This window comes from uncultured Thomasclavelia sp., from assembly GCF_944324745.1.
GTDB lineage: Bacteria > Bacillota_I > Bacilli_A > Erysipelotrichales > Coprobacillaceae > Thomasclavelia.
Genome location: NZ_CALUXO010000037.1, coordinates 1 through 48,453, shown reverse-complemented (window position 1 = coordinate 48,453; position 48,453 = coordinate 1). Strand labels below are relative to the sequence as shown.

Below are 48,453 nucleotides of genomic sequence, written 5' to 3'. Positions count from 1 at the left end.
AATGATGATGGTACAATGAATGAACTAGCTCATAAATATCAAGGTATGGATCGCTTCGAATGTCGTAAAGCCTTAGTTGAAGACTTTGAAAAAGCTGGAGTAGTTGATCATATTGAAACACATATGCATCAAGTTGGACATTCTGAAAGAAGTAATGCGATTGTTGAACCATATTTATCTAAACAATGGTTTGTTAAGATGAAGCCATTAGCTAAAGCAGCCTTAGAAAATCAATTAAAAGATTCAAAAGTAAAATTCGTTCCTGAACGTTTTGAAAAAACATTTACTCAATGGATGGAAAATGTTGAAGACTGGTGTATTTCTCGACAGTTATGGTGGGGACATCGAGTACCGGCCTGGTATCATAAAGAAACTGGTGAAGTTTATGTTGGAAAAACAGCACCTGAAGATATTGAGAATTGGACACAAGATGAAGATGTTTTAGATACCTGGTTTTCAAGTGCTTTATGGCCATTTTCAACTATGGGTTGGCCAAATACGGACAGTGAATTGTTTAAACGCTATTTCCCAACTAATACTTTAGTAACTGGTTATGATATTATTTTCTTCTGGGTAAGCCGAATGATTTTCCAATCATTACATTTTACTGATCAAAGACCATTTGAACATGTATTGATTCATGGATTGATCAGAGACGAACAAGGACGGAAGATGTCTAAATCATTAGGTAATGGTGTCGATCCAATGGATGTTATTGATGAATATGGTGCTGATACTTTAAGATTTTTCTTAACAACTAATTCAGCTCCAGGAATGGATTTACGTTATAGCCCAGAAAAACTAAATGCGGCATGGAATTTTATCAATAAAATCTGGAATAGTGCGCGATTTGTTTTGATGAACATCGATGATCAAATGAAATACGAAGATTTAACTTTTGATCATTTAAATCTTTGTGATAAATGGATTTTAAATCGTTTGAATGAAGTAATTAAAGAAGTTGATACTAACATGGATAAATTTGAATTTGTCAACGTTGGAAATGAATTATATAACTTCATTTGGGATGATTTCTGTTCGTGGTATATTGAATTAACTAAAGTACATTTAAATAGTGATAATGAAATTGAAAAACAAGCCAGCTTAAATACTTTGGTTTATGTTTTAAATGCTATCGTTAAGATGTTGCATCCATTTATGCCATTTGTAACTGAGGAAATTTTCCAGGCGATTCCTCATTTAGAAGAATCAATCTGTATTGCTGCCTGGCCTCAAGTTAATGAACAATTTAGTGATGCTACAATTAATGACCAGTTTAGATATTTAATTGATATTATCAAAGGTATTCGAGAAATTAGAACTCAATATAATATTAAAAACAAAATTGAAATAGCTTATATTATCGATGCTAAAGATAGTAAATTAGAAGCCTTAATGGATCAATGTTTACCATATATTAAAAAATTATGTAATGCTAAATGTTCTGGATATAATCTTGAAGCTAAAGGCGAAGTTGCCAACATTACAATTAAAGGTGGTAATTCTTTATTAGTAGAATTAGGTGATTATATTGACAAAGATGCTGAAAAGGAAAAATTAACGAAACAGTTAAAGAAACTTGAAGGTGAGATTAAACGTTGTCAAGGAATGTTAGCTAATGAAAAATTTGTTTCTAAAGCGCCTAAAGAAAAAGTTGATTTGGAAAGAAATAAATTAGCTGACTATACTTCTAAATATGAAGCAGTAAAGAAACAGTTGGAACAAATGTAATTATTTTACAGCAGTTATGAAAATAGCTGCTGTTTTTTTGATAAATAATTTTATTTTGTTAAAGAAAAATGATTATTAGAGGTGTATATGTATAGTAGAAGGTTTAGTGACGGTGTGACCTTTAAATAAATTACAGGAGGAAAACAATATGAATGAATTACAACAGGCAATGCAAATGGATATTACCGGTGGTAGCGTAGCAGGGGTTATTTTCTTTGTGGTTATTGGAACAGCTGTTTATAAGATGTATAAATCTAGTGCTGGAAGAATTTCGATTCCAAGAATCATTTCGATTGAATGGCGATAAGATGAAAGAATTAAGTAAACAAGTTCAACAAGAAATAAATGGCGGTTCTTCACTAGTTTATGTAATCAGTTCGATAATTATTGCTGCTGGTGCCGGATTTTTTAAGATAATGAGAAGTCGTTTTATAACTAGGAGATAATTTTTAACAGAATTCATATTTTAAAACTGTCAGCATATAAATTACTTGGAGGGGTGATGATGAAGATTATTCGAGTTGTTGTCGTGCTGGCAGTGTTTTTATCAATGTGCTTTATGGGAGTTTATTTGAAATTTTTTTCAACTTTTAACAGTTATTTTAATGCCTACATAGTTCAAGTGGGAAATTATGAAGAGGAAGCTAATGCTGATGAGATGGTAGCCAAATTGACCCAATTACAAAAAGCTAATTATAAATATCAGCAAAATAATAATTTTATTGTCATTACAGGAATATTTTTAACAGAAGAGGAGGCTAAAAATATGGGAAATGATATTAGCAATAATGGAATAACCTGTGTGATCAAACAAGTACGTTTAGAAGCTGAATATAAAGAAAAAGTAGAGCAGCAAGACTATCAGGCATTGGTTGCAAGATTAAGTGAAACTTAGCAGTTATCCATTAGAAGAACGTCCCCGGGAAAAAGCTGTTCGCTTTGGAGTTGAAAGTTTAACTAATGTTGAACTTTTAGCGCTGGTTTTACGTACTGGAAGTAAACAAGAGTCGGTTATAGAATTATCACAGCGAGTCATAAATGAAATCGGTGGGTTCAGTTATTTAAAAAATATAACTTACCAGATGTTAACGAGTATTAAAGGAATTAAGCAGGCAAAGGCAATTGAGGTTTTGGCAATCGTTGAACTGACCAAGCGTTTAAAGAAACAACCGGAAACATTGGCTGTTATTAAAGAACCCAAAGATGGCTATGAACTAGTTAAAAATCAATTGATGTTTGAACAACAGGAGAAAGTACTAGTATTATGTTTAAATTCTAATTTGGAGGTAGTTAGAGAAAAGGTCGTGTTTATTGGCAGTAATAATATTTCTATAATTAGCGCTCGGGAGTTGTTTAAAGAGGCTTTGATTTGTGGCTGCAGTCGCATTATGGTCATTCATAATCATCCTTCAGGGAATCCTAAACCATCAATAGAAGATATTGAAGTAACTGAGCAAATTTATCATATAGCAAAAAAACTTGAGATAGAAGTAGTTGATCATTTGATCATTGGACGGAATAAATTTTATAGCTTTGCGTCAAATCGAGTTTTTGAGGTTTAAAGTTAATTGATTATTTTATATTAATGCCTTATAATGATATAAACGTGAGGTGGTAATTTGAATAATCGAAAAAAACAAAAAAATAAAAGAATTATTTTTATAATAACTGTAACGATTATAGTCTTTTCAACTATTTCGTTAGTTATTTCTAGATCGCAGGGAGCTTTTGAAAGAATGATCAGCGATTCAATTGCTGCTGTTGAGTATTATGTAATTAAAAAGCCAATTGAATTTGTTTCTGATTTATTTAATGAATACAATGATTTAAAAGATGTCTATGAGGAAAATAAGATTTTAAAAGCTAGATTATCAGCTTATGCCAGTGTTGAAGTTAACACTAATGTTTTATCTAATGAGATTGAAGAATTGAAACAAATGTTGGAAATAGATCATTTACCAACTGAATACAATATAAAGACTACATCTATTATTCGTGAAAGTAATGACTGGAATAATGAAATTACGATTGATTTAGGAAGTATGGCCGATGTTGAAGCTGACATGGTCGTTATTTCTTCCAAAGGAATGATTGGAAAAGTTATTTCGACAACTGAAGTTACAGCTAGAGTACAGCTATTAACTGCTGAAAACCCTAGTTCATCCTTACCAATTCAAATCATGAATGGTGAAGAAAATGTCTATGGATTATTGACTGGGTATGATATTGAAAATGAATGTTTTAATGTTACTTTATTTAGTGATGTCGACAAATTTGAAGAAAATGCTCAGGTTATAACTTCTGGTTTAGGAGGTAAGGCCCCTAAAGGAATTTATATCGGAACTGTTTCTGGTTCTAGTGTTTCTGATGATGGAAATTCTACGACGGTACAAGTAACCCCAGCAGCAGATTTTAATGATTTATCTTATGTTGCCGTAGTTTTTAGGAGCGATAGTAATGAATAAGCAGTTATATCGTTATTATTTAGTTATGGCTGTCAGTTTTGTCATTGATAGTGTTATTAGCTATTATTTACCCTATAATTTTGATAAGTTAGGGATTACTATTATTCCTTGTATTGGGTTAATGATGTTTACGCTGTTAAACAATACGATTTCAGATGAGCATCGTTACATATTTGCAACTGTTACTGGATTATATTATGCCGTTGTTTATGCCAATAGTTTATTGATTTATGTTTTACTTTATTGTTCCTATGCTTTTTTTGGGAAAAAATATACTAAATTAGCGGCTTATACTTTATTAGAAATGTTTATTGCGGTAATTGTGACAATAATCGTCCAGGAAGTAGTGATATACTGGTTGATGTGGATATCTAATGTGACGCATCTATCAGTGATTACCTTTATCACTAATCGATTACTACCGACAATTGGAGTAAATTTATTGTTGATTGCGCCTGTTTATTTTATCCATAAGAAATTAGGATTCGAGGGTAAAGTCAATGCATATCAAAGTAAAAGGAGTTAATAATCATTTAGTTTTTGTTTTTGATGATAGTCAGGAATTTAATAGTTTATTGCAAGAATTTAAAAGCCTTTTGGAATCCCCGTTGTTAAAAAGCGACGGTTATTATCCTAAGGCTTTTTTTGATTTTCAAAGTCGAATTTTATCAGCTGATCAATTGATAGAGTTATTAGATTTACTGTTTGAAAAACAAGTATTATTATTTGCAGGAGTTAAATTAGAAAAAAAAGAAAAGAAAAATAAAATCAAAGTCATTAATCAAACAGTTCATGCTGGAGAAGTCCTAGAATTAGATCAGGATACCTTGATAATTGGACAGATCAATCCCGGAGCTATTGTTCGTTTTGTTGGAAAGTTATATGTTTTAGGTCGAGTAAGTGGATTTATTGAAGGATTAAGTGCTAATGCTAGAGTTAGTGGTCAATGTTTTAAAAACGCCCATATAAGAATTAATGGAGTTTCCCGACATAATTATACAAGTTATGAACTGACGATGCTTTATTATAAGGATAGTCAGATATTCTTAGATAAGGGGGATATGATATATGTCTAGAGTGATTGTGGTGACTTCGGGTAAAGGTGGTGTTGGTAAAAGCAGCATTAGTGTTAATTTAGCCAGTGCCCTAGCCTTTAGTAAATTTAAAGTATGTTTGATTGATGGTGATTTTGGTTTAAAGAATTTAGATGTTATGATGGGATTAGAAAATCGGGTCGTTTATGATTTAAATGATGTTGTAGAAGGTAGATGTACGATTGAGCAAGTTCTTGTTAAGGATAAACGAATCGTAGGACTTAGTCTCTTACCGTCTTGTAAATCATTATCGTTTGAGGATTTAGATACTGAGATTATGAATGCTTTGATTGAACGGTTAAAAAATGAATTTGATTTTATTATTGTTGATAGTCCCGCTGGAGTGGAAAAGGGATTTGAATACTCAGCTTCGTTGGCTAATGAAGCAATCATCGTTGTTAATTTAGATGTTTCTTCGCTGCGTGATGCTGATCGTGTCGTTGGCTTATTGATGAAAAAAGGGATTAATACCATCAATATGATCGTTAATAAAGTCAATTTAGATGATATTGAAAATGCCCGTTCTTTGACGATTGATGATGCCAAAGAGATACTATCATTACCATTATTAGGGATCGTCTATGAAAGCCATGATATGATTGAAGCTAATAATCGTGGGGTTCCCATCTTTTTAAATAATCAGCATCTGTTACATAATTGTTTTACTAATATTTCAAAACGGCTGTTAGGGCAACAGGTGCCTTATGCTAAATATAAAAAGAAGAGTCTTATTCGTCGGTTTTTTTATTCATAAATAATGAATTTAATTATTTTTGTTTCATATAATTTACTAGGTGATGGAATGAATGATTTAGACGAAGTGCGCAAACGAATTGAAAAAAGGCGTGGTAGTCATCGTCCGTTAAATGATGCCAATTTTAAACGATTTTATAATTTTATGGTCAAATTTATGGTAGTTATTGTCGTGACACTAGTATCTATGTCTTATGTTAAGTTAAATCCTGATAGTAAAATTAAAGAGATGATCTTAAATGATGCTAATTATCAGGCGATTACCACTTGGATTACGGATTCATTATTTTCTTTTTTACCTGATAAACAAATTAATGTTTCTAATGAAGTAGTTTATCAGTCAATTTCTGGTGATTATTATAAAAATGATAGTAATGAGGTTATCGCTATAACAAATGGTCGTGTAATTGAAACTGGCAGTAATCAGGAAAATAGTAGCTATATTATTATATTAGGTGACGATGAAGTGGCGATTACTTATGATAATATTGAAAATTTAACGGTGACTTTATATGATCAAGTGGAGCAGGGAACGATTTTAGGTACTTATCAGCAACAGTTAAAATTACAGTTTGAATATTTGGGTCAGGAGATCAGTTATGAAGAGTATCAAAGGATGGGGTGACTGGTATGTCCATCCTTTTACTTTGCTTTATTTACTGATGGCTTTTTTAGCTGATAATTTATCTAATTACTTGATTGCTTTAATAATTGTCTGTATTCATGAATATGGTCACTATTATTTTGCTAAAAAATATCATTTTGAAATTGATAAAGTAACTGTTTTTCCCTTTGGTGCTTTTTTAAGTCTAGAAGATTATGGACTGCATCATATTGTTGAAGAAATGATCATGCTTCTAGGTGGTTTAGTGACGCATTTTTTTATTTTCATAATTTTTAAATTTGTCTGGTATCAAGAATATGTATTACAAGTTAATCAATTGATCTTAGCGTTTAATTTATTACCGATCTATCCATTAGATGGTTCTAAACTGTTTTTATTAGTGTTATCATTGTATATAGATTACTATCGTGCTATTAGAATTCAAATTAAGTTATCAATTCTGACACTGGCAATCTTAATAATAAATTATCATGGTTTAGGTTATTGGTTAGTTGCTGGTTATTTGATTTATATTAATTATACTTATATCAAGGAATTTAGATATCAAATCATTCGCTTGTATTTACAACGGATGATCAAAAATCCTTATCAACGACCAAAGATCAATTATGATTATCGTTTTTATCGACCATATATTAATTATTATATTATCGATGGTCATTCTGATAGTGAAATTCATGTTTTAAAACAGTTAATAAAAAATCTAAAAAATAGTTGACTTAACTGAGTATAAATTATATAATTCACTTGTTGTAGACCTCTAGCTACAACCGCGCATAAGAGGTATTAAAGCTTTGCTGCCTCGGTTGGCGAGTCTTAGAATAATTAAAATTATAGGAGGTGCGAAGATGTACGCAATTATTGAAACAGGTGGAAAACAATTAAAAGTAGAAGCTGGAGACACTATTTTTGTTGAAAAATTAGATGTTGAAGCTGGAGAAAAATATGTTTTTGATAAGGTTTTAGCTATCGGTGATGGTTCTATTAAATTAGGAGCTCCTTATCTTGAAGGTGCAACAGTTGAAGCAACTGTAGAAAAACAAGGTAAAGAAAAGAAAGTTATCGTTTATAAATACAAACCTAAAAAACATTATCACAAAAAACAAGGGCATAGACAACCTTATACAAAATTAGTTATTAATGCTATTAACGGTTAATGATTAAAGTAGAAATTAAACAAAATCAAGATTATCTAATCGCTTTAAAAATAAGTGGACATGCTGAAAGTGGTGAATATGGTCACGATTTAGTATGTGCTGGTGTATCAGCGAGTGCTGTTGGCATCTTAAATATGCTTGCAGAAATGGGTTTTTTAAAACGTCAGCTAGGTACATTGGAAATGGATAATGGATATGTCAATATCGTAGTTAAGCAATATGATCATGATTGCCAAGTGGTACTAGAGACACTTGTAGTAATTTTAAAAACAATGGTTGCCAGCTACGGACAGTATATAAAAATATCGATTGTGGAGGTGTAAAAAATGATGTTCAAATTAGATTTACAATTATTCGCTTCTAAAAAAGGGGTAGGGTCAACTAAAAACGGTCGTGATTCTAAATCTAAAAGATTAGGAGCTAAATTATCTGACGGGCAATTTTGCTCAGCTGGATCAATTATTTATCGTCAAAGAGGAACTAAGATTCATCCTGGTACTAACGTTAAAAAAGGTGGCGACGACACTTTATTCGCAATAGTTGATGGAGTTGTAAGATTCGAAAGACTAGGACGCGATCGTAAAAAAGTTTCTGTATATCCTGCTGCATAGTTAAATCCCTGAAAAGGGATTTTTTATTGTATAAATAATAATTTTTTGGTGTCATAATAAGATAGAAAAGAGGTGGCTGAATGCAATTTATAGATAAAGCAAAAATTAGAGTTGAAGCTGGAAAAGGTGGCGATGGAACTGTTGCTTTCCGTCGTGAGGCTCACGTTCCTAAAGGGGGACCGGCTGGCGGTGATGGTGGAAAAGGTGGCAGCATCATCTTTTTAGCAACTACTTCACTTTCAACTTTACTAGATTTAAAATATAACCGTTTATATAAGGCGCCTTCTGGTCAAAATGGAATGCCTAAAAAAATGCATGGTAAAGATGCGATGGATACGATTATTAAAGTGCCAGTGGGAACCGTTATTATTAATGAACAAACCGGTCAAATTATGGCTGATTTGACGGAAGATAAACAAAAAGTAGTGATTGCCAAAGGAGGACGTGGTGGTCGTGGAAATGCCCGTTTTGCAACTTCTAGAAATCCAGCGCCCCAAATTTGTGAACGTGGGGAACCTGGCGAAAAATTCGATTTGATTTGTGAATTGAAATTATTGGCAGATGTAGGATTGGTCGGTTTTCCATCAGTTGGAAAATCAACATTACTATCAGTAGTAACTAGAGCAAAACCTGAAATTGCTGATTATCATTTTACAACAATTGTTCCTAATCTAGGAGTGGTTCAAGTAAAAGATGGTCGTAGTTTTGTTATGGCTGATTTACCAGGATTGATTGCTGGCGCTGCTCAAGGAAAAGGGTTAGGACATCAGTTTTTACGTCATATTGAGCGTTGTCGCGTTATTGTCCATATTGTTGATATGGGAGCTGTCGATGGCCGTGATCCTTATGAAGATTATGTTACGATTAATAAAGAATTAGGTGAATATCAATATCGTCTGTTAGAGCGTCCCCAAATTGTAGTAGCTAATAAAATGGATGAAGAAGGTGCTGAAGAAAACTTAGCTCGCTTTAAAGAAAAAGTTGGTGATGATGTTAAAGTTTATCCAATTAGTGCAATTATCCATGATGGTGTCGATCAGGTTTTATATGCTGTGGCTGATGCATTGGAAAAAGCTCCTGTCTTTACGTTAGAAGAAAACGAAGAAAATACAGTTGTCTATACAATGCAAGAAGAAGAAAAACCATTTGAATTACATAATTTAGGTAATGGTAACTGGTCAATTACTGGTAAAAAGATTGAACGTTTAGTAGCCATGACTTCACTAGTTAGCGATGATTCATTGAAACGATTATTAATCAAGATGCGTAATATGGGTATTGATGAAGCTTTAAGACAAGCTGGAGCTAAAGATGGCGATAATGTCACAATAGGTGATTTTGAATTTGAATATTATGAATAGTCAGCTAGATATTTCTAGTTGGCTTTTTTATAGTGTTAATGCTATAATTGATAGGAGTCAATTTGATACAAATTTGAGACAAAAAGTTATTAGATATATAGTATAATAATAAATGTAAAGGGGTCGAAAAATGTACAGCTATATTGTTGGTGAAATAGTGGCTATCAATGCTGATCATATTGTAATTGACAACCAAGGGATCGGTTATTTGGTATATGTCAGTAATCCATATGAGTTTTCAAAAAATGAGACGATTAAAGTTTTTATTTATCAGCATGTTCGTGAAGATGGAATAGTATTATATGGTTTTAAAACTGATGATGAAAAAGAAATGTTTTTAAAATTGATTTTAGTTAAAGGAATCGGATGTAAAACAGCAATTGGAATTTTAGCTACCGGTGATGTTAATAGTATCATCGATGCAATCGAAACTGGAAACGTTTCATATCTAAAGAAAATTCCTGGAATTGGACCAAAAGCAGCCGGTCAGATTATTTTAGATTTACAAGGTAAATTTAAAAATCGTCCAATGGAATCATTGGTTGCTAATGATGATTTAGAAGAAGCGCTGGAAGTTTTATTAGCTTTAGGATATCGTAAAAGCGAAGTTGATCGTGTATTAAAACGCATCAGGAATGAAAAATTAGATATTAATGGCTATGTAAAAAAAGCCTTGAGTTTATTAGTTAAGTAAGGAGGATCAGGATGTCTCGAAATGAAATATTGGATGCTAATATTGAAGATAAAGAAGAAAGCAGTTTACGTCCAACTTCATTTGATGAATATGTGGGCCAAAATGATTTAAAAGAAAATCTTAAAGTATTTGTTGGGGCCGCAAAATTGCGAAATGAATCGTTAGATCATGTTTTGCTTTATGGACCACCAGGTCTAGGAAAAACAACGATGTCAATGATCATTGCCAATGAAATGGAAAAACATATTAAGATCACAACTGGACCTAGTATTGAAAAAACTGGTGATTTAGTAGCTATTTTAACAGCTTTGGATCCTGGAGATGTTCTATTTATCGATGAGATCCATCGATTAAATAAAGTGGTTGAAGAAATCCTATATCCAGCAATGGAAGATTTTTGTGTTGATGTTGTAATTGGTAAAGACGCTTCTACTAGATCAGTTAGAATTGACTTACCACCATTTACTTTAGTTGGAGCGACTACCCGAGCAGGTGATCTATCAGCCCCACTGCGGGATCGTTTTGGTATTATTTCTAAATTGGAATATTATAATGAAGAAGAATTGAAGACTATCATTGATCGAACTAGCCGTATTTATCAAATGCCAATGGATGATGATGCTAAAGCGGCGTTAGCAATGCGTTCTCGTGGAACTCCACGTATTGCGAACCGATTATTTCGAAGGGTTCGTGATTTTGCTCAATTCAATGGTGAAGATGTCATTACCAAAGAAAGAACGATTGAAGCCTTGGATCGTTTGAAAGTAGATACTTTAGGGTTAGATGAAGTTGACCATAAATATCTTTTAGGGATTATTCAACGTTTTCAAGGGGGACCGGTTGGTTTAGAATCTTTGGCGGCATCAATTGGTGAAGAACCACAGACATTAGAAGATGTCTATGAACCATATTTATTACAAATTGGTTTAATAAAACGAACACCAAGAGGCAGAATTGCTACTGAAGCGGCCTATCGGCATTTAAATGTTCCCCATCAAGATCGACTGTTTTAACAACAGTCTTTTTTTGATTTATAAGCAGGTGATATGATGAAAAAACATGAAGTGATCGGTTTAATGATCATCTTAATTATTTCTACTTTCTATTCATTAGTTTTGCCAGATACTGAGGTTGTCAAAATCGAAAAAGAACCGGAAATCAAAATCATTGTTGAAGGTAAATATAATGAAACTTTAATTTTTGAACAAATCCCAACGATTGGAGATGTATTTTACCAGCTGGCAATTGAAAACACTTATGGCTTTGATGATACAACGGTCTTAGAAAGCCAGAGTGTTTTTTATATACCGGAAAATAACCAAAATTTAATTTCATTAAATCATGCTTCAATCGAAGAATTGATGACTATTAAAGGCATCGGCCCTCAAACTGCTCAAAAGATCATCGATTATCGTAATCAAACCCCATTTAAAACGATAGAAGATATTAAAAATGTCTCTGGAATCGGTGAAAAAACCTATTTAAGAATTCGGGAATTATTATGTTTGTAAAATATCATTTAATTTATTATGCCATATATTGTTTATTGGCAGTAGTTATTATTTTGGTTCATCCCATTTTTATAATATTACTAGTTATATACAGTTTATTTATTATTTATCGTTTAAATTTAATGACATTATTTGCCATCATTGTTTTTACGCTAATTTTTGTTTTATTATTACGATATCCTAGCCCAGTTGATGATTCAATATTGAAAGGGAAGATAGTCAATCAAGATGATAATAACATTGTTTTAAAAACTGCAACAACTAAAGTTAAAGTTTATGGCGAATTTACTGGTTTTAAAATTGGTGATGAACTAGAGATTGGGGTTGAGTATTTTGATATTAACGAAGCTACTAATGATAATGGCTTTAATTATCGTAACTATTTATATAGCCAAGGTATTACCAACAATGCCAGTTTAACCAATATTATCGCTAGTAAAAAGCATGATACTTTAGTTAATAAATTAATAAGTCGTTTTGATAATGATGATTTAGTTTCTAGTTATGCATCGATGTTTATTGTTGGCATCAAAGATCAGGTAATCAATGAATACTATCAGCAATTAACTGAATTGTCGGTTGTTCATTTATTTGCTTTATCAGGGTTGCATATTCATATGTTGAAAAAAATAATCAAGACACCGTTATCGTTTATGTTTCCTGATAAAATATTAGAGTATGTATGTTTGGTGATCATTGGTATTTATGTTTATATTATTCCTTTTAATGTTTCTTTTGTTCGGGCGTATCTGGTGATGGTTTTAAACCTGTTGTTTGGAAAGTATATAAATCGTTTAGATAGCTTGAGTATTGTGACGATATTGATGGTGGGCTTAAACCCCTATGTGATTTATAGCTTATCATTTATTTTTTCTTATTTTTTATATTTTTTAATTATCTTAATCAACTCTCACAAGTATTTAAATGGCTTAATTTATTTAGGTAGTTTACCAATCATTATTAATATTCAATATCGAATTAATTTATTATCTTTATTTTTAGGGATAATTTTAAATCCTTTAGTAACTATCTTATATCAATTATTATGGTTATATACATTATTTGGTTCCTTTTTTAAACCAGTAACTGCCCTGGTTATCCAGGGATTGCACAATATTATTACCTTTAGTCACGACTTTTCAATTTATCTTAATTTTTTAAAGCCACCATTATTTTTTCTGCTGGCTTTTTATTTTATATATTTTAAAATGTTAATTAAAATAAATGTCAAACAGCGAATCCACCATGAAGTGTTATTGTTAGTTAGTTTGATGATAATGTTATATTTTAAGCCATATTATCAAATTTACGGTCAGGTAGTGATGATTGATGTTGGTCAGGGCGATAGTTTTTTAATTCAGCAACCCTTTAATCGTGGTAATATTTTAATTGATACTGGTGGTTTAAAAAATAGTGATTTGGCATCAGTTACTCTAGTGCCATATTTACATTCAATCGGTATTTATCAGCTGGATTATGTTTTTTTATCACATGATGATTTTGATCATAGTGGAGCCTATGATTCTCTTAAAAATCAAATCAAGATCAAACAGACCATCACCGAATATCAATCTGAAATTGTAATTGGCGATGTAATAATTAAAATGTTGGAAACTTCCAACAGTGAAGATAGTAATGATAATTCATTAGTCTTATTAGCTGAAATTAATGGGTTAAAGTATTTATTTACTGGTGATATTTCAACTGCGGTTGAATTAGAACTGATTGAAAAATATCCGGATTTAAAGGTTGATGTTTTAAAAGTATCACATCATGGAAGTCAAAGTGCGACCAGTGCGGCTTTTTTAATGGCAATTGATCCCAAAATTGCTTTGATTAGCTGTGGTAAAAATAATTTTTATGGACACCCTAGCAGTGAGGTGATTGAAAGATTGGATGATTATGGCATTAAGACTTATCGCACTGATCAAAGTGGTATGGTTAAAATTGTTTATTATAGAAAAAATAATTATATTTTTGATTAATATAGCTAGAATCCTGATGAATGGGTTCTAGCTTTTTTTGTTATAGAAAATAATTAAAGGTAAATAATAAAAATAGATTATTTATTATCCTAATAAATAATGATAAAAGAGATATTTTTCATGACATTGATAGTGATTTAAGCTATAATTTGAGTGTTGGAGGGATGTATGTGATTATATTAATTTATGGACAAGAACGGTTTTTGATTGAACAAAAATTGACCGCATTGAAACAACAATATCATTGCAGTGACGAAAATATGAATTTATCGATTTTTCGTGGTGATGAGGATTTAATGCAGGATGTTTATGAAGATTTGATTACACCTCCATTTTTTACTGATAATAAAATGGTTATTTTGAAAAATCCTGTTTTTTTAACGACAAAAAAGGTTAAGAAAGATGCTGAACAGTTAAAATATTTTCAAAAATGTTTGGATGAGTGTCAAGAAACTGTTTTTGTCATTTATTATCATGGAGATGATTTCGATAAACGTAAAAAAATTGTTAAACAATTATTGCAACAGGCTGAAGTTTTTAAATATGATAAAGTTAATCACTATCGCTTATCAGACAGTACTCGTAAAGCAGTTAAAAGAAGAGAAGCAGTGATCGATGATGATGCTCTTGAACTATTATTAAGTCGTTGTGATGAAAGTTTAGAGCGAGTAGCTAATGAAGTAGAAAAGCTTTGTTTGTATAGTAAACATATTACTTATCAGGTAGTTGATAAATTGGTCAATAAGCCTTTAGATGAAAATATTTTTGATTTGACAAATGCTATTTTGTCTAAGAATCGGCAAAAGATCTTTAGTATTTATCATGATTTAATGATATTAAATGAAGAACCTATTAAGCTGATTGTTTCGATTGCCAATCAGATGCGCTTACACTATCAGGTAAAGTTGCTTGATCGAAAAGGATATACTGATCAGGAAATTGGAAAAATTTTGGGGGTTAATCCATATCGGTTAAAATATGTTCGTCAAGAAGGAAAAAACTTTCAATTAGATGAACTGATTCAATCAATTGATCAATTATCTAAATTAGATGTTAAAATAAAAAGTGGAAAACTGGATAAAAAAGTTGGATTAGAATTATTTTTAATTAGAATATAGGAGAGAATATGGAATCATTACGTGAGTTATATAAAATTGGTGTTGGTCCTTCATCATCGCATACGATGGGGCCACAACGCGCCGCATTAAAAATAAAAGAAACCTACCCTCAGGCAACCCATTATGAGGTATATTTATATGGGTCATTAGCTTTGACGGGAAAAGGCCATTTAACAGATTATATTATTGAACAAACGCTGAAAGAAGATAAAGTTAAAATTCATTTTGTCAGCGAAGCATTGCCAAAGCACCCAAACGGGATGTTATTTATTGTTTATCAAGATAATCAGGAAATTGATCGAATTACTGTTTACTCAATTGGTGGTGGTGCTTTAATGTACGATGATGCTAAGATTGAATCGCCAAAGCAAGTATATCCGCATAATACTTTAAATGAAGTATTGGATTATTGTGATGAAAAAGGAATCAATTTATATCATTATGCTCTTACTTTTGAAGATGAAGATTTTAAGGCTTATTTATTTACTGTTTTAGATGCAATGTTTGACTGTGTTGAAGCTGGTCTTTCAACTACCGGAATTATTCCCGGCCGCTTAAAATTAACTAGAGTTGCCAAATCGATGTATCAACAGGCAATTAATACTCGTCATTCCGGTCAGCGAGACCGTTTGCTGGTTAGCAGCTATGCTTATGCCGTCAGTGAAGAAAATGCTTGTGGTCATCAAATTGTTACGGCCCCAACATGTGGAGCTAGTGGAGTCTTACCAGCGGTATTATATTATTGTTATAAGCAATTAGGTTTACCAAAAAAAGAAATAATTAAAGCTTTGGCAGTCGCAGGAATTTTTGGAAATGTGATTAAAACTAATGCAACAATATCAGGAGCTGATGGTGGTTGTCAGGCTGAAATCGGTAGTGCCTGTGCTATGGCTGCAGCGGCTTATGGCTGGATCTTGGAATTAAATAATAGTTTAATTCAATATGCTGGTGAAATGGGATTAGAGCATAATTTAGGTCTTACTTGTGACCCAATTGGTGGCTATGTTCAAATTCCTTGTATTGAACGTAATGGTTTTGGGGCTTTAAGAGCGATGGATGCGGCAATGTATGCTAAACAGCTAGGTTATTTAAGAAAAAATAAGGTTTCTTTTGATGCTGTTGTTCGCGTGATGAAACAAACCGGTAAAGATTTAAATAGTGCTTATAAAGAAACTTCTTTAGGTGGTTTGGCCAAAGAATTTGGTTTTGATGATGAAGACTAGTTCCTTATATATACATATTCCATTTTGCCAAGATATTTGTGCTTATTGTGATTTTTGTAAAGTATTTTATCAAGAACAATTGGCTGATAAATATCTGACGGTTCTAAAGCAGGAATTAGAATCACTAAAAATTACCCATCCTTTAAAAACTATTTATATCGGTGGTGGTACTCCTAGTGCTTTAACTTTGCAGCAATTGCAGTTTTTAATGGATATGATTGCTCCTTATGTAAATGAAGATCAGGAAGTATGCATTGAAGTTAATCCTGAAAGTATGAATGCTGATAAGCTGGCAATTTTAAAAAAGGGTGGCATTAATCGCTTAAGCATTGGAGTAGAATCGTTTAATGATGAAATTTTAAAGCAAATCAACCGCCATCATCATAGTCAACAAGTTTTTGATTTAATTGACTTGGCACATAACTATCAAATTAATAATATTTCGATTGATTTAATGTATGGTTTACCAAATCAAAAATTGCATGATGTTGCAAATGATTTAAATATCGCTGTTAATTTAGATATTCAACATATTTCTTATTATGCATTGATTTTAGAAGATCATACGGTCTTAAAAAATCAAAATTATCATATTTTAGATGAAGATCATGAAATGCAGATCAATCAGCTGATCGATCATAAATTAGCTCAAGCTGGTTTTGAAAAATATGAAATAAGTAATTACGCCAAAAAAGGTTATGAATCAAAGCATAATCTGGCTTATTGGAAATATGATAATTATTATGGAATTGGAATTGGCGCCAGTGGCAAGATTGATGATTGCTTATATGAACACAATCGAAATTTAACCGCATATTTACATGGTGATGATACTATTAGTAAAATTATTAATACTAAAGAGGATGTTATGTTTAATCATTTGATGATGTCACTACGTTTAGTACGCGGGTTAGATATTGATGATTTTTATCACAGATATCATCTAAGTGTATTTGAGGTTTTTAAGGAAGCATTAAAAAAGCATTTGTCTTTAAAGACGTTAATTATTGATGATCATTATTTGAGGTGTAGTAAGGAGTCATTGTATTTATTAAATGAAATATTAATTGATTTTTTATCATAGATGGAGTATCTTATTTATCACAGTATGAAGGTTGTTTTGCTGAGATAGATAAGATATTTTATTGTTTTTTGAAAATTTAGCACAAAGGTGTTGACAGTGCTAAAAAAAGATGTATAATGTATTTAGCACAAAGGAAAGATGAGTGCTAAGGGTGGTGAAACTAATGCTTACAGCAAGGCAATTATTAATATTTAAATGTATCGTCGATGAGTTTATTGAAACGGCTGAGCCAGTTGGCTCAAAGGCATTGATGAAAAAATACCAATTGCCATATTCAAGTGCAACCATTCGAAACGAGATGAGTAATCTTGAAGATTATGGATATATTGAAAAGACACATACATCTTCAGGAAGAATTCCTTCAATTGAAGGATATCGATTTTATGTAGATAATATAGCTAAACATGATTTGGATGAAGGAGTAAAAAATCAGGTAGCAACAATTTTTAGTGATCGGCATCGTAGCTTGAATCAAATTATTCAAGATAGTTGTGAGATGCTAAGTGAATTGACGCATTTGACTACTGTTGTTTTAGGCCCGGATTCCAGTGCTGATACCTTGCAGCAAATCAGTGTGGTCCCACTTAGTGATAATCGAGTTACTGCGATTATTATTACTAATCATGGACATGTTGAAAATAAGGTGTTCGATATTAATCAGGAACATAAGATGCAAGATATAATCGATTGTGTTGGTGTTATGAATGATCTACTAATTGGCACACCGATCGATCAGGTAGCATTTCGATTAGAACGAGATGTTAAACCGGTGTTAGCTGTTAAAGTCAAAGAACACGAAGAGTTATTTAATGCTTTTCTTGAAGCGTTTGTTCGATTTGCTTCGAGCAATATCTATTTTTCAGGAAAAGAGAATATGTTATATCAACCTGAGTATAACGATGTAAATAAATTACGAAGAATCGTTAGTGCATTTGAAAACTCTAAAGTATGGGATTTCTTACAGCCAATGTCTGATGATGAAGGCGTAACTGTAAGAATTGGTTCTGATTCACCAATAAATGAAATTGAAGACGTTTCGGTAATTTCTGCTTCATTTAAAACCGGAGAAAGAACCAAGGGATCTATTTCAGTAATCGGGCCTACTAGAATGCCTTATGATAAAGTAGTTTCCTTAGTAGAGTATATCTCAAAGAATATTGAAGAAGCTTTCTTTGAGGAATTTGATGAGACAGATGATGATTCGAAAGATGAATAGAGGTGAATGTAATGGCTGATAAAGAAAAGAATGTTGTAGATGAATCTACTGAAGAAAAAGTTGAACAAACAGATAAAGAAACTACTGAAGAAGTAGTTGAAGAAGCTGGTGAAGCAAATAAAGATGAAGAATCTGTAGAAAAACAGATCAATGATTTAATGGAAGAAGTAAATACTTGGAAAACTGATTATTATAAAGTATTTGCTGATATGGAAAACCTTAAAAAGAGATTACAAAATGAACATCAAAATGCGATGAAATTTATGATGCAATCATTTATTGAACAATTGTTACCAATTGTTGATAACTTCGAAAGATCGCTGGCTATTAATAATCCAAGTGATGAAGTTAAAAATTTCTTAAAAGGTTATGAAATGATTTATACTCAATTGATGGATGTTTTAAAAGCTCAAGGCGTAACCGTTATTGAAGCTGAAGGAAAAGAATTTGATCCAAACTACCATCAGGCTGTAATGACAGTCAAAGATGAAAACTTCAAGCCAAATATGGTGGTTGAAGAATTACAAAAAGGCTATATGTTAAAAGATCGCGTTATTCGTGCATCTTTAGTTAAAGTAAGTGAGTAATTAATAGGAGGAATGTTATTATGAGTAAGATTATTGGTATTGACTTAGGTACTACAAATTCATGTGTAAGTGTTATGGAAAATGGGGAAGCAAAAGTTATTGCTAATCCTGAAGGAAATCGTACAACTCCATCAGTTGTATCTTTCAAAAATGGTGAAATTATCGTTGGTGAAGCTGCAAAACGTCAAGCAGTTACTAATCCAGATACAGTAATGTCAATTAAAAGACATATGGGTACAAACTATAAAGTTCATGTAAATGGAAAAGATTATACACCACAAGAAATTTCAGCTATGATTTTACAAAACTTAAAAGCAACTGCTGAAGCTTATTTAGGTGAAACAGTTACTAAAGCAGTTATTACTGTTCCTGCATATTTCAATGATGCACAACGTCAAGCAACAAAAGATGCTGGTAAAATTGCTGGATTGGAAGTTGAACGTATTATCAACGAACCAACTGCTGCAGCTTTAGCATTTGGTCTAGATAAATTAGATAAAGAACAAAAAGTATTAGTATATGACTTAGGTGGTGGTACTTTCGACGTATCTATCCTAGATTTAGCTGATGGTACTTTTGAAGTATTAGCTACTGCTGGTAATAACCACTTAGGTGGTGACGACTTTGACCAAAAAATCATGGATTGGGTTGTTGCTGAATTTAAGAAAGATCAAGGAATTGATTTATCAACTGATAAAATGGCAATGCAAAGAATTAAAGAAGCTGCTGAAAAAGCTAAAAAAGACTTATCAGGAACTATGCAAACACAAATTTCATTACCATTTATCTCAGCTGGTGCAAATGGACCATTACATTTGGAATTAACATTAACAAGAGCTAAATTTGATGAATTAACTCGTGACTTAGTAGAAAAAACTGAAGGACCAGTTCGTCAAGCATTATCTGATGCTGGTATGCAACCAACTGAAATCCATCAAGTATTATTAGTAGGTGGTTCTACACGTATCCCTGCTGTTCAAGAATCAGTTAAGAGATTACTTGGAAAAGAACCAAATAAATCAGTAAATCCAGATGAAGTAGTATCTATGGGTGCTGCTATCCAAGGTGGTGTTATTGCTGGTGATGTTAAAGATGTATTATTATTAGACGTTACTCCATTATCATTAGGTATCGAAACTATGGGTGGTGTTATGACAGTATTAATCGAAAGAAATACTACTATCCCAACAACTAAATCACAAATTTTCTCAACTGCTGCTGATAACCAACCAGCTGTAGATATCAACGTATTACAAGGTGAAAGATCTATGGCTCGTGATAATAAACAATTAGGTTTATTCAAATTGGATGGTATCGAACCAGCACCACGTGGGGTACCACAAATTGAAGTTACTTTCAGCATTGACGTTAACGGTATCGTAAATGTTAAAGCTAAAGATTTAAAAACTCAAAAAGAACAATCAATTGTTATCCAAAACTCTAGCGGTTTAAGTGATGAAGAAATTGATCGTATGGTCAAAGAAGCTGAAGCTAACAAAGCTGAAGACGAAAAGAAACGTAAAGAAATTGAAACTAAAAATAAAGCTGAACAAATGATCAATGAAATCGATAAAGCCTTAGCTGAACAAGGTGATAAGATTGATGCAACTCAAAAAGAATCAGCTCAAAAATTAAGAGATGAGTTAAAGACTGCATTAGACAATAATGATATCGCTACATTAGAAGCTAAAATGTCTGAACTTGAACAAATGGCACAGCAAATGGCTTCATACGCTTATCAACAACAAAATAATGCTGGTGCAAGTACTGATAATACATCTAGTACAAACCAAGATGACAATGTTGTTGATGCAGATTTCGAAGAAAAGAATTAATTTAAAGCCAAGGCCTAGCCGCCTTGGTTTTAACTAGTATAAAGAGGGTGAATATATGGCGGAAAAAAGAGATTATTATGAAGTCTTAGGTATTAATCGACAGGCTTCAGCCGATGAGATCAAACGTGCTTATCGTAAAAAAGCAAAACAATATCATCCCGATGTCAATAAAGAACCTGGTGCTGAGGAAAAGTTTAAAGAGGTCCAGGAAGCATATGAAGTTTTATCTGATCCTAATAAAAAGGCAACTTACGACCGTTTTGGTCATGCTGCTTTTGAACAAGGTGCTGGAAATGGTGGTGCCGGTGGCGGATTTGGTGGCTTTGGATTTGACGATGTTGATTTAGGTGATATTTTTGGTTCATTCTTTGGTGGTGGAACGCGTTCTCGTTCTCGAAACAATGGACCACGTCGTGGTGAAGACCACTTAATGCGTTTAAATATTGATTTTATGGAAGCTGTTAAGGGAGTAAAAAAAGATATCAAAGTTACTTATGATGCTCAATGTAATCATTGTAATGGTACTGGTGCTAAATCTCCTAATGATGTTCAAACATGTTCACGTTGTGGTGGACGAGGAACTGTACAACAGCAACAAAGATCTCCATTTGGTACTTTTGTAACTGAAACTACTTGTCCTGATTGTAATGGTACAGGAAAGGTAATTAAAGAAAAATGTCCACATTGTCATGGACGTGGTTATGAAAATAAAACTGTTACAGTTCAATTAGATATCCCAGCTGGTATTAATTCTAATCAACAGTTACGAGTAGCTGGAAAAGGTGGTCGTGGTGTCAATGGTGGTCCTAATGGTGATTTATTTGTCGAAATTCATGTTGGATCACATCCACACTTTAAACGAGATGGACGTAATATTCATATTACGGTACCAGTTTCTAATGTTGATGCGACTTTAGGATGTGAAGTTGATGTTCCAACTGTTCAAGGTGATGTTACTGTTAAAATTCCGGCTGGAACACAATCTGGAACTATTTTAAGACTTAAAGGAAAAGGTGTCAAAGATCTTCATAGCAGTAATTATGGTGATGAAATGGTGCGAGTTGAAGTCAAGATACCAACAAAATTATCTTCAGAAGAAAAGGAATTATATCAAAAACTTTCTAAATTGTCGAAGAAAAAAGAATCGATATTTGATGCGTTTAAACGTCAATTTAAAAAATAGAAAAATTATGGCTGTAACTTATAATGGAGTTACAGCCCTTTTTATGATTGAAATAATAATATAGTAATATATTTGACAGTTTTCGGGTAAAATAAAAATAGTACATTATCTGTACTATTAATATTATTAAGCTGATTTTCTTAAAGTTCTTAATTCTCTAGCAGAAATTCTTACTTTTGTAGGTTTACCATTAACTAAAATAGTGGCTTTTTGTAAATTTACATTCCATTTTCTTCTGCTGGCATTTAAAGCATGAGAACGTGTATTTCCAGACATAGGTCCTTTACCACTGATTTGACATTTTCTTGACATGGGTTCTCCTCCTTACTCTTTGTAGTGTTTTACGTACTTGGATATAATAGCATTTTTATAAATAAAAAGCAATCACTTTTTTTAAAAAATTAATTTTTATTAGAAAAAAATAGTGTTTTTATAGAAATAAAATAAAACTTGCAAAAAATTGAATGTTTGATAGAATAATTTCTAGCCCTAATAATTGTCAAGAGTAGTGATTTAAGATATAATTACTTAAGATAGTATTGTTTATTGAACATAAGGAGGCATATAGATAAATGATCGAAAAGAATAATAATATGGGCACTGTCAACATTTCATTAGATGTTGTCGCAACTATTGCTGGTGGCGCTGCAATTGAATGTTATGGAGTAGTTGGCATGGCTAGTCAAAAAAGATTAAAAGATGGCTATTATGACCTATTGAGAAAGGAAAATTATTCCAAAGGAATAGTTGCTCGTGATGGCGAAAGTGGCCTAATTTTAGATCTTTATGTTTTATTAGGTTATGGAATCAAAATGACTGAGGTATTGCACGAAGTACAAAAAAAGGTAAAATATGTAGTTGAGTCTACTTTAGATGTGAATGTAGAAGCAGTTAATGTCTATGTTCAAGGGATTCGTGGAGTAGAGTAGAGGAGATAGAAAATGAAAATAGTTACAGGTGAATTATTTAAAGAGATGGTGTTATGTGGTGCAAATACCTTACACAATAATTATCCAGAAATTGACGCATTAAATGTTTTTCCAGTACCTGATGGTGATACGGGAACAAATATGTCGTTGACTTTTTCAGCTGGTGCTAAAGAAGTCGATAATTTTGATTCTAATAATATTGGTGATATTTCTAAAAAATTATCTAAAGGATTATTGATGGGTGCCCGTGGTAATTCGGGGGTAATTTTATCACAAATTTTTAGAGGTGTTTCTATGACACTTCAAGGTCATGAAGATGCTGATGCAATGTTATGGTCTGAAGCCTTACAAAGTGGAGCAAAAGTTGCTTATAAAGCAGTTATGAAACCAGTTGAAGGAACAATTTTAACAGTAATTCGTGAAGCTAGTGAAGCAGCTGCTAAATATGTAAAGCCAGATATGGAAATTGAAGATTTCTTTTCATATTTTGTTAAAGAAGCGCAATTATCACTTGATCGTACTCCAGAATTATTACCGGTGTTAAAAGAAGTTGGTGTAGTTGATAGTGGTGGTGCTGGGTTATTACTAGTCTTTACCGGATTTATGGCAGCATTAGCTGGAGAAAGAGTTGATTATGTTGAAATCAAATCTGCTGATAATGCTATGAATGCTGTTGCCAGTGTCGAAAGTGGCGAAGAAGGTTATGGATATTGTACAGAATTTATTATCCGTCTAGAACCATCTTTAATTAACAAATTTAAAGAAGATCAACTAAAAAAAGAATTAGAACGCTTACCAGGAAATAGTATTGTTGTTGTACAAGATGAAGACATAGTAAAAGTCCATGTACATACATTAAAACCAGGTAATGCTTTAAATATTGCTCAAAGATTTGGTGAATTTGTAAAAATCAAAATCGAAAATATGCAAGAACAAAATGATGCTCTTCAAGCAAGACAATCTATTGTTGGAGTCGACGATAATAAAGAAAAAGAAAAAGCACCGGCTAAAGAAACTGCAGTTATTTCAGTGTGCGCTGGAGAAGGATTGAAAAATGCATTTTTAGAGTTGCATTGTGATTACGTGGTAAATGGTGGCCAAACAATGAATCCATCAGCTGAAGATATGGTACAGGCAGTTAAACGCGTAAATGCTAAAAATGTTATTATTTTACCAAATAATTCTAATATTGTTATGACAGCTCAACAAACAGCAACAATTTTAGAAGGGGAAATTAATGTTATTGTTATCCCGACTAAAACCATTCCACAAGGTTTATCAGCATGCATTATGTATAATCCTGATGCACCATTAGATGATAATATTGCTGATATGACTGATGCAGCAGAAAATGTTAAAACAGGACAAGTTACTTATGCGATTAAAGATACATCTGTTGATGGAATCGAAATTAAAGCTAATGATTATATGGCATTAGTAGAAAAAAATATTGTTGCCTGCAAAGATGATAAATTAAAAGCTTTAGAAGCTGTTTTCAAAAATATCATTGATAATGATTCTGAAATCATTACATTAATCTGTGGTGAGGATGTTAACGATGGTGACGTAGAAGAAGTAGAAAGTTATGTTGAAGATAACTATGATATTGAGTTAGAAGTTATTAATGGACAACAACCGGTTTATTCATTTATTGTTGGTGTCGAATAAATAAAAACCTCAAAAAACGCTGATATAATCAGCGTTTTTTATAGATAATCAAATTTTTCGTTTATTTTCCGTTTATTTACGCACTAATCTAGGTATTTTAAGCAAAAATCTGATTAAAAATTCTGCTTAGATAATTTAATGATTTTATTGTAATCGGCCAGATAAATCAGTAATTAAATTTTAAATTACTTTTATTTTTTCAATAACAGTATTTAGGAAAAATTGTGATGCTTTAGAAAATGGCTGATACTTTTTCCAAAATAGAACGACATCAATATTAATTTCTGGTTTCATTGGTTTTAAAACCAAGTCAGTTCCCTCAGTATTTATCAAGCCTTCTAACATAAAAGTATAGCCACCACTTTTAGCAATCATCAATGAAGCATTGTATATTAAATTATATGTGGCTTTAATTTTAAGATGATCAAAAGGAATATTAAACCATTCTAATACTTCATTTTTTCTCATATCTTGTCTTGATAGAATTAGTGGTTGATCGATTAAATCTTCAGGAGTGATATAATCTTTAGTGGCTAATGGGCTGTTTTTATTCATTAAAATACCACAGGAATCTTTATATGGCAGCTGTATGTAGTTAAAACTGTCAATATTTTTAGGATTGATCAAAATACCAAAATCCAACAAACCATTATTTATCTTAGAAATGACATCTTCACTATTACCACTATAAAAATGAAAACATAGATCAGGATGTTGATTTTGAATTTCGTTTATTATTGAGATGATAAATTCCATTGTTTTAGTCTCGGCAGCTCCTAAATAAATATCACCAGATAAAAAACTATTGGTATTGGTTATATCGTGTTTAGCTTTATCAATTAAATCAATGATCGAAAGGGCATATTCTTTAAACTCATAACCGGCATCGTTTAAAGTAATATGGCGATTACCTCGTATAAATAACTTCTTTCCTAACTCGTTTTCTAATTCTTTCATTTGTCGGGATAATGTTGGCTGTGAGACATTTAAATATTTGGCTGCATGTAAGAGAGTTCCTTCATTAGCGATTGCTAAAAAATGACGTAAAGTTTTTGTTTCCATCAATATTCACATCCTTAATATAATCATAATCGTATTCAAATTAGATTTCAAGTATTCATATTTTGTATATATCTGTATTTGATATTAGTATTTTTTATAGTCTGATACTTTTGATATAATTTAAATCAGGAAGGGTGATGACGATGGAAAATAAATTTGAGATTAAAGAAATATTAGTAGAACATTTGCAAGAGCCAATTGGTATTGATTGTTATAATCCTGTTTTTAGCTGGATTTTAACTAGTAATCAAGAGCATGTTTTTCAAACTAAATATCAATTACAAATATTTAAACAAAATGAATTAATCATTGATAGTGGTATTATTGAAGATGACAACTCGATTGAAAATGTTATTGATGGTTTTAAAATAGAACCAATGACGAGATATACTGTAAAATTAAATGTTTGGGATAACTATCAAAATAAAGCTAGTAATGAAACCTTTTTTGAAACGGGACGCTTAGATATTCCCTTTACAACAAAATGGGTGGAACCAGTTCAAGAACCGACCCCTTCAAGTCTAGAAGGCAAGGAAATGACTAGAGAGTCAGTTGCTAGTAATCCTAATGAAGGAAAAGAACAGAGTTTTGATGAGTTTCGTCCTTCAAAATATATTCGCGTTCCGTTTGAGGTAGATAGAAGTGTTCAAAAGGCAAGGGTATATATAAGTGTTCATGGAATTTATCAGCTATATATAAATGGAAGCAGAATTGATAATCGTGAATTAGCACCTGAACATACCTCTTATCATAAATTGCTCCAATATCAAACTTATGATCTAACAAATTTTATAAAAAATGGTCAAAATGTTATAGGAGTTATTATTGGTGATGGCTGGTGGAGCGGAAGAGTTGGAACGACCGGTGATAGTTGTCAATATGGCAATAAATTAGGCTTATTATTAGAGGGTATCATAACTTATTTTGATGGAACAACTCAAGTATTTAGTGGCGAGCAAGGGGTTTCTTCATCTGGTCCAATAATTTATTCAGATTTGTTTGTTGGTGAAAAATATGATGCCAGAAAAGAACTAAATGACTGGTCTACTGTTAGTTATGATGATAGTTCATGGCAAAAAGTAATTCCGGTTGATTATCCGATGAATAATCTCATTGGACAAAGTAGTGAACCAGTTAAAATTGTTGAGACCTTTAAACCTAAAAAAATAATTCATTCTCCAGCCGGTGAAACGATTATTGATGTTGGTAGAATAATTGCCGGATTTGTCGAATTTAGTTTAGTAGCTCCAGCCGGAATCGAAATTAAATTAGAACATTCAGAAGTATTAGATACTCAGGGTAATTACTATAATAATATTTTAGGAATAAATAAAGAACAAATGGATGTTTATATTACCAAAGAGGGTTATCAAACGTATCGGCCACATTTTACTTATCATGGTTTTCGCTATATTAGAATCTCTAATTGGCTAGGAGAAATATCTATTAATAATTTTAAAGTGCATGTATTAAGCAGTAATTTAAAAAAGATTGGTAGTTTTACAACAAATGATAAAAGAATTAACCAATTACAAGAAAATATTGTTTCAAGTCAAATAGCTAACTCTATTTCTATACCGACTGATTGTCCTCAAAGAGAAAAAGCTGGTTGGACAGGCGATATTATGGCTTATGCTTCGACAATGTGTTTTAATACAAACGCGCATTCATTTCTAAAATCGTGGTTGCACAATGTTAGAAAAGATCAATTAGAAAATGGAGCTGTTCCCGTGGTAGTTCCATATTTAAAAGCCTACGAAATTTTTATCAAGGGAATGACTGGGTTTGAAACAAGCTGTGGCTGGGGCGATGCCATCATTACAGTTCCATATGCAATGTATCAAGTATATGGGGATAAAAACGTTTTAGTAGAAAATTATGATGCCATGAAAAAATGGTTGGATTATATCCAAAATAGGATGCATAATTTTCATCCTGAAGATTATGAAAATTGGGATGATAAAAGAAAAAAAAGAAGTTATTATTTATGGAATACCGATTTCCATTTTGGAGATTGGCTAATACCAAGCATTGTTTTAGGAAATCCTGATGGTGGTGCGATGATGGATACGGCTTATGCTACAATGAATATTGTGGGACCAGCATATGCGGCTTATAGTAGTCGTTTTATGGCCAAGATTGCTCATATTCTTGATAAGGAGACAGATGCCAAGAAATATCATGATTTATATGAAAAAATTAGAGAAGCTTTTATCGAAGAATATGTTCACAATGATGGAACGATAGATGCTGATTTTCAGGGCATCTATGTTATTGCCTTAAAAAACAATTTAGTAACCGAAGAAATAAAACCAAAAATGATCAATCATTTAAGAACATTGATAGAAAATAATGGAAACTGTTTGGATACTGGCTTTTTAAGTGTTTTATTTTTGATGGATGTCTTATGTGAAAATGATTGTCGCGATCTGGCCTATAAACTATTATTTCAAACAAAATGTCCTAGCTGGTTGTATATGGTCGAACATGGAGCAACAACGATGTGGGAAAGCTGGGGCGCTATTGGAGAAGATGGTAGTGTAAGTACTTATAGTTATAATCATTACGCTTTTGGCTGTATTGGTGAATGGTTATATAAAGAAATTGGTGGCTTACAAGTAATTGAACCGGGATATCATAAATTTAAAGTTTGTCCAGCTTTAGATTGTGGCTTAACTAAGGTAAATTTAACCCAATATTCTCCTTATGGACTTATTGAAGTTAATTGGCAGCTAGTTGCAAATAAAGTCATCTTGAATGTTAAAGTGCCGGTCAATACTACAGCTAAAATTGTTTTACCGCATATTCAAAAAACAGTTGATAGTGGTGATTATACATTTGTAGATGAGATAAGTAGTTAAATTTAAATATTATTAAATTAGATAGTTTAATGATAATTTTGATACATTGATTAACAAAAATTGGGTAGAATTTTTCTACCCAATATTTTTATATACTGTTAAAAATCAGCTTGAATTTGTATTCATCAATGTCTTTTTTTTAAAATACAATAACAATTACTTGAATCAATATCAACAATTTCTTTAAAACATAATGAAGGATCATTTAATTGCTTATACTGGTTTTTAGTTGTTATAAGGTATCCGACTCCTTCTTTTATCATTGGAAAACAATCGATGATTTGATTAGTTATAGTAATAATGTTTAATTTTTGGTTATTTAAATGAGTTATAAAAGTTTTAGAAACAATTAATGGCAAATCTTTTAAATCATTTAAAGATAACTTACATAAATTTGTAAGATTATCATCTTTTCTACAAATTAAGCCCCATTTTGTTTTAATTGGTAATGAGATAAAATTATAATCTTTAATTTTAGGATGATCAAAAACAAAAGCACAGTCAAGAGCGTTTTGATCAATTAATTTTAATAAAGTGATAGTATTGTCATATGTAAGATTAAGTATAATTTTAGGCTCTTGATAAAGTGTTGTTAATATTTTTACTATAATTTTATTAGAAAAATCGTTCTCAATGCCAATGTTGATTTGGGTGGAATGATCTGCTTCATTTTCTTGCATTTTTTCTTTAGCTTGATTAACTAAATTAAGTATTTCAGTGGCATAGCGTTGTAATAAAATGCCCTCTTCAGTTAACTCGATCCTTTGTTGACCCCGAATGAATAATTGCTTTCCAAGTTCTTTTTCTAAATCTTTCATTTGTCTTGAAAGATGGGGCTGAGCGATATGCAATTGTTTTGCAGCTTTAGATATTGTTTGCATTTGTATGATTGCCAAAAAATTTTCTAGTATTTTAATTTCCATATTTTTCACCTATAGTGATTATAACGCTAAAGCAAACAGGGAGTCAAAGTGTCTTCTTTTTAGCTTCTTTATTTAGTTTTATATTTATTTTATCAAAAATAAAATGAAGGATGTTAAGCCTTCATTTTAATTATCAAGCAATACTTTTTTAGTTTATTTTAGATTATAAAAAGAATTAGTTTTAAGATAATATTCAATTACTTCTAAAACACCTTCATCATTAAAAGAAGGAGCAATCCATTGAAATTGTTCTTTCATAAAATCCTTAGCATTTTCCATAACATAACCATACTTAACTTTTTGTAGCATTTCGATATCATTTTCAGCATCACCAAAAGCCATGATTTCATCAGCTGAAATATCTAATTTATCCATCAGAATTTCAATAGCATGTCCTTTACTGACATTTTGTGGAATAATATCAACACAATAGTGCCCGCTATCAACAATTCTAGCATTTTGACTAACGATTTCAGTAAGGTCATGAATACGTTCGTTGACATTTTTTTGCGGAAGATATAAAGCAAATTTAACAATAGCTTCTTTTATATCTTTAAAATCCTTAATTTTCTTAACATTTGGAAAATAAGGAAGAAACATCTGATAATATTGTTCAGGTAATGTTTCTAAAGTATAAGATTGATCTTTGGTACAAACCCAGCATAGTACATCAGGCATTGTTCGTAGGGCATCAATAATAAGCTGGCTAACTTGAGTTGCAAGATGAGCAGAAAAAAGTTCTTCACCTTGATCGATGATATATCCGCCATTTTCGGCAATATAAGTAAGTTCCTCTTGAATTTGTGGAAAACAGTTTTGAAGTTTAAGATAAGGATTGCCACTTGCTACAACAAAACGAATTCCCCGTTTTTTTAAAATCTGATAAATTTGATTAAAGCGTTCTTGGTTGTATGCTGATTGTTCATTTAAAAAAGTTCCATCCATATCAACCGCAATCATTTTTATAGCCATGAATCAATTCTCCTTTATTTCATATATGGACATTATATCATAAAATCTAAGAAATAATTAAAGTGGTTAAAAAAGTTTTTAATCAGGATTATTTGAATTTTATTGATAGTGACGTTACGTTTCAAACTATAATCTAATCAGGTGGTGAAATTAATGAAGAAATATAGTTTTAGAGAATTTGCCAATAAAAGTCATACGACGATAAGAACTTTAAGATATTATGAAAGTATTGGTATTATTGATCCAATTATTGAAAACAATCAAAAATATATCGATGAAAGTTATTTGATATTGCTTCAATCAATCCAGCTTTTAAAAAGAGCGGGATATACCCTGGAAGAAATAAAATATATTATCAAAAATAAAAACATTGAAGAGCAGATTGTCATGCAAAAAGATTTATTAAATATTCAACTAACTAATACTAAAACAATGTTATCACTTATTGATGAACTCCAAGATGAAAATAATATGAATATTTCCGATATATATACGAGATTTTTACAAATTCAAAATAACCAGAATTTACAGCTTCAATTTGAAACACCAGATGGGTTAACGACTAGAGTTATGTTTCATCATCAACATACTCATTTTGATAATAATTTTCATCAATGGATGTTTGATCATTATTTATTTTTTCCTGGTGCTAAAGTATTAGAAATAGGTTGTGGCGATGGGACATTATGGAAGTGTAATCGAGCTAAAATACCGGAAGATATTGAAATAATTTTAAGTGATATATCACAAAAAATGATCGATGAAAGTTATCTTAAATTACATGATATTCCACAAATAAAAGCTTTTGAATATGCTGATTGTTTTTGTTTGCCTTATGATGATGAAAGTTTTGATATTATTATTGTCAATCATGTCTTAATGTATTTTGAAAATTTGAAACAGGCATTAAAAGAAATATATCGAGTTCTTAAGAAAAATGGAACTTTGTATTGTTCAACGATTGCTAAAGATATGATGATAGAAAGGGATGAAATGGTAAAAAAATTTGATTCAAAAATATCATTTGATCAAGAAATATTATATGAACATTTTGGATATGAAAATGGTAGCGAAAAATTGAGCCAATATTTTTGTGATATCGAAGCATTTGATCGTAAAGAAGTTTATGAAGTTACTGATCTAGATTTATTTTATCAATTTATAATGAGCTGCAAAGGCTTAAGTTCTAGTTTAGAAATCCTTTATAAAAAGAAATGGTTATTTTATGAGTATTTAAAGAATTATTTTAATAAAAATAGAGTATTTTATCTAACGACCCATGCAGGAATGTTTAAAGCTAAAAAAATTATTAATAGTTGATTTAATTAAGATAAAATCAAAAAGTATATTGTTGATAATTATCCAATATACTTTTTTAATAAATGCCTTTATTTTGTTGCTAAAAAGAATAAACGTCGAAATTTTAGAATTACAGTTTTAGTTCTTGTTTCTGGATAAGTTTTTTGAATCTTTGTCAATAATTCATTTTCAAATTCAAACTTGCTGCTAGAAATTTAAACAGTCTAGATAAGAGCGTAATCTAGTACCCTTGACCCAGTTAAGTAAATCACTATGAGTTGGTAATTCGTGATAATAAATAGTTTCAAAGATATCAAATGAATGACAACATGAGCTTAAAATACTAGAATATTCTTCAGGAACCAGTGTATCATTTTGTTTAGTAGTGGCTTGATGAAAATCATATGGCGAATTATCAACGGTTTTTTGAATAATTTTATATAGTGGTTCTTCTTGGTTGATTGGAATTTGAATAGCTAAAACACCTTCAGGATTTAAATGATTTATCAGTTTGGAAATTAATGAGTGATGATCTGGTAACCATTGCAAGCAGGCATTTGAAAAAATAATGTCGTATGTTTGATTTAAGTCTCTAATATCTTATAGTTTAAATTGCAAATCTGGATAACTGGCTTGGGCTTTTTCAATCATGGTGCTAGAGTTATCAATTCCAATAATATCAGCTTTAGGAAAAACTTCTTTTATATTACCGGGAACACAACCTAAATCAACGATAGTATGTGGATTTTTTTAAGTAATTCGTTTTGCTGAATCAATGGCTGGTTGTGTTCGCTGTTGTTCAAATTTTAAATATAGATCATGATTCTAATCAGACATTTCTAACAGCTCCTTTTAATTAAGTAGTACATATTATACTTGATTTATACAGATAATAAAATCATATTTAAGGGAAGCAATCTTGTTGATAAAGGTAATCTAAGATATAATGTTGGTGAAAAAATTAAATCATAAAGGGAATAAGAAATTTATGAAAGAAAAATATCAATTAAATTCAGTTAGTGAAATGTTTAGATGGAAACTGACACCAAGAGAGTTAGTTAATGAAGAACCAATAGCATATCCTTCAGTTGAATGGGCTAATAGAGATTTAGTCAATAAATTAAAATGGGAAGAATTAGATGTATTATATTCTTTTACTTTAATTTATTATTTAGGATTAATGGTAGTAAATAATAAACGATTTGAAGAACTGTTTGAAAAAGAAAAATATGAACAACAAAATAATCGGTTGTGTTGTTATAGTACTCGTTTTTTATATAAGTGTAGTACAGATAGGGCTTTTAAAGAGTATAATGAAGCAAGTGAATTAAAAGATTTTATTCAAGTTTATTTTTCGATTGGAAATGTTATTCCTATCTGGCCTGGAGGTAATGAGTTAAAAGGGAAAATGGGTATTTTTGATATACCAGAATGGTTTTTTAAAAAATATCCTAAATGGACCAAAGCTTTAATCGAACTTTATCCTAATGCTTTTTTAAAACCTGTGATTGAAAATAATTCTTTTTTTATCAGTAATGATCAGATGTATGCTATTAGCGGATATGAAAATTCTTTTAATGATTTAAATAGTTTTATAAAATGTGTTAAAAATAAGTTGCATAATGATGATTGTAAAAAGTTTTATTTTGATTATCTTAAAAGACGGACTGTTATTATTAAACAACGCGAAAATGAAATTATTAATTATTTAAATAATAAGAATTAAAAGATCAATATCTAAAAGCATCTAGATGCTTAAACATATAAAAGATAATATTTGATTAAACAGAATTATATCTTATAAGGTGGTAAAATATTGATGTTAAAAATTATAATTTTTATAATTATCGTGATAATACTATTATTAATATTACGATCAGTTTATGTAAAAAAATATTATTATTTTAAATGTCCTGAGTGTCATTATCAATGGAATCCAAGATTCATAGAGACATTTGGAAATATCAATTGTTTAGTCGATGGTTATTTAGTACGATGTCCTAAATGTGGTAAACGACATATTCTTCAATTAAAAAAATAAGAACCTGTATTTAAGCAGGTTCTTTTTAACTGTTTAATAAAAAATATTAATGCAATTATTTAGATAATTTTATCAGGTTGTTGCCCATCATGGGCTAACCATTTACATTCAGTTATTTCCATCTGACTAAAAACAGCTTTAAATGAAGAATCTTCTGGAGAACAGGCATAAATGCCAAATTTGATTTTTCCATTACCTTTATGCATATGACAAATTCTCATTTGCTGATAATTAATACCATCGCTAGAGCATTCGATTCGATAATCATCCTCACGACGACTAAAACGATACCACATTGTTTTGATTGAAGCATCGATAACGGTGGTTGCCCAATCAGAATAACCATTATTTGTGACTACGCTACCTAAATGCTGATATTGGTCATTTTCATATTCGATTGATCCTTTTAGCCAATTTTCACTATCTAAATACATGACAATGCCACATTGGTCAAAACGATGATGACTTTCATTAAACTCAGTTTTTACCACAAAACTAAAATATTTTTCATCAGTCTCCATTTGAAATACTGGTGCATTATCATTTTGAAAATGATAGTAGGTTCTTTGCCACAAATCAGTATGTGGTTTAGTTATAATTTCAATTTTATCATCATAAATAGTGTAATTTGCTGGCTGGCGGGTCCATTTCCATTGCTTGAAATCCATAATAATCTCCTTTCTATATAAACTTTTTATCAGTTATCCAGTAATATAGCAATTTTTAGAGCCATGTTAGACATTTATTTATAATGCTCTTGTTTAATTTTTTTTAGTTCAGCTTCTAATTTTTGAAAGCTTTTCTTCAATAGTTCGAACTCTTTATCTTGGTTATCAGTTTCAAAATCGTCTGTTTGTTCTTCACTAGGAGTATTAGATGTTTGGAATGTTGATAAATAAGCACTGTTTAAAGATAATAAGTCACCTAGCACATTAAAAAAGGCACCGACAATTGCTTGTTCATCAACTGACAGGCTTTCGGTCAATGGGGTAATTAATAAAACAGCTAAGCCATCAAGGGCAAGGGGATGAATGATTGGTAAAGGCATCTTAATCACCATAATATACTATGTAAATTTTAATCATTTAGTTATTTAAAACGCCTTGATTTAAAATATTATCTGTAAAAATTATTAAGATGTTTTGTAGACATCAAAAACTTATTTTTTGTGATAGAATTAAAGTATGATATTAAAATGGAGAGATAGATATGAAAAGATATGTAGCTTTGTTACGAGGAATTAATATTAGTGGTAAGAATAAAATTTTGATGGCTGATTTAAAAAAAGAGTTTGAAAAATTGGGGTTTGAAGAAGTAAAAACCTATTTAAATAGCGGCAATATTATTTTTTCAACTGCCATAAATGATATTAAAAATATTACTAAAGAAATTGCAACAATGATCAAAAAAATATTTACTTTAGAAATACCTGTCTTGGTTGTATTACAAGAAAAACTTATTGATATAGTAAATAATGCTCCTAAATGGTGGGGTGGTAAAGATAAAACAATTTATGATAATCTTATTTTTATCTTGCCACCAGCTACATTTGATGAAGTTTATTATGAAATGGGAAATCCTAAAGATGGACTGGAAAGAATTTTTAATTATCAAGATGCAATTTTTTGGTCTTTTGTTAGAAAGGATTATCAAAAAACTAATTGGTGGTCTAAAACAGCTAATAGTAATATTAGTCATCAACTAACAATTAGAACAGCCAATACGATTAAAAAGATAATAAAAATGTAAAATATTTTTAGATTAGGTGTTTTATTTTGTAATAAAACTAAAATAACTTACTAGTTCTATTGATTTAAATATTATATAATGAAAATAAATTGATTGTCGGTTGATAATTATCACTAAATCTATTAAAAAGGAGTGTTTTGTCCATGATTTCATTTAAAGATTTGCCACAAGAAACAAAAATGTATGACTTTTATCTTCCAGAAGATCTCCGTGGTGATGTTGTTTATTTTTTAAAACAAGCTGCCATCCCATATCATTCCATTTCCTGGGATGACAAGTATATCGATCTAGATTTAAAGCGTAAAGCTATTGCCAACTATCAAAAAGCTAAGTGCCCTTCGACTCTGGAATACATGGGGATTTTACAAGTTCCAATAAAACCCGAAGACTTATTTCAAAAAGTCAAATTGTTATTTGGACCTGATATTGATCCAGATTTCAAAGCAGAAAAAAATCGGATTCAGAAAAAATCTGATGAAATTTATGAGACCTGTTATCAAGATTGGTTGCAGCCTGGAGAAATTCCGGTTGTTAAATCGAAGTAAATAATTTTTTATCATTATTTGATATTTATAAGTCCTGCTGCTAAAGTAGCAGGATTTTTTTATGAATAAGCTATAATAATTACAGTAATGTTAAAAATATCTAGCAAAATTAATTAATTAATATTATTATATAAATTGTAAAGATAAAAACGCAATGTGGCTGCTATGCCACTAGAGCTGGTAGGTAGCCCAGCCGTCCTATAAAAAATAGGGTAAGTAACCTGCCCCTCCGGGTTGTCCATTCTTTACTTATTATTAATAAAGGAGGGCAAAGATGAATGCAATAAAATGTAAACTGACAGTTTATTTTGAAGATCCTTTTTGGATCGGCGTTTTCGAACGGATCGATGAAGGCAAATTAACTGTAGCCAGAGTAGTATTTGGTAATGAGCCCAAAGACTATGAGGTTTTAAGATTTGTCTTAAGAAATTATAATAGTTTACAATTTAGTCCAGCTGTGGCAGTAACTTATAAACAGTTAAAGAAAAATCCGAAACGATTGCTTAAAGAGGCTAAAAAGCAGTTACAGAATCAAGGAATTGGCACCAAGTCACAACAGGCATTAAAGTTGCAACAAGAGCAACGAAAACAGTTATGTCAAATCCAAAAACAAGTTCAAAAAAAGCAAGCTGCCAATTATAAGTTTGCATTGAAACAGCAAAAGAAAAAGATGAAACATAAGGGACATTGATCTCTTATGTTTCTTTTTTTATTAAGTAAAAATAATTTTAGAAAAAATTTAGTTTTTTCACTAACTTTTTATTAAATAGAATTGTTATATATGGTGAAAGGGATAAACGTTTAGAACTTTTAAGCGAGAAAGGAGGCAATTGTGGATGCGGATTTTCTTTTAATCAGGAAAATGAAGCAAGGTGACGAACAGGCCTTTGACCAGTTTGTTTATAAATATTATCAGGATATATTGAAATACTGCTTATATCATTGTAATGATCATGAATATGCCCAAGATTTAACCCAAGAGACGTTTGTCAGTTTTTTTGGTAAATTATCTGAATACCAATATCGAGGAAAAACTAAGAATTATTTATATACGATAGCTCATAATCTATGTAAGAATTTTTATAAAAAAAGAAAAGATATTGCTTTAGATAGTTTTCAATTTGAAATGATTGATCAAGGAAAAGATGAAAATGAAGATTTTGAAAAACGAATGATGCTAGAATGGGCACTAACAAAAATTCCTGAAGAATATAGAGAAGTTATAATTTTATATTATTTTGAAGAAATAAAATTAAAGGATATTGCTCGAATATTAAATATTAGCCTGTCGCTGGTTAAATATCGATTACGTCAAGCTAAGTTACAGTTAAAAAAATTATTGAGGGAGGGAGAAAAATGAAATTAGATGAGCAAATAATCAAGTATAAAAAATTAAATCATCAGGATATTGTTGTAGATAAAACAAAAATTGAGGCTACGATTGAAGCTTGTAAAGAACGTTTTTTATTAGAAGAAGCAAATCATATCTTATCATATCGATCATTTTTAGAACTTCAGTTTAAATTGATTCAAAAAAGATGGTGGTTATTACAGTTTTTGATCTTGATGTTATTATGGGTCAGTCTTCCTTATTATGATGATATTCTTTATTCTTATCGAAGCATGGGGGTCGGGGCTGTCTTGTTTATTATTTTGATTATACCAGAGTTATGGAAAAATCGGATTAATAATTGTCTGGAAATAGAGTCAGTGACTTATTATTCTTTAAGACAGGTTTATGCTGCCCGAATTTTATTATTTGGAATTGTCGACATGATATTAGTTACTCTATTTTGTTTAATGACCACGATTTCTTTAAAGTTTTCTATAAGTGAATTATTAATTCAATTTCTTTTACCGATGATTATTACGGCCTGTATTTGTTTTGGGGTCTTATGTAATAAGCATATATTAAATGAAACAATTGCTATTGCTTTATGTATCTTTTGGAGTATTGTCTGGTGGTTAATTTTAATTAATGATGGATTATATTCGATTATGATCATCCCAATTTGGATTATTATATTTATCCTGGCAATAGTAATGTTATTGTTTTTTATTTACCGTACGATTTATCAATGTAATAAAATATGGGAGGTAAGTTTTGATGGAAATAAAGATAGTTGATTTAACCAAGAAGTTTGATGATTTTACTGCTGTTAACCACATTAATCTAACGATGACTAATGGTGTTTATGGATTACTGGGAGTTAATGGGGCTGGTAAAACTACTTTGATGCGAATGATATGTACTCTGTTAGAACCTAGTAAAGGAATGATCATGTGTGATGGTCAAAATATAAATAAGATGGGTAGTGATTATCGAAAAATTTTAGGTTATTTACCACAAGAATTTGGCTTTTATCCAGAGTTTAGTGTTAAAGATTATTTAATGTATATTGCTGCTTTAAAAGGAATCCGTCCAGCAGTGGCTAAAAAAAGGGTTAAGATGTTAATAAGCAAAGTAGGTTTGCAAAAAGTGAGCAATCGTAAAATGAAAAAGTTATCAGGCGGGATGAAACGAAGAGCTGGAATTGCTCAGGCAATGTTAAATGATCCCCAAATATTGATCCTTGATGAGCCAACGGCCGGATTGGATCCTAATGAACGAATTAGATTTCGTAATTTAATTAGTGAATTGGCGGAAGAAAGATTAGTTCTTTTATCAACTCATATTGTATCAGATATTGAATATATCGCTAATGAAATTTTATTAATGAAAGATGGACAAATTGTTCATCAAGGAACAGCACAGCAATTAATTGATTCAATGCCACAACAGGTTTGGAAGTGTCATGTTTTAAAAAATGAAGTTAATGATTTTATGAAAAAGTACATGATTTCTAATATTAAAACTGAGTCTCAAGGGGTTGAATTAAGAGTAATTGCAAAAGAAAAACCGGTAGCTGATGCTGCTATAGAAACTACTAATTTAGAGGACGTATTTTTATATTATTTTGGTAATAAGGTTGGTGATAGTGATGCTAAAATTTGAAATAAAGAAAGTTTTTTCTAAAGCCAGAAATAAAATAGCCGTTTTAGTTTTATTAGTTGTTTTAGTTGTTGTTTCCATGTTAACTATTAATCGAATTGAATATACTGATGCTAGTGGAAATAGTAGTACCGGAATAACCGCGGCTACTAAACTAAGACAAGACCGAAATCAATGGGCTGGATATTTGACAAAAGATGTTTTTAAAACTGTTTATAGGCAAAGAAATGAAATTGTATCGCAAAAGACATCGAATTCAATTGAAGAAGAAAATAAACTCTTTCATCAAATTCAAGGCACGGAAGCAATAGCTGATTTAATTAATAATGCTAATAGTCCCTGGCAAGAATACGATTATTATGCGATTGAAAAAATCAGTGAAGATGATGCAGCTAACGTTTATGAAAAACGGATTTCTAATTTAAAAGATTGGCTGGCTTCTGGAGAAGAACATTTTTCCAAACCAGAACAAGATTTTTTAATTAAACAATATCAAGATCTCAAGACACCATTTTATTATGAATATTTTGATGGCTGGAGTGCTTTGTTACAAAATCTGCCAACTTTTATGATGATTTTAGCACTTTTTATTGGTTACTTTATCGCCGATATTTTTTCTAATGAATTTCAAACTAAAGCTGATTCTATTTATTTTTCTACTAAGTTAGGCAGAAATAAAGCTATCTGGTCTAAAATCGGGGCTGGTTTTTTAATTACCACAGTTACCTTTATTGTTTTTGTGACTTTGTATACCATTGGAGTCCTTTTAGTTTGTGGTATCGATGGAATGAATTGTCCAATTCAATTTGTTTTTTGGCGCAGCTGTTATAATATTACGATATTTCAAACATATTTATTACTGGTTCTTGCTGGATACATTGGAACTTTATTTGCAGCCGTTGTTGCTATGCTAGCTTCTGCTTTAACTCGGTCAACCGTAATTGCCATTATGATGCCATTTATAATCTTATGTGCTTTTCCGTTTTTGAGTCGGATCATGCCACTGCCTGAAATTTGTTCATTTTTCCCAGATCGTTTGTTAGATGCTTATAATGAAATTAGAAATATTGGGTTGGTAGAAATTAAAGGTCATGTTACGACGATTTTAAATATAATTATGCCAGTATATACCGTAGTATCATTAATTTTAATTCCAGTAATTTATCAACGGTATAAAAAAATTCAAATAAAATAGCCGATTAGAATTTAAAATAGATTTAATCAAGAAAAAGATAGAACGTTTTTTAAAGTTCTATCTTTTAATATCCAATAAAACTGCTTAGATATTGAATTTTAAGTTATTAATATTCTTTATAAATGATTTTACAATAATAAAAGTCTTTATTATCTAGCTTACTATGCATTTTAATCATACTAGATTAATTTATTGGTATTGTACTTTTGATAGTAACCCTAATAAAATTAGTAGTGAAAATTTAATATAGAAAGTACGGTGATTTAATGAAAATCAAAGTATTTAAAATAGTATTAGTAAGTTTAGTACTTGTTTTTTTGACAGCTTGTAATGTTCAAGAAAACAATTCGTCTAACATGACTGATAATAAGGAGGAAGAAAACATGGAAACAACAAATTTAAGTGGAATCGTTCCTGATGAACTGGCCTATATACCTGATGATTATTACACTCCTGTTAATCAACAAGGAACTTTAAATAAATTAACTTATCAAACCTGGGAATCATTTAGTTATGAAGAACACTCACAGCCATTAACCAAGGAAGCCTGGGTCTATCTTCCTGCTAACTATGATGCTAATAGGCAATATAATATCTTTTATTTAAGTCATGGTGGTTAGAGCAATGAAACTATAATCATGGGAACTGAACAAAATCCGACCAGTTTTAAAAACGTCATTGATCATGCGATTGAAGATGGAAAAATACAGCCAATGATCATAGTATTGTTGACGTATAATAATACTAGTGACCATGATAGTTGGGATTATAGTTTAGCGCTTGATTTAACCGATCAATTTCATAACGAACTAGTTAATGATTTAATTCTAGCTGTTGAAAGTCAGTATAGTACTTATGCTGATGATACTTCCTTAGAAGGAATAAAGGCTAGCCGTGATCATCGTGGTTTTGGTGGCTTTTCAATGGGTTCTGTTAATACCTGGTGTACATTTCGTTATTGTTTAGATTATTTTCGCTATTTTATGCCGATGAGTGGCAGCTATTCAAATGATGGTGATGCAATGGCCCAGTTTGTTATAGATCAAGGATATAGCACTATCGATTTCTTTATTTTTGCCGCTTCAGGTACTAATGATTTTGCTTATAATTCATTTAAAAATCAAATTGAGGCGATGGCTGATGCTTCAAGTGGAATGTTTGTTTTAGGAAATGATGAAACTCAAGCTAATATGTCATTTCTAGTTAGAGATGGGTATAGTCATGACACTACTGCCAGCAATGACTTATAATGGATTGTGTTATTTTTGGAATAAATAATTATTCTTGTAATAAATTATCCTAGTTTTATCAATTATAAAAATATGATAGGATAATAACAGGGATGTGATAATAGTGTCAGTTAATGTTAGAATCAAACAAAAAAAGCTATTTAAAAAACCATTAGATATTAATGATATTATTGCTATTTCGAATTTATCATATGGAATTAGTGATCAAAACTATCGTTTAGTTCCAGATAAAACGGGAGCAAATACATTACTTTATGATTCAAAGCGTCTGGCTAGAGGAATTGAAGTTTCCTTTGAGCAACATGATATAATTTTAGTATTAAGTTTGCCAACCGGTCACGAAGAAATTATTGGCTTTTATGAATTGATCAAAAAAATCTGCTGGCAGCTAAAAACCGATCAGTTTTTGATTGATGATCAAGTTAAGTATCTAAATGAAATTGATCAATTATATGAAAATGATTGTGAAGCTAGTATTAATGCTTTGCTTGATTTAAAAGATAAAGTTAATAATAGTGAATATCGGTATTTTCAAATTTTAGGAATTTATCATCCAATTTCTTTAGGAATTGATGAATTAAATGAAATTGATGGAAGTCTTTTTAAACTTTCTGATCTTTTAGGGCGATTACAGTCGTTAGATGTTTATTATGCTGCCTGTAAAGTTTATCGAATTCAAGACAGATTAGCAGGTATTTATATCACGCAGGCTAATCTTCCAACAGTAGTTCCCTTAGAACCATATATTATCTTTAATCAAATTGAAGGGGTTACCGACTGGTATATCATTATTAAAGAAAATCGCATGATTAGCTATCAAGATTTTATTAAATCAATTAGTGAAGCAACGTATTTTGACGCCAATCATATCGTAGTTACTTTAAGTATTGCAGAAATTGAGGAAATGCTCAATAAATATGAGGTTTTATTAGAAAATAAGACAAATTAAAAACAACTATGAAAGCATAGTTGTTTTTTGGTATCTAAGTGGTTTATAACTATTATTATAAATAAAAAGGGATTACAATGAGATTCTACTAATAAGAGAACTATTGAACTAGATAAATATTGTCATTTTTAATGATAATTAGCTAAAATAAAGATAGTTGAGGAGGAAGTTCGATGGATAATCAAAAAATTGGTCAATATATTGCCAAAAAGAGAAAAGAGAAGGGACTAACGCAAAAAGAATTAGCTCAAAAACTAAATATTACAAATAAAGCCGTATCTAAATGGGAAAATGCGGCTAGTTTACCAGACATATCTTTATTAAAAGATTTAGCAAAAGCTCTAGACATAACAGTTGATGAATTGCTTGATGGGCAAGATCATAATAAACAGCATCAATCATTATTGCATAATTATCAAAAAATAACGATTTCGTCATCAATTCAGCTAGCCTATTTAAAAGAACAATATTATCAAAGAAAAATAATATCAATGATTTTGTTTGTTTGGGGCTGGTTATTTATCTTTGCCGGTATTAGTTTCTATTTATTGGATCGTTATTTAAATCATCATTTAAAACTTTTTTCGGTAATTGTTATGACGGTAGGTGTCATTTTATTGTTGATACCTGTTATTATTTATTTGTATAAAAAGTTTATTATTAAAGATTATGATATTCAGTATTTATTACAAGAAGATCGCTTAAGTTATATTATCAATAATCAGGAAATTATTTATCTTTATCATGATATTGATAAGATCTGGGAATTGGGTGATTATGCTATTTTAAAATGTGGTCGCACGATTTTGTATTTAAATAGTGCTGATTATCATTTAATTGAAAATCATTTAGTTAATGCTACTTGGCAGCATTGTAGTAATGAAGATAAGATTAAATACTGGATCAAAGCAATTACCTGGATTGTTTTAATAGTCGCGGCAGTTTTAGAATTAGGATATCAAATAGTCATGAAACGTGTTGGCTTTGAATATATCTTTGATCAAATGGAAATGATGATGATTTTATTAATGATTATTTCTTCAGTGCTTTTAATAGTTATCAAAAAAATTAAATTAAATCGAAGCAAGGGATTATTAATGGTGTTAACAGTATTATTGATTTTAGTAGCTACCTGGATCTTTGGCGATATGATCAGCAATAATAAAACATATTATTCATTATCACCGAACCTTTCTTCACAATTAGTATTGAAGCAAAATAAACAAACTGGTCAGGTGCGGGATTTACACTATACATTTTTATGTTTTGCCAGAGTGAATGAGAGCTTCATTGCTGATAGGAATAGTCTTAATACTATGTGGTTGAACCAAGATAACAATTTAGTAACCTATGAATTTAATGGTCAAAAACAAGTATATGTAGCAACTTATGGTGATCGTGGCAGTGGTTATTCGTATTATTATGTAGCCCCATCTTTATCTGGTAATTGGCGTAATTTATATGATGAAGACAAGACATATAATTTATCAGTTACTAATGGTACCATTAATGTCAGCAGTGAAGGTAGCTATGATTCTTTTATCCCTGATCAAATTGATCAATTTGGAACAACCGCTATTGTTTTAAACGAAAATGATCAGCCGCGTTTTGTAATCGCATTAAATCAAAATTGTCAGATCAATGATAATGGTCTAATTGGTAGTGGGGGTACGATTATGCTAGTGGATTTAAGTAATAATTGTTCTGTTGAATTATTTTGTACAACTGATAAAGGAAATGAGACAATAGCTGCTAATAATACTACAATTCGTGAAAGTGATTTATCATATATTAATGAAATGCATGAATTAGTTAATGATCAAAAGGCTTATGATAGTTTAAAGTCGGGAGATAGATATTATAAAATCGAAACAACAAGTGCTGATTATTTTGAAATAACTAGGTTAGCTTACCAGCAACAGTATTTTGAAAATCCTAGTGATGGTATTGATGTTGATGAACAAATTCAAACAATTACCGTTTTAAATGGCAATCAAGATGAGTTTTTTGTCCAGGTCAATGCATCAGGAATCTTTACCAGTGGCAATGAAAGTGAGGAAACTGGGTTAGAAGTATACTATCGGATTTTAAAAGCTCCTGGTGGTTATCTGGCTAAATCTTTTTCTTCTACTAGTGATGGTAGCATAGGACTGGTGGCTCTAGAAAGTCCGCTAGTTAAAGATGTCAGCCAAGATCAAGCATATCATTTTGTTAGTCACTAAACAGTTATTGATTATATAACTTAATAAAGAATATAGATTAATAGAAAAAAATTGATGTTATTAATAATTGTTAAACGTTATAATACTTATATAAGTTATATTTGAGGAGATGTGAGAATGAAGAAATTTGGATTTGGATGTATGCGTTTGCCAGTCATTAATCAAGATGATTAGACATCTTTTGATTATGACCAGATTGAAAAATTATTCGATTTATTTATTGAAAAAGGCTTTACATATTTTGATACAGCATATACTTATCATGGTTATCAATGTGAAAAAGCGATAAAAAAAGCATTAGTTGATCGCTATCCTCGTGAGGCATTTTTACTAGCAACCAAGATGCCATTACGTGATTTTAAAGATGCTACGGATTTAGAAATAAAATTTCAAGAACAATTAACTAATTGTGGTGTTGAATATTTTGATTATTATCTATTACATAACATGGGACATAATGTTTATGATAAGTGTTGTCAGTATGATGTTTTTGGATTCGTTAAAAAGAAAAAAGCTGAGGGAAAAATTAAACATGTTGGAATGTCTTTTCATGACACACCAGAATTATTAGATAAAATTTTAGCAAAATATGGAGATAATTTAGATTTTGTACAACTACAAATTAATTATGCTGACTGGTTGCAGCCAAATGTTCAATCTAAACGTTGTTTAGAGATTGCCAATAAATATCATAAACCAGTTGTTGTTATGGAACCTTGTAAAGGTGGAACTTTAGTTAATGTTCCTGATGAAATATTGACCATGATGAAACAATATCATCCTAATGCTTCACCAGCCAGCTGGGCTTTAAGATTTGCTGCTAGTCAAGAAGGAATTTTTATGGTTTTAAGTGGTATGAACAGTGAACAACAAGTTTTAGATAATTGTGCCACTTTTGATAACTTCGAACCCTTAAATGATGATGAATATAAAATAATTACCAAGGCATCAAAAATAATTAATGATAATGTGGCTATTCCATGTACGGCTTGTGAGTACTGCACCCATGATTGTCCTAAAAAAATCGTAATTCCACAATATTTTGCTTTATATAATAGTATTAAGCAAATTTCTGGCAGCTTTTCAAGCCAGCAGGTTTATTATAATAATATAACTTTAAATAATCATGGAAAAGCCAGTGATTGTATTAAATGTGGTTTATGTGAAAAAGCTTGTCCTCAGCATTTACCAATTCGGAAGTATTTAGAAGATGTTAAGGAAGTATTTGAAAAACAAAATGTTTTTTCAGCTAGAAAATAAGATTTAATCAAATTAATACGATTTAATTAGTGATTCAAAATTTACTAATGAAATCGTATTTTTTTAGATTAATAACTAATATTAATGAGATATAGAAACCAGTTTACTATGCGTCAAAATCATACTTTTATGAAAACTCAATATTGTACTTTCTTAGCTATTTTAATTACAATTTATTTGTAAATAAAAGGAGTTATAGATTATGAAAGATGAAATATTAAAACTATCTAAACAATTTTGGAATGCTATGGAAAATAGTGATGAAACGATGATGCGCGCTATTGCTGATGAAAATTGTAATTTTGTTCATATTGGGATTACTTGTAAATTGGACCAAGAAATTAAGTTTTACACTGATGGTACTTTTAAACCGACAGAGTTAATCATTAATAGCCAGGATGTTAATTCCTATGGTGATACAGCTGTAGTAATTACTGATTGTAATTATGGTTTATTATTAGATGGTAAACCAACGACTCATCATTTTACAGTAACTGAAGTTTATAGTAAAATTGGTGATGACTATAAATTAGTTACTTTTAGTTTTACAGCATTAGTTTATTAAGCAAAAATAGGGGCTGTAACGAAAGGAGGTTTTTTTAACCTTTAATGAAGCGTTACAGCTTCTTTTTTTGTTTTGAAGATTATTTTTTGGAAAATTTAATTTTTTTGCTATTTTTAATTAATTTTTGCATAAAAAAAGCCTTTTTTAGGCGCAATAAGGGTATCTGTTTCAAAATCTGTTTTTTTTCAAGGACTTTTTGGATCTTTTTAATTAATTAGAGCTTCTTTTTTTTGCTTCTCCATCATCATTTTATGATATTTTCTAATATTAAATCCTATCGCGACCAGCGTTATTTCTAATTTGACTCCAGATTCTCCTCTTCTTCTTAATTTTGAGTAATGATGATCTTCCTTTAATATTCCAAATACTCCTTCTGAATATATCTGTCTCCATTTTATATATTCTTTTCCTACTTCACTAGCCAGATTATCTCTTACTTCTTTCTTCATCTGATTTAATTTTTCATTATTGGTTATTTTTCGGTTGCCTTTGCTTTTTGTACACTTTGATTTTAACGGGCATCCTTCGCAATGTTTATTTTCCAGTATCTGATTTACTTTCTTATATCGCCCTTTGGTATTGATCGTTTCTTTCACAAATTCAAATTTATATCCCTGTGGACATACATAACTTCCATCTTCCTGCCGCATTTGTGATACCTTGAATTGATTCTTTTCTGTCTTTTTTTCCTGTTCTTTATAATATCCCGAATATTTCATATATAAATCTATCTCATGTTTTTTACAGAACATGTAATTATCATAACTTCCATATCCGGCATCTGCTGGTGTTTTTTCTGGGTATTTTCCATATGCCTGGTAATATTTCTCCATAAATGGTATATATGTTGGTAAATCATTGCAGTCACTGCTTACATACACATTCCTTATAAATCCATCACTTATTCCAAACTGTACATTATACCCTGGTTTAAATACATTTGTATGATTATAGTAGTCATACTTCATTTTCATGAACGTGGCGTCAGGATCTGTTTTCGAAAAACTATTTCTTTCCCCACATATATCAAAATGCATTACATATTTGGATATCTTGAGCGCATATTCTTTTAATTCCTCATATAGTTTTTGTATCTCACTTTTTTTCTTCCCTTTTCCATGAACAAATTCTATTTTATTTGCTTCCATGTATCTTTCTATTCTATCTGCTATTTCCAGCATATATGCTATATTGGGTTCTTTGATCAATGAATAGTAAACTTCGATCCCTTCTCTGCTAAAATATCGGTTTAATTTTTTTACTAGTTTGATAAATTTCTTCCAGGTGTTTTGATAATATTTTTGTGATGATTTTTTCCATACAAATGTCATTTTATTGGCATTCGCTTCAAATTTACTCCCATCGATATAAAGTATCTTTGCATTGATATCCAGATCTTCCTCTATTATTTTATTGATATCAATAAATATATCATCAATTGACATTGTCAGATCGTTTTTTATAAATCTTTCAAAAGCCATGAAAGATGGGATCTTGCCATTAGTTATGAATTTAAAGCGATTATCAAATCTACATAATTCTTCGTATTCTCTTACGGAAACGTATCCTCTTAATGCTTTTCCTAAAATGACACATTCAAACATCATGACTGCATCATACCCGTATGTATTTCTGTTAGAGAAATCGATATATTTTGCCAAATTTATCCTTTCCACGATACTCTTAACTGTTCTTGAAATATCATTCTTGGGTATATCAACGTCATAAGAAACTGTAA

At 30.8% G+C, this 48,453-nt stretch carries 53 protein-coding genes, 1 pseudogene and 1 other annotated feature; of the genes and pseudogenes, 46 read left to right on the top strand and 8 right to left on the bottom strand.

What is annotated here, in order from left to right; translation table 11 throughout:
- From Q0K54_RS04080 to dnaJ, 26 genes are all read left to right on the top strand, one after another.
- The coding region (locus Q0K54_RS04080; RefSeq protein ID WP_294578585.1) for a valine--tRNA ligase at nt 1–1,731 on the top strand (1,731 nt) is incomplete at its 5' end.
- Between the two features lie 148 nt (nt 1,732–1,879).
- On the top strand, nt 1,880–2,038 hold the full coding sequence (locus tag Q0K54_RS04075; protein WP_294578584.1) for a hypothetical protein: 159 nt from the start codon (nt 1,880–1,882) through the stop codon (nt 2,036–2,038).
- 1 nt (nt 2,039) lies between these two features.
- On the top strand, nt 2,040–2,177 hold the full coding sequence (locus tag Q0K54_RS04070; protein WP_294578583.1) for a hypothetical protein: 138 nt from the start codon (nt 2,040–2,042) through the stop codon (nt 2,175–2,177).
- A gap of 59 nt (nt 2,178–2,236) precedes the next feature.
- A complete protein-coding gene (locus Q0K54_RS04065) occupies nt 2,237–2,626 on the top strand; it encodes an SPOR domain-containing protein (protein ID WP_294578582.1) in 390 nt (129 codons plus the stop codon).
- Nucleotides 2,616–3,293 (top strand): DNA repair protein RadC, encoded by a 678-nt coding sequence (gene radC, locus Q0K54_RS04060; protein ID WP_294578581.1) that lies wholly within the window; start codon nt 2,616–2,618, stop codon nt 3,291–3,293. Before Q0K54_RS04065 ends, radC begins: the two co-directional genes overlap by 11 nt.
- A gap of 57 nt (nt 3,294–3,350) precedes the next feature.
- Nucleotides 3,351–4,196, top strand: a complete 846-nt coding sequence (gene mreC / locus Q0K54_RS04055) for a rod shape-determining protein MreC (RefSeq protein WP_294578580.1) — start codon at nt 3,351–3,353, stop codon at nt 4,194–4,196.
- Nucleotides 4,189–4,722 (top strand): rod shape-determining protein MreD, encoded by a 534-nt coding sequence (locus tag Q0K54_RS04050; RefSeq protein ID WP_294578579.1) that lies wholly within the window; start codon nt 4,189–4,191, stop codon nt 4,720–4,722. Before mreC ends, Q0K54_RS04050 begins: the two co-directional genes overlap by 8 nt.
- Nucleotides 4,697–5,272, top strand: coding sequence for a septum site-determining protein MinC (locus Q0K54_RS04045; RefSeq protein ID WP_294578578.1), 576 nt, complete (start codon nt 4,697–4,699; stop codon nt 5,270–5,272). The genes Q0K54_RS04050 and Q0K54_RS04045 overlap by 26 nt, the downstream gene beginning before the upstream one ends.
- Nucleotides 5,265–6,044: a septum site-determining protein MinD gene (gene minD, locus Q0K54_RS04040; RefSeq protein WP_294578577.1), complete on the top strand. Its 780-nt coding sequence runs from the start codon at nt 5,265–5,267 to the stop codon at nt 6,042–6,044. Before Q0K54_RS04045 ends, minD begins: the two co-directional genes overlap by 8 nt.
- A 48-nt stretch (nt 6,045–6,092) precedes the next feature.
- On the top strand, nt 6,093–6,668 hold the full coding sequence (locus Q0K54_RS04035) for a M23 family metallopeptidase (protein ID WP_294578576.1): 576 nt from the start codon (nt 6,093–6,095) through the stop codon (nt 6,666–6,668).
- Nucleotides 6,643–7,386, top strand: a complete 744-nt coding sequence (locus Q0K54_RS04030) for a stage IV sporulation protein (protein WP_294578575.1) — start codon at nt 6,643–6,645, stop codon at nt 7,384–7,386. The genes Q0K54_RS04035 and Q0K54_RS04030 overlap by 26 nt, the downstream gene beginning before the upstream one ends.
- A 40-nt stretch (nt 7,387–7,426) precedes the next feature.
- Nucleotides 7,427–7,495, top strand: a sequence feature (ribosomal protein L21 leader region).
- A gap of 21 nt (nt 7,496–7,516) precedes the next feature.
- Entirely contained in the window at nt 7,517–7,825 is a 309-nt protein-coding gene (gene rplU / locus Q0K54_RS04025) for a 50S ribosomal protein L21 (RefSeq protein ID WP_294578574.1), read from the top strand.
- Nucleotides 7,825–8,148, top strand: a complete 324-nt coding sequence (locus Q0K54_RS04020; protein WP_294578573.1) for a ribosomal-processing cysteine protease Prp — start codon at nt 7,825–7,827, stop codon at nt 8,146–8,148. The genes rplU and Q0K54_RS04020 overlap by 1 nt, the downstream gene beginning before the upstream one ends.
- 6 nt (nt 8,149–8,154) lie before the next feature.
- Nucleotides 8,155–8,436, top strand: a complete 282-nt coding sequence (gene rpmA, locus Q0K54_RS04015; protein ID WP_308698939.1) for a 50S ribosomal protein L27 — start codon at nt 8,155–8,157, stop codon at nt 8,434–8,436.
- An 80-nt stretch (nt 8,437–8,516) separates the two neighbouring features.
- Nucleotides 8,517–9,797 carry a GTPase ObgE gene (obgE, locus tag Q0K54_RS04010; RefSeq protein ID WP_294578571.1) on the top strand — a complete coding sequence of 427 codons (1,281 nt, stop codon included), beginning with the start codon at nt 8,517–8,519 and terminating at the stop codon, nt 9,795–9,797.
- 130 nt (nt 9,798–9,927) lie between these two features.
- Entirely contained in the window at nt 9,928–10,491 is a 564-nt protein-coding gene (gene ruvA, locus Q0K54_RS04005; RefSeq protein WP_294578570.1) for a Holliday junction branch migration protein RuvA, read from the top strand.
- Nucleotides 10,492–10,502: 11 nt separating this feature from the next.
- Entirely contained in the window at nt 10,503–11,504 is a 1,002-nt protein-coding gene (ruvB, locus tag Q0K54_RS04000) for a Holliday junction branch migration DNA helicase RuvB (protein ID WP_294578569.1), read from the top strand.
- A 36-nt stretch (nt 11,505–11,540) separates the two neighbouring features.
- The gene (locus tag Q0K54_RS03995) at nt 11,541–12,002 is read left to right on the top strand and encodes a helix-hairpin-helix domain-containing protein (protein WP_294578568.1); all 462 of its coding nucleotides are present in this window, start codon (nt 11,541–11,543) and stop codon (nt 12,000–12,002) included.
- A complete protein-coding gene (locus Q0K54_RS03990) occupies nt 11,993–13,987 on the top strand; it encodes a DNA internalization-related competence protein ComEC/Rec2 (protein ID WP_294578567.1) in 1,995 nt (664 codons plus the stop codon). The genes Q0K54_RS03995 and Q0K54_RS03990 overlap by 10 nt, the downstream gene beginning before the upstream one ends.
- Nucleotides 13,988–14,151: 164 nt before the next feature.
- Entirely contained in the window at nt 14,152–15,105 is a 954-nt protein-coding gene (gene holA, locus Q0K54_RS03985; protein WP_294578566.1) for a DNA polymerase III subunit delta, read from the top strand.
- Nucleotides 15,106–15,113: 8 nt separating this feature from the next.
- Nucleotides 15,114–16,328, top strand: coding sequence for an L-serine ammonia-lyase, iron-sulfur-dependent, subunit alpha (locus Q0K54_RS03980; RefSeq protein WP_294578565.1), 1,215 nt, complete (start codon nt 15,114–15,116; stop codon nt 16,326–16,328).
- Nucleotides 16,318–17,412, top strand: coding sequence for a radical SAM family heme chaperone HemW (gene hemW / locus Q0K54_RS03975; RefSeq protein ID WP_294578564.1), 1,095 nt, complete (start codon nt 16,318–16,320; stop codon nt 17,410–17,412). Before Q0K54_RS03980 ends, hemW begins: the two co-directional genes overlap by 11 nt.
- A 163-nt stretch (nt 17,413–17,575) precedes the next feature.
- Nucleotides 17,576–18,628: a heat-inducible transcriptional repressor HrcA gene (gene hrcA / locus Q0K54_RS03970; RefSeq protein ID WP_294578563.1), complete on the top strand. Its 1,053-nt coding sequence runs from the start codon at nt 17,576–17,578 to the stop codon at nt 18,626–18,628.
- 11 nt (nt 18,629–18,639) lie between these two features.
- The gene (grpE, locus tag Q0K54_RS03965) at nt 18,640–19,215 is read left to right on the top strand and encodes a nucleotide exchange factor GrpE (protein WP_294578562.1); all 576 of its coding nucleotides are present in this window, start codon (nt 18,640–18,642) and stop codon (nt 19,213–19,215) included.
- Between the two features lie 20 nt (nt 19,216–19,235).
- Nucleotides 19,236–21,050 (top strand): molecular chaperone DnaK, encoded by a 1,815-nt coding sequence (dnaK, locus tag Q0K54_RS03960; RefSeq protein WP_294578561.1) that lies wholly within the window; start codon nt 19,236–19,238, stop codon nt 21,048–21,050.
- 55 nt (nt 21,051–21,105) lie between these two features.
- Entirely contained in the window at nt 21,106–22,233 is a 1,128-nt protein-coding gene (gene dnaJ / locus Q0K54_RS03955) for a molecular chaperone DnaJ (RefSeq protein WP_294578560.1), read from the top strand.
- Nucleotides 22,234–22,359: 126 nt separating this feature from the next.
- On the opposite strand, the gene rpmB is transcribed toward dnaJ, so the two are convergent.
- The gene (gene rpmB, locus Q0K54_RS03950; protein ID WP_294578559.1) at nt 22,360–22,545 is read right to left on the bottom strand and encodes a 50S ribosomal protein L28; all 186 of its coding nucleotides are present in this window, start codon (nt 22,543–22,545) and stop codon (nt 22,360–22,362) included.
- A 260-nt stretch (nt 22,546–22,805) separates the two neighbouring features.
- Between rpmB and Q0K54_RS03945 the strand changes: the two genes are divergently transcribed.
- Nucleotides 22,806–23,162 carry an Asp23/Gls24 family envelope stress response protein gene (locus tag Q0K54_RS03945; protein ID WP_294578558.1) on the top strand — a complete coding sequence of 119 codons (357 nt, stop codon included), beginning with the start codon at nt 22,806–22,808 and terminating at the stop codon, nt 23,160–23,162.
- Between the two features lie 12 nt (nt 23,163–23,174).
- Complete coding sequence (locus Q0K54_RS03940; protein ID WP_294578557.1) at nt 23,175–24,830, top strand: DAK2 domain-containing protein; 1,656 nt, start codon at nt 23,175–23,177, stop codon at nt 24,828–24,830.
- A 180-nt stretch (nt 24,831–25,010) separates the two neighbouring features.
- On the opposite strand, the gene Q0K54_RS03935 is transcribed toward Q0K54_RS03940, so the two are convergent.
- The gene (locus tag Q0K54_RS03935) at nt 25,011–25,892 is read right to left on the bottom strand and encodes a LysR family transcriptional regulator (protein ID WP_294578556.1); all 882 of its coding nucleotides are present in this window, start codon (nt 25,890–25,892) and stop codon (nt 25,011–25,013) included.
- A gap of 143 nt (nt 25,893–26,035) precedes the next feature.
- Between Q0K54_RS03935 and Q0K54_RS03930 the strand changes: the two genes are divergently transcribed.
- Nucleotides 26,036–28,753, top strand: a complete 2,718-nt coding sequence (locus tag Q0K54_RS03930; RefSeq protein WP_294578555.1) for an alpha-L-rhamnosidase — start codon at nt 26,036–26,038, stop codon at nt 28,751–28,753.
- Between the two features lie 125 nt (nt 28,754–28,878).
- Here the strand turns inward: Q0K54_RS03930 and Q0K54_RS03925 are convergent, their stop codons facing one another.
- Both Q0K54_RS03925 and Q0K54_RS03920 read right to left on the bottom strand, forming a co-directional pair.
- The gene (locus tag Q0K54_RS03925; RefSeq protein WP_294578554.1) at nt 28,879–29,676 is read right to left on the bottom strand and encodes a LysR family transcriptional regulator; all 798 of its coding nucleotides are present in this window, start codon (nt 29,674–29,676) and stop codon (nt 28,879–28,881) included.
- 153 nt (nt 29,677–29,829) lie between these two features.
- Nucleotides 29,830–30,648 (bottom strand): Cof-type HAD-IIB family hydrolase, encoded by an 819-nt coding sequence (locus Q0K54_RS03920; RefSeq protein ID WP_294578553.1) that lies wholly within the window; start codon nt 30,646–30,648, stop codon nt 29,830–29,832.
- A 153-nt stretch (nt 30,649–30,801) separates the two neighbouring features.
- Here Q0K54_RS03920 and Q0K54_RS03915 point away from each other — a divergent pair, with 153 nt between their 5' ends.
- The gene (locus tag Q0K54_RS03915; RefSeq protein WP_294578552.1) at nt 30,802–31,968 is read left to right on the top strand and encodes a methyltransferase domain-containing protein; all 1,167 of its coding nucleotides are present in this window, start codon (nt 30,802–30,804) and stop codon (nt 31,966–31,968) included.
- Nucleotides 31,969–32,154: 186 nt separating this feature from the next.
- On the opposite strand, the gene Q0K54_RS03910 is transcribed toward Q0K54_RS03915, so the two are convergent.
- Nucleotides 32,155–32,496: a hypothetical protein gene (locus tag Q0K54_RS03910; protein WP_374011445.1), complete on the bottom strand. Its 342-nt coding sequence runs from the start codon at nt 32,494–32,496 to the stop codon at nt 32,155–32,157.
- A 439-nt stretch (nt 32,497–32,935) separates the two neighbouring features.
- Between Q0K54_RS03910 and Q0K54_RS03905 the strand changes: the two genes are divergently transcribed.
- Together Q0K54_RS03905 and Q0K54_RS03900 are read left to right on the top strand one after the other, a co-directional pair.
- Nucleotides 32,936–33,673: a hypothetical protein gene (locus Q0K54_RS03905; protein ID WP_294578551.1), complete on the top strand. Its 738-nt coding sequence runs from the start codon at nt 32,936–32,938 to the stop codon at nt 33,671–33,673.
- A gap of 93 nt (nt 33,674–33,766) precedes the next feature.
- Entirely contained in the window at nt 33,767–33,988 is a 222-nt protein-coding gene (locus Q0K54_RS03900; RefSeq protein ID WP_294578550.1) for a hypothetical protein, read from the top strand.
- 59 nt (nt 33,989–34,047) lie between these two features.
- Here the strand turns inward: Q0K54_RS03900 and Q0K54_RS03895 are convergent, their stop codons facing one another.
- Both Q0K54_RS03895 and Q0K54_RS03890 read right to left on the bottom strand, forming a co-directional pair.
- A complete protein-coding gene (locus tag Q0K54_RS03895; protein WP_294578549.1) occupies nt 34,048–34,656 on the bottom strand; it encodes a DUF1349 domain-containing protein in 609 nt (202 codons plus the stop codon).
- 74 nt (nt 34,657–34,730) lie between these two features.
- Complete coding sequence (locus tag Q0K54_RS03890; RefSeq protein ID WP_294578548.1) at nt 34,731–35,036, bottom strand: hypothetical protein; 306 nt, start codon at nt 35,034–35,036, stop codon at nt 34,731–34,733.
- 161 nt (nt 35,037–35,197) lie between these two features.
- On the opposite strand from Q0K54_RS03890, the gene Q0K54_RS03885 reads away from it, so the two are divergent.
- The 14 genes and pseudogenes from Q0K54_RS03885 to Q0K54_RS03820 all read left to right on the top strand — a co-directional run bounded on the left by Q0K54_RS03885 (nt 35,198) and on the right by Q0K54_RS03820 (nt 46,715).
- Nucleotides 35,198–35,737: a DUF1697 domain-containing protein gene (locus tag Q0K54_RS03885; RefSeq protein WP_294578547.1), complete on the top strand. Its 540-nt coding sequence runs from the start codon at nt 35,198–35,200 to the stop codon at nt 35,735–35,737.
- A gap of 143 nt (nt 35,738–35,880) precedes the next feature.
- Nucleotides 35,881–36,282, top strand: a complete 402-nt coding sequence (locus tag Q0K54_RS03880; protein WP_294578546.1) for a hypothetical protein — start codon at nt 35,881–35,883, stop codon at nt 36,280–36,282.
- Nucleotides 36,283–36,556: 274 nt separating this feature from the next.
- Nucleotides 36,557–36,973, top strand: a complete 417-nt coding sequence (locus Q0K54_RS03875; protein WP_294578545.1) for a YjdF family protein — start codon at nt 36,557–36,559, stop codon at nt 36,971–36,973.
- 141 nt (nt 36,974–37,114) lie between these two features.
- Nucleotides 37,115–37,642 (top strand): RNA polymerase sigma factor, encoded by a 528-nt coding sequence (locus Q0K54_RS03870; RefSeq protein WP_294578544.1) that lies wholly within the window; start codon nt 37,115–37,117, stop codon nt 37,640–37,642.
- The gene (locus Q0K54_RS03865) at nt 37,639–38,409 is read left to right on the top strand and encodes a hypothetical protein (RefSeq protein WP_294578543.1); all 771 of its coding nucleotides are present in this window, start codon (nt 37,639–37,641) and stop codon (nt 38,407–38,409) included. Before Q0K54_RS03870 ends, Q0K54_RS03865 begins: the two co-directional genes overlap by 4 nt.
- Entirely contained in the window at nt 38,390–39,277 is an 888-nt protein-coding gene (locus Q0K54_RS03860) for an ABC transporter ATP-binding protein (RefSeq protein ID WP_294578542.1), read from the top strand. Before Q0K54_RS03865 ends, Q0K54_RS03860 begins: the two co-directional genes overlap by 20 nt.
- Entirely contained in the window at nt 39,264–40,469 is a 1,206-nt protein-coding gene (locus Q0K54_RS03855) for an ABC transporter permease (RefSeq protein WP_294578541.1), read from the top strand. The genes Q0K54_RS03860 and Q0K54_RS03855 overlap by 14 nt, the downstream gene beginning before the upstream one ends.
- Nucleotides 40,470–40,735: 266 nt before the next feature.
- The gene (locus Q0K54_RS03850) at nt 40,736–41,089 is read left to right on the top strand and encodes a hypothetical protein (protein WP_294578540.1); all 354 of its coding nucleotides are present in this window, start codon (nt 40,736–40,738) and stop codon (nt 41,087–41,089) included.
- An 18-nt stretch (nt 41,090–41,107) separates the two neighbouring features.
- Entirely contained in the window at nt 41,108–41,719 is a 612-nt protein-coding gene (locus Q0K54_RS03845) for an esterase family protein (RefSeq protein ID WP_294578539.1), read from the top strand.
- A gap of 103 nt (nt 41,720–41,822) precedes the next feature.
- The gene (locus Q0K54_RS03840) at nt 41,823–42,668 is read left to right on the top strand and encodes a DUF4299 family protein (RefSeq protein WP_294578538.1); all 846 of its coding nucleotides are present in this window, start codon (nt 41,823–41,825) and stop codon (nt 42,666–42,668) included.
- 173 nt (nt 42,669–42,841) lie between these two features.
- Nucleotides 42,842–44,890 (top strand): helix-turn-helix domain-containing protein, encoded by a 2,049-nt coding sequence (locus Q0K54_RS03835; RefSeq protein ID WP_294578537.1) that lies wholly within the window; start codon nt 42,842–42,844, stop codon nt 44,888–44,890.
- A gap of 192 nt (nt 44,891–45,082) precedes the next feature.
- Nucleotides 45,083–45,826, top strand: a pseudogene (locus Q0K54_RS03830) (aldo/keto reductase); the annotation flags it as partial.
- Nucleotides 45,827–45,859: 33 nt separating this feature from the next.
- Nucleotides 45,860–46,150, top strand: a complete 291-nt coding sequence (locus Q0K54_RS03825) for a 4Fe-4S dicluster domain-containing protein (RefSeq protein WP_294578586.1) — start codon at nt 45,860–45,862, stop codon at nt 46,148–46,150.
- Nucleotides 46,151–46,352: 202 nt separating this feature from the next.
- Complete coding sequence (locus Q0K54_RS03820; RefSeq protein ID WP_294578536.1) at nt 46,353–46,715, top strand: nuclear transport factor 2 family protein; 363 nt, start codon at nt 46,353–46,355, stop codon at nt 46,713–46,715.
- Between the two features lie 206 nt (nt 46,716–46,921).
- On the opposite strand, the gene Q0K54_RS03815 is transcribed toward Q0K54_RS03820, so the two are convergent.
- On the bottom strand, nt 46,922–48,453 hold a 1,532-nt coding region (locus Q0K54_RS03815), incomplete at its 5' end, for an IS1182 family transposase (protein ID WP_294578535.1).

What these genes read in the sequence shown, in the direction of transcription:
- Q0K54_RS04075 (WP_294578584.1), top strand. Translation starts at nt 1,880, where the DNA reads ATGAATGAATTACAACAGGCAATGCAAATGGATATTACCGGTGGTAGC.
- Q0K54_RS04070 (WP_294578583.1), top strand. Translation starts at nt 2,040, where the DNA reads ATGAAAGAATTAAGTAAACAAGTTCAACAAGAAATAAATGGCGGTTCT.
- Q0K54_RS04065 (WP_294578582.1), top strand. Translation starts at nt 2,237, where the DNA reads ATGAAGATTATTCGAGTTGTTGTCGTGCTGGCAGTGTTTTTATCAATG.
- Q0K54_RS04050 (WP_294578579.1), top strand. Translation starts at nt 4,189, where the DNA reads ATGAATAAGCAGTTATATCGTTATTATTTAGTTATGGCTGTCAGTTTT.
- Q0K54_RS04045 (WP_294578578.1), top strand. Translation starts at nt 4,697, where the DNA reads ATGCATATCAAAGTAAAAGGAGTTAATAATCATTTAGTTTTTGTTTTT.
- minD (WP_294578577.1), top strand. Translation starts at nt 5,265, where the DNA reads ATGTCTAGAGTGATTGTGGTGACTTCGGGTAAAGGTGGTGTTGGTAAA.
- Q0K54_RS04035 (WP_294578576.1), top strand. Translation starts at nt 6,093, where the DNA reads ATGAATGATTTAGACGAAGTGCGCAAACGAATTGAAAAAAGGCGTGGT.
- Q0K54_RS04030 (WP_294578575.1), top strand. Translation starts at nt 6,643, where the DNA reads ATGAAGAGTATCAAAGGATGGGGTGACTGGTATGTCCATCCTTTTACT.
- rplU (WP_294578574.1), top strand. Translation starts at nt 7,517, where the DNA reads ATGTACGCAATTATTGAAACAGGTGGAAAACAATTAAAAGTAGAAGCT.
- Q0K54_RS04020 (WP_294578573.1), top strand. Translation starts at nt 7,825, where the DNA reads ATGATTAAAGTAGAAATTAAACAAAATCAAGATTATCTAATCGCTTTA.
- rpmA (WP_308698939.1), top strand. Translation starts at nt 8,155, where the DNA reads ATGTTCAAATTAGATTTACAATTATTCGCTTCTAAAAAAGGGGTAGGG.
- obgE (WP_294578571.1), top strand. Translation starts at nt 8,517, where the DNA reads ATGCAATTTATAGATAAAGCAAAAATTAGAGTTGAAGCTGGAAAAGGT.
- ruvA (WP_294578570.1), top strand. Translation starts at nt 9,928, where the DNA reads ATGTACAGCTATATTGTTGGTGAAATAGTGGCTATCAATGCTGATCAT.
- ruvB (WP_294578569.1), top strand. Translation starts at nt 10,503, where the DNA reads ATGTCTCGAAATGAAATATTGGATGCTAATATTGAAGATAAAGAAGAA.
- Q0K54_RS03995 (WP_294578568.1), top strand. Translation starts at nt 11,541, where the DNA reads ATGAAAAAACATGAAGTGATCGGTTTAATGATCATCTTAATTATTTCT.
- Q0K54_RS03990 (WP_294578567.1), top strand. Translation starts at nt 11,993, where the DNA reads ATGTTTGTAAAATATCATTTAATTTATTATGCCATATATTGTTTATTG.
- holA (WP_294578566.1), top strand. Translation starts at nt 14,152, where the DNA reads ATGTATGTGATTATATTAATTTATGGACAAGAACGGTTTTTGATTGAA.
- Q0K54_RS03980 (WP_294578565.1), top strand. Translation starts at nt 15,114, where the DNA reads ATGGAATCATTACGTGAGTTATATAAAATTGGTGTTGGTCCTTCATCA.
- hemW (WP_294578564.1), top strand. Translation starts at nt 16,318, where the DNA reads ATGAAGACTAGTTCCTTATATATACATATTCCATTTTGCCAAGATATT.
- hrcA (WP_294578563.1), top strand. Translation starts at nt 17,576, where the DNA reads ATGCTTACAGCAAGGCAATTATTAATATTTAAATGTATCGTCGATGAG.
- grpE (WP_294578562.1), top strand. Translation starts at nt 18,640, where the DNA reads ATGGCTGATAAAGAAAAGAATGTTGTAGATGAATCTACTGAAGAAAAA.
- dnaK (WP_294578561.1), top strand. Translation starts at nt 19,236, where the DNA reads ATGAGTAAGATTATTGGTATTGACTTAGGTACTACAAATTCATGTGTA.
- dnaJ (WP_294578560.1), top strand. Translation starts at nt 21,106, where the DNA reads ATGGCGGAAAAAAGAGATTATTATGAAGTCTTAGGTATTAATCGACAG.
- rpmB (WP_294578559.1), bottom strand. Translation starts at nt 22,545, where the DNA reads ATGTCAAGAAAATGTCAAATCAGTGGTAAAGGACCTATGTCTGGAAAT.
- Q0K54_RS03945 (WP_294578558.1), top strand. Translation starts at nt 22,806, where the DNA reads ATGATCGAAAAGAATAATAATATGGGCACTGTCAACATTTCATTAGAT.
- Q0K54_RS03940 (WP_294578557.1), top strand. Translation starts at nt 23,175, where the DNA reads ATGAAAATAGTTACAGGTGAATTATTTAAAGAGATGGTGTTATGTGGT.
- Q0K54_RS03935 (WP_294578556.1), bottom strand. Translation starts at nt 25,892, where the DNA reads ATGGAAACAAAAACTTTACGTCATTTTTTAGCAATCGCTAATGAAGGA.
- Q0K54_RS03930 (WP_294578555.1), top strand. Translation starts at nt 26,036, where the DNA reads ATGGAAAATAAATTTGAGATTAAAGAAATATTAGTAGAACATTTGCAA.
- Q0K54_RS03925 (WP_294578554.1), bottom strand. Translation starts at nt 29,676, where the DNA reads ATGGAAATTAAAATACTAGAAAATTTTTTGGCAATCATACAAATGCAA.
- Q0K54_RS03920 (WP_294578553.1), bottom strand. Translation starts at nt 30,648, where the DNA reads ATGGCTATAAAAATGATTGCGGTTGATATGGATGGAACTTTTTTAAAT.
- Q0K54_RS03915 (WP_294578552.1), top strand. Translation starts at nt 30,802, where the DNA reads ATGAAGAAATATAGTTTTAGAGAATTTGCCAATAAAAGTCATACGACG.
- Q0K54_RS03905 (WP_294578551.1), top strand. Translation starts at nt 32,936, where the DNA reads ATGAAAGAAAAATATCAATTAAATTCAGTTAGTGAAATGTTTAGATGG.
- Q0K54_RS03900 (WP_294578550.1), top strand. Translation starts at nt 33,767, where the DNA reads ATGTTAAAAATTATAATTTTTATAATTATCGTGATAATACTATTATTA.
- Q0K54_RS03895 (WP_294578549.1), bottom strand. Translation starts at nt 34,656, where the DNA reads ATGGATTTCAAGCAATGGAAATGGACCCGCCAGCCAGCAAATTACACT.
- Q0K54_RS03890 (WP_294578548.1), bottom strand. Translation starts at nt 35,036, where the DNA reads ATGCCTTTACCAATCATTCATCCCCTTGCCCTTGATGGCTTAGCTGTT.
- Q0K54_RS03885 (WP_294578547.1), top strand. Translation starts at nt 35,198, where the DNA reads ATGAAAAGATATGTAGCTTTGTTACGAGGAATTAATATTAGTGGTAAG.
- Q0K54_RS03880 (WP_294578546.1), top strand. Translation starts at nt 35,881, where the DNA reads ATGATTTCATTTAAAGATTTGCCACAAGAAACAAAAATGTATGACTTT.
- Q0K54_RS03875 (WP_294578545.1), top strand. Translation starts at nt 36,557, where the DNA reads ATGAATGCAATAAAATGTAAACTGACAGTTTATTTTGAAGATCCTTTT.
- Q0K54_RS03865 (WP_294578543.1), top strand. Translation starts at nt 37,639, where the DNA reads ATGAAATTAGATGAGCAAATAATCAAGTATAAAAAATTAAATCATCAG.
- Q0K54_RS03860 (WP_294578542.1), top strand. Translation starts at nt 38,390, where the DNA reads ATGGAAATAAAGATAGTTGATTTAACCAAGAAGTTTGATGATTTTACT.
- Q0K54_RS03855 (WP_294578541.1), top strand. Translation starts at nt 39,264, where the DNA reads ATGCTAAAATTTGAAATAAAGAAAGTTTTTTCTAAAGCCAGAAATAAA.
- Q0K54_RS03850 (WP_294578540.1), top strand. Translation starts at nt 40,736, where the DNA reads ATGAAAATCAAAGTATTTAAAATAGTATTAGTAAGTTTAGTACTTGTT.
- Q0K54_RS03845 (WP_294578539.1), top strand. Translation starts at nt 41,108, where the DNA reads ATGGGAACTGAACAAAATCCGACCAGTTTTAAAAACGTCATTGATCAT.
- Q0K54_RS03835 (WP_294578537.1), top strand. Translation starts at nt 42,842, where the DNA reads ATGGATAATCAAAAAATTGGTCAATATATTGCCAAAAAGAGAAAAGAG.
- Q0K54_RS03820 (WP_294578536.1), top strand. Translation starts at nt 46,353, where the DNA reads ATGAAAGATGAAATATTAAAACTATCTAAACAATTTTGGAATGCTATG.